This window comes from Streptomyces sp. NPDC001544 (genome assembly GCF_042894285.1).
Lineage (GTDB): Bacteria > Actinomycetota > Actinomycetes > Streptomycetales > Streptomycetaceae > Streptomyces.
The window spans coordinates 115,344-172,115 of record NZ_JBIAVN010000006.1 but is presented as its reverse complement, the minus strand read 5'-3'; the positions used below and the strand labels follow the sequence as shown (position 1 = coordinate 172,115).

Here is a 56,772-nt window from a genome sequence, read left to right as displayed (position 1 = left end):
GTGCTGCGCTGCGCCCGGGAGACGCCGTGGTCAGGCCACCTGCGGGGACACCTCAGGGTCTCCCGCGCGACACCCGCCATAGACTCGGCCGTGTGCTCGACCTGCCCCCTCTCGCCCGCTTCGGCGACCGCCTCGCCACCGGTCTCCTCGATGTGACCAGTGACCCGGCGGCGCTGGACTCCACCGGTTTCTGGGCCGTCTGCGCCGACTTCGAAGGCCGTCTGACCTGCGCCCGCTTCGCGGACGTGAGGGAGCGAGCGGTGCCCGCGCCGGTGCCGGGGAGGTGGCGCGGCCCGGCCGTGGACGCCTGGACGTCGTCGCTCGACCGCGACGCGTACACCGCGGCCGTACGCCGGATCCGCGCGCACATCGCGGCCGGCGAGGTCTACCAGGCCAACCTCTGCCGCGTCCTGACCGCGCCCGTCGGTCCCGACGCCGATGTGGACGCCCTCACGGCCCTGCTGGCGCGCGGCAACCCGGCCCCGTATGCAGGAACGATTCGCCTTCCGGGTCACGGCGTGGAGATCGCCACCGCCTCGCCCGAGCTGTTCCTGCGCCGGGACGGGCGGACGGTCGAGTCCGGGCCGATCAAGGGCACCGGGCGCACCGAGGCGGACCTCCTGGAGAAGGACTACGCCGAGAACGTGATGATCGTCGACCTGGTCCGCAACGACATCGGGCGTGTCTGCGCCACCGGTAGCGTCACCGTCCCCGATCTCTGCGCCGTGGAGAAGCACCCCGGTCTGGTCCATCTCGTCTCCACGGTCCGCGGCGAACTGCGCGACGGCGCCGGCTGGCCCGAACTGCTCGCCGCCGCCTTCCCGCCCGGCTCGGTCACCGGCGCCCCCAAGTCGAGCGCCCTGCGCATCATCGACGCCCTGGAGACGGCACCCCGCGGCCCGTACTGCGGTGGCATCGGCTGGGTCGACGCCGACCGGGGCACGGGCGAGCTGGCCGTGGGCATCCGTACCTTCTGGATCGACCGCACGCAGGGCGTCCTGCGATTCGGCACCGGCGCCGGGATCACCTGGGGGTCCGACCCCGAAGGGGAGTGGCGGGAGACCGAACTGAAGGCGTCCCGCCTGCTCGCGGTAGCGTCGGGGGTGTACGAGGAGAGTGGAGGGGCGCTTACATGAAGATCTGGCTGGACGGTGGGCTGCAGGACGTCGACACCGCCCGTGTCTCCGTCTTCGACCATGGGCTGACCGTGGGCGACGGCGTCTTCGAGACGGTCAAGGCGGACCACGGCAAGCCGTTCGCGCTCACCCGGCACCTCGACCGCCTCACCCGCTCGGCCCGGGGCCTCGGACTGCCCGACCCCGACCACGACGAGGTACGCCGCGCCTGTACGGCCGTCCTCGAGGCCGATCCCGTGCCCTTGGGCCGGCTGCGCATCACCTACACCGGCGGCCACGGACCGCTCGGCTCGGACCGCGGCGACCAGGGCCCGACGCTGGTGGTCGCCCTGGGCGCGACCAGCCGCCGCCCCGACTCCACCGCCGTGATCACCGTCCCCTGGACCCGCAACGAGCGGGGTGCCCTCACCGGCCTGAAGACGACCTCGTACGCCGAGAACGTCGTCGCCCTCGCCCGCGCCCACGAACAGGGGGCGTCCGAGGCGCTCTTCGCCAACACGGTCGGCCGACTGTGCGAGGGCACGGGGTCGAACGTGTTCGTCGTCCTGGACGGAGAGATCCACACCCCGCCGCTCGCCTCCGGCTGCCTGGCCGGCATCACTCGGGCGCTGACCGTGGAGTGGACCGGCGCCAGGGAGACCGATCTGCCGCTGGACGTCCTGGAGCGCGCCGACGAGGTCTTCCTGACGTCCACGCTGCGGGACGTGCAGGCCGTGCACCGGGTCGACGGCCGGGAGCTGCCCGGCGCCCCCGGGCCGGTGACCGCCAAGGCCATGCGGGTCTTCGAAGAGCGCTCCGGGCACGACCTCGACCCCTGAGGGCCCGGTGAAACGGGCTGACGTGGTCCTTCGCGGTGGGTAGAACACCTCTGATGACGACGACCCTGCGGCCGACCGAGCCGCTTCAGCAGCACCCGGACGGAACACGCTCGCGGCGCTACCAGGTGTGTGTCAACGGCCGCCCGGTGGGTGGAGTACGCGTCTCCACCCACCCCGAGTACGGGCACGGCGTGGCCCGTCTCGAAGACCTGCGCATCGAGGAACCGGACCGCGGGCGGGGCCGGGGCACGGTGGCGGTGCTCGCCGCCGAGGAGGTCGCTCGTGGCTGGGGGTGCCGGCGGGTCGAGATATCCGTGCCCGAGGAGTCCGCCGCGGCGCTCCGGCTCGCCACGGCGCTCGGGTACGTGCCGCGCAACCGGAACATGGCCAAGCGCCTGGTCGGCCCACCGCCCGAACTGCCCCCCGGCAGCACGGCCCGGCCCATGTCGGAGGCCGAGTTCGGCCCGTGGCTGGCGGACGACCGGGAGCGCTTCGCACGCAGCATGATCACGAGGGGCGTGTCCGAGGCGGAGGCGTACGCCAAGGCGGACGAAGGGCACGTCCTGCTCCTGCCGGACGGGCTGGCCACCGCGAACACGCTGATCAGCGTCCTGGAGCAGGACGGGACCCCGGTCGGCACCCTGTGGGTCGGGCTGGAGATGGCGCTGTGGCCGGACGCCGCCTACGTGCTCAACGTCGAGGTGCGCGAGGAGCAGCGGGGTCGCGGCCACGGACGGACACTGATGCTGCTGGCGGAGGCGCAGGGGATCGGCGCCGGCAAGGGCCGCATCGCCCTGAACGTCTTCGCCGGCAACACCCCGGCGGAGCGGCTCTACTCGGCCCTGGGCTACGAGCCGACCGCGCACCACCTCTACAAGGAACTGTGCTGAGAACCCTGAGCGGGCCGGTTCCGGGCGGGCGCTGAGCACTCGCTGACAGAGCGCGCCGAGGAACCGCGGAAGGCTTCTGTCACGGCGCCTGGGCGTCCCCGGCCAGCAACCGGTCCGCGATCTCCTCGACCCGCTCGCGCAGGCCTTCCTGGCTCTTGCCCCCGTCGAGGCGTTCGCCTCCGATGACGTACGTCGGGGTGCCGGTGACGCCGATGGCCTTGCCCTCGGCCTGGTCGGCGTCGACGATCAGGATGTGCCGGCCGTCGATCAGGGCGGTGTCGAACTCCTCGGCGTCCAGTCCGAGCTCCCGGGCCACCTCGACCAGGAAGGGTTCTCCCTTACGGTCCAGTTCCTCGACGCGGGCCAGGACCGCCTCGACGTACGCCCAGCCCCGCCCCTGCTCCAGCGCCTCCTCGGCGGCCTGCGCGGCGGCGAAAGCGTGCTTGTGCTTCTCCAGCGGGAAGTGCCGCAGCCGCAGCTCCAGCCGGTCGCCGTAGCGGGCGCGCAGGGCGCGCAGGTCGGCCAGGGCGGTGCGGCAGTCAGGGCACTGGAGCTCGCACCAGACGTCCAGGACGGGGACGGCGGTGCGCGCGGGGGAGGGGTCGCTCATGAGCACCAGTCTCCCAGTCCGGACCCCACCGGCCCAATCGGCCCCGATCGGCCCCGTGCGCCGCGACCGGCACCTGCGGAGGAGGTGACCCGGAGATGTCCCTGATGTCGGGCCGGGGCATGGCTTCGCAGGTACCGGGCGGTGCACGATGGAGTGGACAGGGTGCCGTGACCGAGCCGCCAGGAGGACCGGATGATTGCCGAGACCGTCTGCTCCGCCGTCTCCGCGGCCGGCCTGGGCATCGCGGTGGTCACCGCGTACCGCAGGCGTTTCCTGGCCGCCGCCCGGATCGCGGCCTACTCGCTCGTGCCGGTGGGACTGGTGATGACCGGCGTCGTCGGCTGGCTGGCCGACACCGCGTTCAGCCCGACGGCCTGGGCGGGCTTCGGGGTGCTGGGCGCGGCCTGGGCCCTGTTCGCGACGACACGGGCCGTGGAGCGCCGACGCGGGGGCACCCGTGCCGAGCGCAAGGCGGCCAGGGGGGCGAGCCGCGAGGCGGTCGCCCCGACGGCCTCGGCGCCCTCCCTCGGCCCGGCCGCCGGCCCGGCCCCCCGGCCGGCCGCCCGCCCCGCCGCGGCCCCTCGCGCCGGTGACTCCACGGACGACTTCAGCGACATCGAGGCCATCCTCAAGAAGCACGGCATATGACGTCGTCGGACAACTGCTCACAGGACACAGATCGTCTCGGGCGTGCCCTCAAATGATCACTGCTGGGCCGGAACCGAACCGACATCGATGAATTCGGCGAGCTCCCGCTCATTCCTAGCGTGTTGATCGCGGCGCGGGTGCCCTCTGGTCCATCATCGCCGCGAGATGCTGGACACGTCAGAGAGCGAGGCCGCGCCGCCGAAGGACGAGCCGCGCGGATGCCTCTTCGCCCTTTCCCAGCCACCGCTGATGATCTTCCTTGCGGTGATCGGGTGTCTGCTCCTCATGGCTGCGCTGCACGATCTGCTGTTGCTGTGAGCCGTACACGCCCGTCCCCGGCGTCACCCGCCGGGGGCGGCGTCGACACCGGGCGACCGCCTCGGCGTCAGCCGGCCGCTTCCTTCCGGCGGGCCCGGTAGGCGGCCACGTGCAGCCGGTTCCCGCAGGTCCTGGAGTCGCAGTAGCGACGCGAGCGGTTCCGGGAGAGGTCGACGAAGGCCCGTCGGCAGTCGGGTGCCTCGCAGCGCCGCAGCCGCTCCTGCTCCCCGGCCACCACGAAGAACGCGAGTGCCATCCCGCAGTCGGCGGCGAGGTGGTCGGCCACCGAGGCGCCGGGCGCGAAATAGTGCACATGCCAGTCGTAGCCGTCGTGATCGGTCAGCTGGGGGGTGGTGCCGGCGGCGGCGACCAGCTCGTTGATCATCCCGGCGGCGGTCCGGGCGTCCGACGCGGCGAAGACCCCCGCGAACCGCCCGCGGACCTTACGCACCGCCGACAGGTCGAACTCCGAGAGCGTCCCCACACCGCTGATCTCGTGCTTCCGTACGAAGTCCGCCAGAGCCGCGACGTCCGGCAGCCCGTCCGTCGCCGCGTCCTCCTCCGGCACGGTGTTCACCAGATCCACCACGGTGTCGAGGGCACACCGGGTGTCGTGGGTGATCAACACGTTTCGCTCCCTGGCCTGGGGGTCGGGCGGGCGCCCGCCGATGCTGGCCGATGGTAGCGACATCCACGCGCACCGCACCCGGCCCCGCCCCGTAATCGGCTGCCGGTAGAACGCCTGCGCGCCGGCCGTCGTTCCCGTCCTGCCGCGGTTCCGCCCGGCGGGAGAGGGTCGCACACCGACGCCGTCCCCGTGAACACGTACGGTGACGGCGCCGGTCATGCCGTATGCGGTTGTCCTGGCCCGAGAGCCGCCCGAGCCGTCTCCCCGAGTTGGACGGCGTCGGCCGGCTTCGAGATCCCGCGACCTAGCTTTCCGCCAGGATGTGCGAGAGCTCCTGATCCAGATCGAAGTGCCGGTGTTCCGTGCCGGGCGGCACGGCCGCGTCCGTCCGCTTCAGGAAGGACTCCAGGGCCCGCGCCGGGGCCTCGAGCAGGGCTTCCCCCTCCGGGGAGCTCAGGGCGATGCACACGACGCCCTGACCATGACTCCGGGACGGCCAGACGCGGACGTCGCCGGTGCCGGTGGGACGATGAAGCCCCTCGGCGAGGAGGTCGCGGGCGAACACCCACTCGACGGTCTCCTCGGCTCCGGTGTGGAAGGTGGCGTGCACGGCGTAGGGGTCGGCCGTGTCGTACCGCAGGCCTGCGGGGACAGGCAGGGAGGACTCGCTCGACACAACGAGGCGCAGGTGCAGCTCGCAGCTGACCGTGGTGTTCATAAGCGCCAGGGCCTTTCGCTCAGTGTGCGCTCGGGGATTCGCACGTCGGCGAAATCGACATGCCACCTACGGTGCCGTTGTAAACCCCTCTGAGTGTTTTGCGTGTGTTTACGTAACTCTTACGGCCGAGGGTGGGTCTGGGACGTACGCCCATTCCGGTGATTGGTTTCGCTCCGGTAGGGTTTGGTCGTATGAATACGGGGAGTAACGAGCCTGGAGGGGTTGCTGTCGCGTCGGACGAGGCGGAGGAGATGAAGGACCGGGCACGGGACGAGCGGGGACTCGGATCGAGGGCACCGGAATTCATCAAGGCCCGGCGTGCACTGCACCTGAGCTGGCAGGTCGGCGTCTTCGTCGTCGGGCTGGCGGTCGTGACGGCGGGGATCGTCATGCTGCCGCTGCCCGGGCCGGGCTGGGTCGTGATCTTCGGTGGCATGGCCATCTGGGCGACCGAGTTCGTCTGGGCCCAGCTCGTGCTCCGCTGGACCAAGCGCAAGGTCACCGAGGCCGCGCAGCGAGCGCTCGACCCGAAGGTGCGCCGCCGGAACATCATCCTGACCTCGGTCGGGCTGGTGGTCGTGGGTGTCCTCGCAGGGATCTACCTGTGGAGGTTCGGCTTCGTGATGCCCTGGAAGATCGGCAGCCAGTGACCGGCCGAGGGCCGTCCCGACCGGGGCCGGGCAGCCGGAGCCGGGCGGCGGCCCCTGCCCGTGGTCGGAGGTGCTCGCCGGATCGGGTAATGTTCTTCCTGCGCCCGGGCGATTAGCTCAGTGGGAGAGCGCTTCGTTCACACCGAAGAGGTCACTGGTTCGAACCCAGTATCGCCCACCACCCGGAACCGACGGCCCACCTGCGACACCGCAGGTGGGCCGCGGTCGTACCCCCCCGGCCGCGCCGCTCCGGCCCCCGCCCTCGGGTACCGCCTGCGGATGTGGGCCGCGGGCACGCGAGTGGCGGAAACGGGCCACCGCTGGGCCTCGCCACCTGCGCCCATGAGGGTGGTTCGTGGCCCATTTCCTCCGATTGCCGCACGTTGTGAGTCCTGGGGCCGGTGTGACCGGAGTCGTCCGGTGGGTCCGGTGGGCGCCGAACGGCGGGTCCGGTGAACCGGCGGTCCGGCCGGGCCCGCTGAGTCGCGCCGCGGTTTCCGTCGCCCCTTCCCGCGCCCGTGTCCTCCCCTCGGCGCCGTCACCTGCGACGTCCCCGATCCGCCCGCGCCGGCGCGCCGATCCCGCGGTACGCCGCCGCGAGAAAATCCTGTCCGAATCATTGACGCACCCCGGACCCCTCCGTACCTTGTGCCAGCAAGCGCTTACTTGAAACGATTCATGACTGCCCACGAGGCTTCGGGGAGGCCCAACAGTGGTGACCGGCGCGAATGTTGAGAGGCGTACGATCCTGAAGGCGGCCGGGGCCGGGGCGGCCGCGCTCGGGCTGGCCGCCACGACGGGCTGCGGGGGCGACAGCGGATCCGGGGACGGAACGGTCACGATCCGTTACTCCTGGTGGGGTGCGGAGGACCGCGCTCAGCGCATCAACAAGACCATCGCCCTCTTCGAGAAGAAGTACCCGAAGATCAAGGTGAAAACGGACTTCCAGCCGTACACCGACTTCTGGAAGAAGTTCAACACCCAGGCCTCCGGCGGAAATCCGCCGGACGTCTTCCAGAACGCCATAGGTTTCCTGCGCAAATACGACGCCAAGAATGTGCTGCTCGATCTCAACGAGCAGGTCCAGGCGGGCCACCTTTCCATGGACGGATTCCGGGCCGGGCTGGCGAAGTTCGGCGAGATCGACGGAAAGCTCCTCGGAGTGCCGGTCGGCTCCAACTCGATGGCACTGGTCATCGACAAACCCGTCTACACCAAGGCCGGCATCAAGCCGGAACAGGGTTGGACCTGGAGCGACTACCACGCGGCGATGAAGAGGATCCGCACCAGGACGGGGCGCGCCGGCGACACCGGCCCGTACAACATCATGTACCTGTACGACCTCTACCTGCGCCAGCACGGCAAGGCGTTCTTCACCGAGGACGGACTCGGCTTCACCGAGGCGGACCTGACGGACTGGTGGACCCAGGCCAAGAAGGGGGTGGAGGAAGGCATCTACGCCGACGTGAAGAAGGTCGACCAGATCAAGCCCAAGTCGGCGGTCACCGGTGAACTCTCCGGCGGCGAGTTCACCTGGGACAACTTCACCGTCCGCTACACCTCCGAGGGCAAGAGCGAGTACGGCCTCGCACCCATCCCCACCACGGACGGCAAGAAGACCGGCCAGTACCTCGGGTCCCTCATGCTCAGCGCCTCCAAGCGCACCCAGCACCCCAAGGAAGTCGCCCAGTTCATCGACTTCATGGTGCACGACCCCCAGGTCGCCAGGATCATGGGCTACGACCGCGGGGTCCCCGCGACGCAGGCCCAGTACGACGCGTTCAAGCCGACCGACCCGGTCAACAAGGCGATCGCCGCCTACGAGGAGTCCCTCGTCAAGGCGGGTGTCCTGGAGCCCATCACCCCGCACCCCAGCGGAGCGGACATCTGTGAGGCCGCGTTCCTGCGCATCGGTGAGGAGCTGGGGCTGGGCAAGCGCTCGGTGGACGACGCCGTCAAGCAGTTCTTCACCGAGTCGAAGACGGCTCTCAGCAGCTGATGGGAAGCGCCGTGACACATGCCCCTGCGAGGGAGGGCCTGTCCAAGGACTCCGAGCCGCGGCACGGTCCGGTGAAGTCCGAGCGCCCCGCCGCCCTCAAGCGGCGGCGGCGCCGGGAGAACCTGGCCGGCTATCTCTTCATGTCCCCGTGGATCGCGGGTTTCCTGCTGCTCACAGCGGGCCCGATGGTCGCTTCGCTCTACTTCGCCTTCACCGACTACAACCTGTTCGACCCGCCCAAGTGGATCGGCCTCGACAACTTCTCCGAGATGTTCGGCGATCCGCGCTGGCGCCACTCCGTGCGGGTGACGCTGTGGTACGTGGCCGTCGGCACGCCGCTCAAGCTTCTCGCGGCCCTCGGCGTGGCGCTGCTCCTGGCCCAGAAGCGGCGGGGACAGGCCTTCTACCGAGCCGCCTTCTACGCCCCGTCGCTGATCGGGGCGAGTGTCTCGGTCGCGATCGTCTGGAAGGCCATCTTCTCGGACGACGCGATCGTCGACCGTACGCAGAAGCTCTTCGGTGTGCATGCCGGCGGCTGGACCGGCGACCCGGACCTGATCGTCTACAGCCTGGTGGCGCTCACCGTCTGGCAGTTCGGCGCCCCCATGGTCATCTTCCTGGCCGGCCTGAAGCAGGTCCCGCGCGAGTTGTACGAAGCGGCCGAGGTCGACGGGGCGGGCAAGCTGCGGCGGTTCTGGAACATCACCCTGCCGATGATTTCCCCGGTCCTCTTCTTCAACGTCCTGCTGGAGACGATCCACTCGTTCCAGATCTTCAGTTCCGCGTACATCGTCGGTGGAGGCGCCGGAGGCAACGCCTGCGGCCCCGCGGACGGCTCGATGGTCTACACCTGCTATCTCTACGTCCAGGGCTTCGAGAACAGCCGGATGGGTCTCGCCTCTGCCATGGCCTGGATGCTTCTCGTCGCGGTCGCCCTGGTGACGGCGGTGCTGTTCTGGTCCCAGAGGCGCTGGGTGCACTACGAGGAGGGCGCCTGATGAGCTCCCCCGATCTCTCGACCCCACTCGGCCCGGGGGCACCCCCGCCGGCCACTGACATCGAGCCGGCCGCCTCCACGAGGGCGGGCAGCATCCGGCGCAGGCTGCCCGGTTCCCTCGCCTGGCACCTCAGGTCGCTGCTGGTCCTCGCGGTGATCCTCTATCCGGTGATCTGGCTCGTCGGCGGCTCCTTCAAGAAGAGCGAGGACATCGTCGGCAGCCTGGACCTCTTCCCGGGGGATCCGGTCACCTCGAACTACACACGGCTGAGCAAGGGCATCGCCGACATCTCGATCTCCACCTTCTTCTTCAACTCGCTGACGCTCGCGATCGGCTCGGTGGTCGGGATCCTGCTGTCCTGCTCGCTGACGGCGTACGCCTTCGCGAGGATCAGGTTCGCGGGCCGCAACGTCCTGTTCACCCTGATGATCGGCACCCTCCTGTTGCCGTACCACGTGCTGCTGATCCCGCAGTACGTGCTGTTCCGCAACATGCACATGATCAACACGTACACCCCGCTCCTGCTCGGCAAGTACCTGGCCACGGAGGCGTTCTTCGTCTTCCTGATGATGCAGTTCATGCGCAACCTGCCCAAGGAGCTCGACGAGGCGGCCCGCCTGGACGGCTGCGGGCACCTGCGCATCTACCGGTCCATCGTGCTGCCGCTGTGCCGTCCGGCTCTGATCACCAGCGCGATCTTCACCTTCATCAACTCCTGGAACGACTTCATGGGGCCGCTGATCTACCTCAACGAGCCCGACAAGTACACGGTCTCCCTCGGTCTGAAGATGTTCGTGGACCAGGAGGGCGTGGCCGACTACGGCGGGATGATCGCCATGTCGCTGGTCGCGCTGCTGCCGGTGCTGCTGTTCTTCCTGGCCTTCCAGCGGTACCTGATCGACGGCATGGCGACCTCCGGACTGAAGGGCTGAGGGACCGATGGCCGAGGTACGTGCCAAGGCGCGCAGGGAGTCCGTGTTCGCCGAGCGGTTCGCGGTCTTCGCCGAGTGCCTGCTGACCGGTGTGTGGATCGCGGTGGCCTCGCTCGGAGTCGTCACCTATCCGGCCGCCTTCGCCGCCGGCGCCCGGCACCTGCGGCGCCGTACCACCCACCAGGGCGGAGGCTGGCGGGAGTTCGCCCGGGACTTCCGGACGGCCGCGCGCGGCGGCTGGGCCGTGGGGCTCGCCGGGTGGGGCGCGGCGGCCCTGGTGTGGGTGGATGTCCAGGCGGTGCGCGCCGGGCTGCCCGGCGGCCCGCTCGCCGGGGCGATGGGGCTGTTCGCGCTGCTCGGCGCCGCCGTCGCCGGGATGCGCGCGGCGGCCGTCTGGGCTCCGGACGCCACCTGGCGGACCCTGCTGGCCGCGGCCGGCCGGCGTACGGTCCTCGATCCGGCCGGATCCTTCCTGCTCGTCGGCGGAACGGTCCTCGTCGCCTGTTCCGCCCTGTTCATCGCACCGCTGGCGGTCCCCGCGCTGGGGGCCGTCGCGGCGGCGGCCGTCGCCGTGGAGGAGCGGTACCGGCAGCGCTGACGCGTTGGTGCCCGCCTATCGGCTCGCCGCCCCGGGCGCCGCGCCTGTCTGTCATGTCCCTGACCATCGCACCGCGTGTGAAAGGAAAGCCATGTCGCCCATTCCCCGCAGGTCCCTCCTCAAGGCGGCCGCCGTCGCCGGAGCCGCCGCCCGGTTCAGCTGGGCGCTGGGGGCCCAGGACGCGCAGGCGGCGCCGAGCGGCGCGGCCGCCGACTCCGACCCGGTGACCCTCGACTGGCTGGAGGACGGCGGCCTCGGCGCCGCACCCGGGTCCACCGTCGGCGTGCCCTGGCCCATGGGCGCGTACCAGGAGGACCAGACCTTCGCCGTCACGGACGCCGACGGCAAGGTCGTGCCCGTGCAGTCCTGGCCGCTCGCCCACTGGCCCGACGGATCCCTCAAATGGACGGCACACGCCGTGAGTTCCGGCTCCGGCAAGCTCACCCTCCGGGCCGGCACCCCCGAGGCCCCCGCGAAGAAGGTCACCGTCGACAGGAGCGGCGGCACCATCGACGTGTCGACCGGCGTCATCACCGCGAAGATCGCCAAGAACGGCTCCATGATCATCAAGTCCGTCACCCGCGGTTCGACGGAGATCGCCAAGAACGGCCGGCTGGTGCTCGTCCGCCAGCCCGAGATCGAGGACGAGGACCAGGGCTCGGTGAAGACCGAGCGCTTCGACGGCGCGATCTCGTCGGTCACGGTCGAGCAGGAGGGCCCGGTCCGCGCCGTCGTCCGCGTCGACGGCAAGCACCGCAGAGGCAGCCGCGGCTGGCTGCCCTTCTCCCTCCGCCTCTACTTCTATGCCGGCGCCGACTCCTTCCGCATGGTGCACACCATCACCTACGACGGCACCCAGGAGCCCGGCAAGGCGAGCGGGGACTTCATCCGCGGCCTCGGCGTCCGCTTCTCCGTACCGATGCGGGACGCCGCCTACGACCGGCACATCCGCATCGGCGGCGAGGGCACCGGCCTGCTGCGCGAAGCCGTCCAGGGCATCACCGGACTGCGCCGCGACCCGGGCGCCGCCGTGCAGTCGGCCCAGTACGAGGGCAGGAAGCTGCCCGACCCGTCCACCTGGGACCAGCGGGTCACCACCCGCCTCCAGTACATCCCGCACTGGGGCGACTACACCCTCTCCCAGCTCTCCGCCGACGGCTTCACCCTGCGCAAGCGCACCAGGAAGGGCTACGGCTGGATCGGCGCCGGAGGCGGCAGACGGGCCTCCGGATTCGGGTACGTCGGCGGGGCGAGCGGCGGACTCTCCTTCGGGCTGCGCGACTTCTGGGAGAAGTTCCCCGCCCAGCTCGACATCCGCGACGCCCACACCGACGAGGCCACCGTCACCCTCTGGCTCTGGTCGCCCGAGGCCCAGCCCATGGACCTGCGCTTCTACCACGACGGCATGGGCCAGGACACCTACGCCGAACAGCTCGAAGGCCTCAACATCACCTATGAGGACTACGAGCCGGAGTTCGGCACCCCGTACGGCATCGCCCGCACCTCCGAACTGCTCTTCTGGGCCAACGACTCCACCCCGAACGCCGAGACCCTCGCCGAGCAGGTGAACGCCGTACGCGTGCTGCCGCAGCTCGCCGCCCCGCCCCGGCAACTCATCAAGGCCAAGGTCTTCGGCCCCGGCCTGTACTCCGAGCCCGACCGCTCCACCGCCGCCAAGGCGAAGATCGAGGACCACCTCGACTTCCTCTTCACCTACTACAAGGACCAGGTGGAGCAGCGCCGCTGGTACGGCTTCTGGGACTACGGCGACATCATGCACACCTACGACTCCGCCCGGCACGTGTGGCGCTACGACATCGGCGGCTACGCCTGGGACAACTCCGAACTCTCGCCCGACCTCTGGCTCTGGTACGCGTATCTGAGAAGCGGCCGGTCCGACATCTTCCGCTTCGCCGAGGCCATGACCCGGCACACCGGCGAGGTGGACGTCTACCACCTCGGCGAGTGGGCGGGCCTCGGCACGCGGCACGGGGTGCAGCACTTCGCCGACAGTGCCAAGCAGCAGCGCATCGCCAACACCACCTACCGCCGCTTCTACTACTTCCTCACCGCGGACGAGCGCGTCGGCGACCTCATGCACGCCAACGTCGACTCCGACGAGACCTTCCTCGTCCTCGACCCGCAGCGCAAGGTCCGCACCACCCCCTACACACCCGACCGGCACGCCCTGTCGATCGGCTTCGGCACGGACTGGAGCGGCCTGGTGTCGGCCTGGCTCACGGAGTGGGAACGCAAGGGACCCAAGTGGGAGAAGGCCAAGGCACGCGTACTGTCGACCATGGAAGGAATCGCCGCCCAGCCCAACGGCTTCGTCCAGGGCAGCGGCCTGTACGACCTGGACACCGGTAGGTTCGCCGTGGCGGACACCCCGGTGGTCTCCGTGTCCCACCTGTCGGCCGTCTTCGGCCTGAACGAGCTGTGCGCCGAGCTGATCCACCTGGTCGACATGCCGAAGTTCAAGCAGGCCTACCTCGACTACTGCCGCTACTTCAACGCCACCAAGGCCGAGCAGAAAGCGCGCTACGGCTCCGACTTCGGCTCCCTGCTGCTGTTCCAGGGCCACTCGCGCCTCGACGCGTACGCCGCCGTGCAGACCGGTGACCAGGCCCTCGCCCAGCGCGCCTGGACCAAGTTCTACGGCTCCGACGGCTACACCGAGTCCTCGCCCTGGAAGACGGAGAAGCTGAGCGGCCCCGTCACCCTCGTGCCCGGCAGCGAGGCGAGCTGGGTGTCCAGCAACGACACGGCGCTCTACGGCCTCGCGGCCATCGAGAACCTGGCCCTGCTGGGCGACAAGATGCCCTCCTAGGACACGGCCGCCCTCGTACGACGTGATGGGGGAGCGCCGTCGCACGGGCGGCGGCGCTCGTCCTCCGCGTGTGGGCCGCGTCACCACACGGTGCATGAACTACGCGTTTGCAGCTGACCGAGCCCGGCCAGGGAAGACTCGGTCCATGGACTGGACCCATTACCGCTTCACCAGCCTCTGGTCCCTGCCCGCGGGGCCGGCCGCGGTGTACGCGGCGCTCGAGCGACCCGAGGACTACCCCCGCTGGTGGCCGCAGGTGCGCTCGGTCATCCGGCTCGACGGCGGCAGCGGGGTCTTCACCATTCGCTCCCTCCTGCCGTACGACATGACCTTCACCGCCCGCGAGACACGGCGGGACCCGGCAGCCGGCGTCCTGGAGACCGCCCTGTCCGGCGACATCGAGGGCTGGGCCCGCTGGACGGTCTCACCCGACGGCCCGGGAACGCTCGCGCGGTACGACCAGGCCGTCGACGTGACCAAGCCGCTGCTCAGGCGGCTCGCGGTGCCGGGACGCCCCGTGTTCCGCGCCAACCACCGGCTGATGATGCGGGCCGGGCGGCGGGGGCTGCTGCGGTACCTGGAAGCGGTTTGAAGGAAGCCCGCGGGGACCTGTATTGTTCAGTGCGTTCCCGGGCGATTAGCTCAGTGGGAGAGCGCTTCGTTCACACCGAAGAGGTCACTGGTTCGAACCCAGTATCGCCCACCGGGAAAGAGCCGGTCCGCAACAGCGGGCCGGCTCTTTTGCCCTGGGTCGGCGCGCGGATCTCCGCGGACGGCAGCGCCCGGATCACCGAGGTCTTCGCCACTGTCGACGGCCACCGCGCCCCCTGGGAACCCAGTGACCCCTCGCGCCCGGCGGGCCCCTCAGCCGTGTCCGGCGGATCATGCCGCAGACGCGGGGCTTGGCACGCCCACCTGCGGCGTTGCCGTCGGTTGCCGACTCCCTCATGCTCGAACGAGCTCGCGCGGAGGCACCCCCATTCACCCCGCCCGGCAGCGCCGATGAGGCACGGCCGGTTTCCTGTGACCTGATCTGCCGGACAGGCCCTACGCCGCCATCGGCAACTCCGGCCGGACCGGCCAGGACTGATCGACCGTCTCCTCCGAACCGCTGCGCGCGAACCACGCCTGCAGCCCCCGCGCCTGCGCCGCGTGCCAGTTGGCCTGGAGGGTGTGCAACTCGGCCGGGGACAGCCGCTCCAGCCTGGTCGCGAAACGGCGCCCCACCGCCCGTACGACCTCCAGAGCCGCCACCGCGTCCGCCCCCGCGTCGTGCGCGCCGTCCAGGGTCACGCCGTAGTGCCCGCACAGGTCCGTCAGGGTGCGGCGGCCCTTGCGGTAGCGGTCGAGATGCTTGTCGAGCACCCGCGGGTCCAGCACCCGCAGCGGCGACGCCTCGAACCAACGGTCCAGCGAGGACGCCCGGTGCCGGCGCAACTCCCGGTCCAGCAGGGTGAGATCGAACGGCGCGTTCATCACCACCAGCGGACGGCCCAGCGCGGCGTGCTCCGCCAGCTCCTCGGCTATCTCGTACATCACCGGCGCCGGCCAGCGGCCGTTGCGCTGCAGATGCTCGTCCGTCAGACCGTGCACCGCCGTCGCCGCCTCGGGCACCGGGACACCCGGGTTCACCAGCCAGCGCGTCACCCGGGGCCGGACGCCCGGGGCGTCCTGGACCACGACGGCGGCCGACACGATCCGGTCGGTCTCGACGTCCACGCCCGTCGTCTCCGTGTCGAAGGCGGCCAGCGGCCCCTCGTACCAGAACGTCATACGACCACAACTCCTCACCCACCGACGGCAGCTGACATGCCGTCTTCTGCCTGTTTGGTGATACCCGGGCTGTTTGCGCCGTACGCCGGAAGGACACAACACCAGTACGGGTCTTTGCAGTTCAGCGGGCCCGCAACGGGGAATCACCTGGCGTGGAAGGCTCTTGGTCATGGCGATAGCGCAGCCCGAGCGGGGCGGGCTGCTGCCCGAACGCACGGGCCCCCTTCGCGGCACACTCGCCACCACCGCCTGCATGGAGACACTGCAGGTCGGCTATCTGCACGCGGTCGCCGCGGCGGCGGGCTGCTCGCTGTCGCAGCCGTTCCCGGACAACGGCATCGACTGGCACGTCAGCCACAGCGCACCCGGGCACACCGTCGACGACGAGGTGACCATCAAGGTGCAGCTCAAGTGCACGTACCAGATCCCGCCCAACCCTCCGGGCCGCTCCTTCTCCTTCACCCTCGACAACGACCACCTGCGCAAACTCGCCCGCACACCGGTCTCGGTGCACAAGATCCTGGTCGTCATGCTCGTGCCGCGGTCCCAGGACGACTGGCTGCGCGCCGGCCACGACCGCCTCGACCTCAGACACTGCTGCTACTGGGTCAACCTCGCCGGCCACCCCGTCACCGGACGGAACCGGACCACCGTGCGGATACCTACCTCGCGCATCTTCGACGACCGGGCGCTCTGCGAGATCATGACGCGGGTCGGGACAGGAGGCAGACCATGACGCACCGCCCCCTGGGCGAGCCCCCACGGCAGTTCAGGCCGCATCCGGACGGGCCTGCCGCCGCCCCCTGGGACCGTGCCCCCGAGCCCGCCAGGGTCGACCCGGCCGTGCTCAGCGCCCTGCTGCACCGGCACGGCTGGCAGCGGCGCGGCGGAGCGGCCGGACGCTACGGCCGCTGGACCCCGCCCGGACCGGGCGGCAACGGCACCAGCCTGCTGGTGCCCGAGAACCGTGCCTTCCCCGACAGCGACGACCTGCTCGGCGAAGCGCTGTTCGCCCTCGCCCGCAGCAGCACTCCCTCCGCCCGCGAGGTGCTCCTCGCCCTCGCCGTGCCCAGCGACGAGATCCACTGGGAGCGGGACGTGCCCAGCGGTCCCGCGGGCGCCGCCCCCTGGACCGTCGAGGAGCGGCTGCGCACCGCCGCCCGCCAGATGCTCCTCGCGGCCGGACTCGCCACCCGGGCGCGGGCCGGCTACCACGGCGCCCGGCACCGGCGGTCGGCCGCCGCGCTGCTGGACGACGTCCTCGTCGGCCCGGCCGCCTCGGGCCGCACCCTCACCGCCTTCGTCCCCGTCGGCGCCGCACGCCCTCTCGCCGTCCGCCTCCACCAAGCCCTCCACGCCGCCCGCGAGGCCATCGACTACCAGCGCGCCACCGGCGGCATGGACGCCTTCGACGGCGCCGTCGAGGCCGGCGTCAGCCGCGAGCTGACCGACGCCCTCATCGCCCTCGTGCACGGGACCGAGGGGGCCCGGATCGCCGTGGAGTGGGCGCCGGCCGCCGGTGTCCCCGAGGGGTGCGCGGCCTCGGCCGAACCCGTCGAGTTCTCGCCCGGCGACCTGCCCGCCCTGCGCGAGGCCGGGGCCCGCTATCTGCGCGAGGAACCCTCGGTCCCGGTGCGGATCACCGGGACGGTGGTCCGGATGCGCAGGTCGGGACCGCGGGGCGAGGGCACCGTACGCCTGCGGGTGATCGACGGCGCGGAGGTGCCGCACGTCCGCGTCACCCTGGACGAGGAGGACTACCGCACCGCCGGGCACGCCCACCTCGTCGGACTGCCGGTGCGGGTGCACGGGCGGCTGGAGAGCCGGGGCGGCTTCCGCAGGCTCACCGGCGCCTGCGGGGTCGTACCCGTACAGGTGGACGACGCCGAGCGGGACCAGCTGCTGAAGTCCCTCCATGAGAACCTCGACTTCTTCGAGGAGGCCTGCGGAGCCGAGGACAGGCCCTAACCGTTTCGCGGTCGGCCGTCCGGGGTCGGTACGATCGCGTCATGCGCGCGCTCCCGGTGTGGCGCCGCATCCACCTTCAGTCAGGAGAGACCGGTGTCAGACGTCCGTGTGATCATCCAACGCGATTCCGAGCGGGAAGAGCGCGTGGTGACGACGGGCACTACGGCTGCGGAGCTGTTCGCCGGCGAGCGGTCGGTCATCGCCGCGCGGATCGGGGGCGAGCTCAAGGACCTCTCCTACGAGGTCCGGGACGGCGAGAGTGTCGAGGGCGTCGAGATCTCCTCCGAGGACGGCCTGAACATCCTGCGCCACTCCACCGCGCACGTCATGGCGCAGGCCGTGCAGGAGCTCTTCCCCGAGGCGAAGCTGGGCATCGGCCCGCCCGTCAAGGACGGCTTCTACTACGACTTCGACGTCGAGAAGCCGTTCACACCCGAGGATCTCAAGGCCATCGAGAAGAAGATGCAGGAGATCCAGAAGCGGGGGCAGAGGTTCTCCCGCCGTGTCGTCACCGACGAGGCCGCCCGCGAGGAACTCGCCGACGAGCCCTACAAGCTGGAACTGATCGGCCTCAAGGGCTCCGCCTCCGTTCAGGATGGCGCCGACGGCGCGGACGTCGAGGTCGGCGCCGGCGAGCTGACGATCTACGACAACCTGGACGCCAAGACCGGCGACCTGTGCTGGAAGGACCTCTGCCGCGGTCCCCACCTGCCCTCCACCCGGCTCATCCCGGCGTTCAAGCTGATGCGCAACGCGGCCGCCTACTGGCGCGGCAGCGAGAAGAACCCCATGCTCCAGCGCATCTACGGCACCGCCTGGCCGTCCAAGGACGAGCTGAAGGCGTACCTCGACTTCCTCGCCGAGGCCGAGAAGCGCGACCACCGCAAGCTCGGCAGCGAGCTCGACCTCTTCTCGATCCCCGAGCAGATCGGCTCCGGCCTCGCCGTCTTCCACCCCAAGGGCGGCGTCGTCCGCCGCGTGATGGAGGACTACTCGCGCCGCCGCCACGAGGAGGAGGGCTACGAGTTCGTCTACACCCCGCACGCGACCAAGGGGAAGCTCTTCGAGACGTCCGGGCACCTGGACTGGTACGCCGACGGCATGTACCCGCCCATGCAGCTCGACGAGGGCGTGGACTACTACCTCAAGCCCATGAACTGCCCGATGCACAACCTGATCTTCGACGCGCGCGGCCGCTCCTACCGCGAACTGCCACTGCGCCTCTTCGAGTTCGGGACCGTGTATCGGTACGAGAAGTCGGGCGTCGTGCACGGTCTTACCCGCGCCCGGGGCTTCACGCAGGACGACGCGCACATCTACTGCACCCGCGAGCAGATGGCGGAGGAGCTCGACAAGACGCTCACCTTCGTCCTCGGCCTGCTCCGTGACTACGGCCTGACCGACTTCTACCTGGAGCTCTCCACCAAGGACCCGGAGAAGTTCGTCGGCTCCGACGAGGTCTGGGAGGAGGCCACGGAGACCCTCCGGCAGGTCGCCGAGAAGCAGGGCCTGCCGCTCGTGCCCGACCCGGGCGGCGCCGCCTTCTACGGTCCGAAGATCTCCGTCCAGACCAAGGACGCCATCGGCCGCACCTGGCAGATGTCGACCGTGCAGCTCGACTTCAACCTGCCGGAGCGCTTCGACCTGGAGTACACGGGGCCGGACGGGTCCAAGCAGCGCCCCGTGATGATCCACCGGGCCCTCTTCGGCTCGATCGAGCGGTTCTTCGCCGTGCTGCTCGAGCACTACGCGGGCGCCTTCCCGGCCTGGCTCGCCCCCGTGCAGGCGGTCGGCATCCCGATCGGGGACGCCCACGTCGAATACCTGGAGAAGTTCGCGACCGCCGCGAAGAAGCAGGGCCTGCGGGTCGAGGTGGACTCCTCCTCGGACCGTATGCAGAAGAAGATCCGCAACGCCCAGAAGCAGAAGGTGCCCTTCATGGTCATCGCGGGCGACGAGGACATGTCGGCCGGCTCCGTGTCCTTCCGCTACCGCGACGGCTCGCAGGAGAACGGCATCCCGTTCGACGAGGCCATCGCCAAGATCGCGAAGGTCGTGGAGGAGCGGACGCAGGTCTGACAGCCACGATCGAGGAGGCCCGTGGGGGACTTTCAGTCCCCCACGGGCCTCTCCTCGTCCTCGTCCAGGGTGAACCGCTGCATCAGCCACGAGGAGAACGACCCCGTCACCGCGCCCAGCAGGGCCAGCCCGCAGCCCATCAGGACGACCGCGACCAGCCGCCCCGGCAGCGTCACCGGGACGGCGTCGCCGTAGCCCACGGTCGACAGGGTGGCGGCCGCCCACCACAGCGCGTCGCCGAACGTGCGGATCGTCGTCCCGGGGGCCGCCCGCTCGAAGCGGTACACCGAGAGCGAGGAGGCGAAGCCGAGCAACACGGCCGACAGGCCCGCGTACAGCATCACCCGCGCCTGCAGGGGCCTGCGGGGCCGACCCGGGCGACGCTCCTGCAAGGCGTCGTAGACCCGTGCGATCCGCACCGGCCGCAGCAGGGGCAGCACCACGACCACCGTGTCCAGCCAGTGCCGGCGGACGAAGCCCACCCCCTCCCCGCTCAGGCGCCAGCGGACCGCATAGTCGATGACGAACAGTGCCCAGCACCCGGCCAGCACCGCCAGAGACAGATCGGGCAGCGGCTCGGGCAGGTCCTCTCCGAGGACCCACACCGCGTACGAGCCGAGATAGAGCAGGGACGCCACACCCAGTGGATAAGCCACCCGCTGCTCCCAGCGGGCCGTACGGCTGTCGTCGTCCATGGCCACAGCTTCGCCCTGGACCGCTTCGCGAGCGCCCCGGCGACACGCCGGGATCAGGCGAAGCCATATGCTGCCTTGCATGACGAGTGAGCCGGAACAGCAGATCGGAGTGGGGACGCAGGACGCGTTCCAGCGCCTGTGGACACCCCACCGGATGGCCTACATCCAGGGCGAGAACAAGCCGACCGGCCCGGGAGCCGGCGACGGCTGCCCCTTCTGCTCCATCCCGGCCCAGTCGGACGAGGACGGGCTGGTCGTCCGGCGCGGTGAGCACGTGTACGCGGTGCTCAACCTCTACCCGTACAACGGTGGTCACCTGATGACCGTTCCGTACCGTCATGTCGCGGACTACACGGAGCTCACCGCTTCGGAGACCATGGAACTGGCCGAGCTGACCAAGCAGGCGATGACGGCCCTGCGCACCGCGTCCGGCGCGCACGGCTTCAACATCGGGATGAACCAGGGCACCGTGGCGGGCGCCGGTATCGCCGCCCACCTCCACCAGCACATCGTGCCCCGCTGGGGCGGCGACACGAACTTCATGCCGGTGGTCGGCCACACGCGGGTGCTGCCGCAGCTGCTGGCGGACACCCGGAAGATGCTGGCGGAGGCCTGGCCCAGCGTGTGACGGCAGCGGGGGATCCCCGGGGGCCGCCGCCCCTGGGGACTACGCCTCGTACAGATCCGCCTTCTTCGGCGTCGGGTCCTGCACCTGACCACTGAGGAACGCCGACCGCGCCCCGAACTTCTCCACGTCCACGCCGTTCTCGCGCAGCACCCGGATCGCCGCCGAGTGGACCACCCGCAGCACCGGCGTGGCGGCGCGCAGTGCGTCGTCGGCCATGAAACGGTGACGCCACGGCTTGTCCGCCCACACATGCCGCAGCCCGAACGGCTCGGGCAGCGCCAGCGTGCCGCCGAGCCAGTTCAGCAGCGGCGGATACCAGGTCAGCGGCGCCCGCGCGGTGAGCCGGACCACCTCGTCGGCGTCGACCAGCGGCAGCTTGATCGTGCGCGACTCCCAGGGCTTCAGGGACTTCGGAACCGACTTCGTCGGCGCCTCCGGCTTCGAGGTGAACAGGGAGTGCACCGGCCCCAGCGCATGCCCCGTCACCTCGATGCGCAGCGTCTCGTGCAGCACGGTCACGGTGATCAGCATGGTGATGATCAGCTGGCCGTCCCACAACGTCCACTGGACCCCGAGGTAGTGCCGGTCACCGCTGCCGAACTGCTGCTTGTTGCAGATGTCCTGTATGGCGTGCGACTTGACCTGGTACGCCTCGACGTCGGTGCCCTCCGGCCGGGAGACCGCCGTGGCGTTCTCACCGATCGGTGTGACGATCCAGTGCCGTATCGAGGGCTTCGGGAAGCCTCCGGTGTTCAGCGGGCCCCGCTCCAGCAGGCTCAGCTGGTCGTGGATGGCGCGGATGACGTCCCAGCTGCGGAACGGATGGATCTCCCGGGCCGGGTCGGCCGGGACCAGGTCCTCGGCGAGCTGCCAGGCACCCCAGCGGGTGCCCATGCCGAGTATGCCCTTCGGCCCGGCGTAGAAGACGGAGTTCGACTGCTGCTCGGCGCTGAGCTTGGCCAGGGACTGGCGCAGCTGCTCGGCGGCGGTCTGGGCGGGGCTGCTGGGCACCGACTCGGGGATCTTGGCGCCGACGCTGCTGCCGGCGAGCAGACCGGCCCAGCGTCCGCGCAGGTCGTGGGCGGTCTGCTCGCAGATGCGCTTGGCCCAGAACCAGCCCAGCACCGGGGCCACCGCCGCCGCGCGCCCGTACCAGGCCCAGAACCCGTGGAACGGCATGCGCACCAGGAAGAGCGCGGCGAGCGCGCCCACCGCCACGAGCAGGGTGGTGCCCAGGGCGCCGGCCCGCCTGTCGTTGAGCTTGGAGATGGTGGAGCGGATCTGGAAGACGAGCAGCCAGACGAGGAGTCCGGGCAGGAAGAGCAGGCCGCACAGCACCATCACGGCGGTCAGCCGGTTGTCGCGGTCCCGGCGGATGGTGTTCGCCGCGAGGCAGTGCTCGACGACCACCTGGGGTTCGGTGCCGAACGACTGGATGAGCGCGGCGCGGCCCGGAGCGAGCATGCGGTCGACCACGGACCGGGAGAACGCCTCACCCAGATTCGGCCTGAGCAGGGAGAACACGCCGTCCTTGACGGTCGACTCGTGCCACTCGCCGTTGGCCTTGAGTATGTCCGTGACATCGCTGTCCCGGTAGGCCGCCGAGGCCAGGGCGAACGTGGCCGCCTGGCTCTCGTCCCCCGAGATGGGCACCTGTGGCCCGTCCCACTCCGTTCCCACCGACATTCCCGCCCCCGATCGCCGCGGCCCCGCTCCTGCGGCCTTCCCGACTTCCTTGGTCCGCACACCTGTTGATCAGGACACATGGTGATCACGTGTATGCGTGTTGATCACCTCACCAGCGTATCGGCAGGCACCGACATTCGTCGGCGGACGGCCGAAGCCGTCCGCCGACGGGGCGGCGCCCCCAGTACCACGGCGGTTCCGGGGCGCGCTCAACCGTCCTTGGCTTCCTCGCGGACGCGTTCGGCGATCTGCGACGGCATCGGTTCGTGCCGCACGTAGGACCGGCTGAAACGGGCGGTGCCGTGCGAGAGGGACCGCAGGTCGACCGCGTAGCGGCCGATCTCGATCTCCGGCACCTCGGCCCGTACGAGGGTTCGCCCGGTGCCCACCTGTTCGGTGCCGACCACCCGGCCACGCCGCCCCGACAGGTCGCTCATCACGGGGCCCACGTAGTCGTCGCCGACCAGCACGGTGACCTCGGCGACCGGCTCCAGCAGATGGATCCGCGCGTCCGCGGCGGCCTCCCGCAGGGCGAGCGCGCCCGCCGTCTGGAACGCGGCGTCGGAGGAGTCCACCGAGTGCGCCTTGCCGTCCAGCAGCGTGACCCGGACGTCGATGAGCGGATATCCGGCGGCGACCCCCTTGGCCGCCTGGGCCCGTACGCCCTTCTCGACCGACGGGATGAACTGCCGCGGCACGGCACCGCCGACCACCTTGTCCACGAACTCGATGCCCGAGCCGCCGGGCAGCGGCTCCACCTCGATCTCGCAGATGGCGAACTGGCCGTGCCCGCCGGACTGCTTCACATGCCGTCCGCGCCCGGCCGCCCTGGTGCCGAACGTCTCCCGCAGGGAGACCTTGTGCGGTACGACGTCGACCTGGACGCCGTACCGGCTGCGCAGCCGCTCCAGCGCGACGTCCGCGTGGGCCTCGCCCAGGCACCACAGCACCACCTGGTGGGTGTCCTGGTTCTGTTCCAGCCGCATGGTCGGGTCCTCGGCGACCAGCCGGGACAGGCCCTGGCTGAGCTTGTCCTCGTCCGGCTTGCTGTGCGCCTGGATGGCGAGCGGAAGCAGCGGGTCCGGCATCTCCCACGGTGCCATCAGCAGCGGGTCGTCCTTCGCCGACAGGGTGTCCCCGGTCTCGGCGCGGTTCAGCTTGGCCACGCACGCGAGATCGCCCGCGACGGCGTGCGCGACCGGACGCTGCTGTTTGCCGAACGGCGTGGACAGGGCGCCGACGCGCTCGTCGACGTCGTGGTCCTCGTGGCCCCGGTCGGCCAGCCCGTGCCCGGAGACGTGCACCGTCTCGTCCGGGCGCAGGGTGCCGGAGAAGACGCGGACCAGCGAGATCCGGCCGACATAGGGGTCCGAGGAGGTCTTGACGACCTCGGCGACCAGCGGCCCGGCGGGGTCGCACGGCTTCAGCTCGCGCGGCTGCCCCTCGGGAGTGGTCACCAGGGGCTGATCCCGCTCCAACGGGGTCGGGAACCCGCCGGTGATCAGCTCGAGGAGCTCCACCGTGCCGAGGCCCTGCCTGGCACCCTCGGCCGCGGGGGCGGCGGCCAGGACGGGGAAGAAGGCGCCGCGCGCGACGGCCCGCTCCAGGTCCTCGATCAGCGTCTTGACGTCGACCTGCTCACCGCCCAGGTAGCGGTCCATGAGGGTCTCGTCCTCGCTCTCGGAGATGATCCCCTCGATGAGCCGGTTGCGGGCCTCCTCGATCCCCGGCAACTGGTCCTCGCCCGGCTCGGACTCCTTGCGCTCGCCGGAGGAGTAGTCGAACAGCCTCTGCGACAGCAGCCCGGTCAACCCGGTCACGGGCGCGTGCCCGTCGGGGCCCTCCGGGCCGTGCAACGGCAGGTACAGCGGGAGCACGGCGTCCGGGTCGTCGGCGCCGAACGCCTCCGCGCACACCCGGGTCATCTCCGAGAAATCCGCGCGCGCCGCCTCCAGATGGGTGATGACGATGGCGCGCGGCATGCCGACGGCCGCGCACTCCTCCCACACCATCCGGGTCGAGCCGTCCACCCCGTCCGAGGCCGAGACGACGAAGAGGGCCGCGTCCGCCGCGCGCAGACCGGCCCTGAGCTCCCCGACGAAGTCGGCGTACCCGGGGGTGTCGAGGAGATTGATCTTGTAGCCGTCCCATTCGACGGGTACGAGGGAGAGCTGTACCGAGCGTTGCTGCCGGTGCTCGATGTCGTCGTAGTCGGAGACGGTGCCGCCGTCCTCCACGCGGCCCGCCCGGTTCACCGCTCCCGCCGTCAGTGCGAGAGCCTCCACCAGAGTCGTCTTGCCCGATCCGGAGTGGCCGACCAGCACCACATTCCGTACGGACGCGGGGTGGTCGGCCGCCGTAGCCCTGCCGGCGGCCCCGGGGTGTGTGTGCGCCTTGTCGCCCATGGCCTTGCCTCCCGTGCACGGTGAGGTCACTGTGGGCGCGGACACGCGGCACCGCGTGCACTGGCGGCTCCGGCGACGCCCGCGGTCCTTCGAGCTTTCCACTCCCGTCACGCTGCGTCCATACGAGGGACGCCCGTCGCCCCGCCGGGGAGCGGTTGCGAGCCAAGCAACCGATCCGGTCACCGGGTGCGGGTGCCCGGCGGCCGTCCACGCGCGCGCGTGACTACGATGGGCCAGCCGGAGGCCAGCAGGGGCCGCGGCGACACCGACCGTCGGGAAGGCCATGCTGAACAAGTACGCGCGTGCATTCTTCACGCGTGTCCTCACACCGTTCGCCGCGTTTCTCATCCGGCGGGGCGTCAGCCCCGACACGGTCACGCTCCTCGGCACCGCCGGAGTGGTCGCGGGCGCGCTGGTCTTCTACCCCAGGGGCGAGTTCTTCTGGGGCACGATCGTCATCACGCTGTTCGTCTTCTCGGACCTGGTCGACGGAAACATGGCCCGCCAGCTGGGCCGCTCCAGCCGCTGGGGCGCCTTCCTGGACAGCACGCTGGACCGGGTCGCCGACGGCGCGATCTTCGGCGGCTTCGCCCTCTGGTACGCCGGTCTGGGCAACGACAACGTCCTGTGCGCGGTGTCGATCTTCTGCCTGGCCAGCGGCCAGGTGGTGTCGTACACCAAGGCGCGAGGCGAGTCGATCGGGCTGCCGGTCGCGGTGAACGGGCTCGTCGAGCGCGCCGAGCGGCTGGTGGTCTCACTGGTCGCGGCCGGGTTCGCGGGTCTGCACAAGTTCGGCGTCCCGGGCATCCAGTACCTGCTGCCGGTCGCCCTGTGGATCGTCGCCGTCGGCAGCCTGGTCACCCTGATCCAGCGGGTCGTCACGGTCCGCCGGGAGTCCGCCGAGGCGGAGGCGGCGGCCGGGCCGGACGGCGCGAACGCCTCCCAGGGGAGCGAGGCGGCGCAGTGAGCGCCGGGGAGCGACTGTCCGACGCCCTGTACGGGCTGGGCTGGAGCACCGTGAAGAGGCTCCCCGAGCCGGCCGCCGTACGGCTGGGCCGGACCATCGCCGACCTGGCCTGGAAACAGCGCGGCAAGGGCGTGCGAAGGCTGGAGAGCAACTACGCGCGCGTGGTGCCGGACGCCACTCCGGAGCGCCTTGCCGAACTGTCCCGCGCGGGCATGCGTTCGTACCTGCGCTACTGGATGGAGTCCTTCCGGCTCCCCGCGTGGAGCGCCGAGCGGATCAGGGCCGGCTTCGACCCCAAGGACCTGCACTTCCTGACCGACGGCCTCGCCGCGGGCCGGGGCGTCGTCCTGGCCCTGCCCCACCTGGCCAACTGGGACCTGGCCGGCGCCTGGGTCACCACGAAGCTGCAGATCCCGTTCACGACGGTCGCCGAGCGACTGAAGCCGGAGACGCTGTACGACCGGTTCGTCGCCTACCGGGAGGGCCTCGGCATGGAGGTGCTGCCGCACAGCGGCGGCTCCGCGTTCGGCACACTGGCCCGGCGGCTGCGGGACGGCGGCCTGGTCTGCCTGGTCGCCGACCGCGACCTGTCCGCCTCCGGCGTGGAGGTGACCTTCTTCGGCGAGAGCGCGCGGATGCCCGCCGGGCCGGCCCTGCTCGCCCAGCAGACCGGGGCGCTCCTGCTGCCCGTCACGCTCTGGTACGACGACTCGCCCGTCATGCGGGGCCGCGTCCATCCCCCCGTCGAGGTGCCCGAGTCGGGCACGCGGGCCGAGAAGGCGTCCGCCATGACACAGGCGCTGGCCGACGCCTTCGCCTCGGGGATCGCCGACCACCCGGAGGACTGGCACATGCTGCAACGGCTGTGGCTCGCCGACCTCGACCCCGCGAAGGGAACGCCGTGAGAATCGGCATCGTCTGCCCGTACTCCTGGGACGTGCCGGGCGGCGTCCAGTTCCACATCCGGGATCTGGCCGAGTACTTCATCCGCCTCGGCCACGACGTCTCCGTGCTCGCCCCCGCCGACGACGACACCCCGCTGCCGCCGTACGTGGTCTCGGCCGGGCGCGCGGTGCCGGTGCCGTACAACGGCTCGGTGGCCCGGCTCAACTTCGGCTTCCTCTCGGCGGCCCGGGTGCGGCGCTGGCTGCACGAGGGCGCGTTCGACGTGATCCACATCCACGAGCCGACCTCGCCGTCGCTGGGCCTGCTGACCTGCTGGGCGGCGTCCGGCCCGATCGTGGCCACCTTCCACACCTCCAACCCCCGTTCCCGCGCGATGATCGCCGCGTACGCGATCCTGCAGGCCGCACTGGAGAAGATCAGCGCGCGGATCGCGGTGAGCGAGTACGCCCGCCGCACGCTCGTCGAGCACCTCGGCGGGGACGCGGTGGTGATCCCGAACGGCGTCGACGTCGGCTTCTTCGCCGAGGCCGAGCCCAACCCCGCGTGGCAGGGCGACACCATCGGCTTCATCGGGCGCATCGACGAGCCCCGCAAGGGACTGCCGGTGCTGATGAAGGCCCTGCCGAAGATCCTCGCCGCACGCCCGCAGACCCGGCTGCTGGTGGCCGGCCGCGGCGACGAGGAGGAGGCGGTGGAGTCCCTCCCCGCCGAACTGCGCTCGCGCGTGGAGTTCCTCGGCATGGTCAGCGACGAGGACAAGGCGCGCTTCCTGCGCAGCATCGACCTGTACGTCGCGCCCAACACCGGCGGCGAGAGCTTCGGCATCATCCTCGTCGAGGCCATGTCGGCGGGCGCCCCTGTCCTCGCCTCCGACCTGGACGCCTTCGCCCAGGTCCTCGACCAGGGCGCGGCCGGTGAACTGTTCCCCAACGAGGACGCCGACGCCCTCGCCGACGCGGCGCTACGCCTGCTCGCGAACCCGGCACGCCGCGCCGAGCTCCGGGAACGGGGCAGCGTGCACGTGCGGCGCTTCGACTGGTCGACGGTCGGCGCGGACATCCTGTCGGTGTACGAGACGGTGACGGCGGGCGCGGCGGCGGTGGCGGCGGACGAACGGACCACGGGACTGAGAGCCCGCTTGGGTCTCGCGGCGCGGGACTGAACCGTACCTTTCCAGCCGGGGCGGCAGCCCCCGGTGACGGCGAGGGCAAGGTGCTGCGCGGCCCTCGGCCGGCCTGCATCACCAGCCCGTCCGGCGTTCGAGGACGAGGCCGTTCAGGCCGGCAGCGGGGGTCCGGGGGCGGCAGCCCCCAGTGCCCGGTCCCGACAACGCCCCGCACGACACCCCGCGAACCCCAGCGGAGCGCACCGGTAGCCTTGCCGCCCGTGACCGCAACACTCATCTGGATCCTCGTCGCGCTCGTCGCGATCGGCCTGTACCTGAGCTGGACCGCGGGCCGGCTGGACCGGCTGCACGCACGCATCGACGCCGCACGCGCCGCGCTCGACGCCCAGCTGCTGCGGCGGGCCTCGGTGACCCAGGAACTGGCCACCTCCGGGGTGCTGGACCCCGCCGCCTCGATAGTGCTGTACGAGGCCGCCCACGCCGCCCGCCAGGCCGAGGAGGAGCAGCGGGAGGTCGCCGAGAGCGAGCTGAGCCAGGCGCTGCGGGCGGTGTTCGCGGACCCCCAGCAGGTCGAGGCCGTCCGCGAGGCCCCCGGGGGAGAGGCGGCGGCACACGAGCTCACCGAGGCCGTGCGCCGGGTTCCGATGGCCCGCCGGTTCCACAACGACGCGGTCGGGGCCGCGCGCAGGCTGCGGGAGCACCGCAAGGTCCGGTGGTTCCGGCTGGCCGGACACGCGCCGTTCCCGCTGGCCTTCGAGATGGACGACGAGCCGCCGACGGCCCTGGTGGAGCGGGTCTCCTAGCCTCCTGATGTCGGGGGGCGTTCACCAAAATGATCCACCGGCTTGCCATTGGCCCTTGCTGTGGACTGGTCCGGCCGCGTTTCCTCGGTGCTGCACCAAACCCCCTGCCCAACCGAGTGAGGTCACCCGTGTCCACCACGATCCCCAACTCCGTACAGTCCCCGGAGACCGGCACCGCCCGCGTGAAGCGCGGCATGGCCGAGCAGCTCAAGGGTGGCGTGATCATGGACGTCGTCACGCCGGAGCAGGCGAAGATCGCCGAAGACGCGGGCGCCGTCGCCGTCATGGCCCTGGAGCGGGTCCCGGCCGACATCCGCAAGGACGGCGGCGTGGCCCGCATGTCCGACCCGGACATGATCGAGGGCATCATCGACGCCGTCTCGATCCCGGTCATGGCCAAGTCCCGCATCGGCCACTTCGTCGAGGCCCAGGTCCTGCAGTCCCTCGGCGTCGACTACATCGACGAGTCGGAGGTCCTCACCCCGGCCGACGAGGTCAACCACTCCGACAAGTGGGCGTTCACCACCCCCTTCGTCTGCGGTGCCACCAACCTGGGCGAGGCCCTGCGCCGCATCGCCGAGGGCGCCGCGATGATCCGCTCCAAGGGCGAGGCCGGCACCGGCAACGTCGTCGAGGCCGTCCGCCACCTGCGCCAGATCAAGAACGAGATCGCTCGCCTGCGCGGCTTCGACAACCACGAGCTCTACGCCGCGGCCAAGGAGCTGCGTGCCCCGTACGAGCTCGTCAAGGAGGTCGCCGAACTCGGCAAGCTCCCGGTGGTCCTCTTCTCCGCCGGTGGCGTGGCCACCCCGGCCGACGCCGCGCTGATGCGCCAGCTCGGCGCCGAGGGCGTCTTCGTCGGCTCCGGCATCTTCAAGTCCGGCGACCCGGCCAAGCGCGCCGCCGCCATCGTGAAGGCGACGACCTTCTACGACGACCCGAAGATCATCGCGGATGCGTCCCGCAACCTCGGCGAGGCCATGGTCGGCATCAACTGCGACACCCTCCCCGAGGCCGAGCGCTACGCCAACCGCGGCTGGTAATCGCCCCCGAAGCGCACCAGGTAATCACCCATGAACACTCCTGTCGTAGGCGTCCTGGCCCTCCAGGGCGACGTACGGGAGCACCTCATCGCCCTGGCCGCGGCGGATGCCGTGGCCAGGCCGGTGCGGCGCCCCGAAGAACTCGCCGAGGTCGACGGCCTCGTCCTCCCCGGCGGGGAGTCCACGACCATCTCCAAACTCGCCGTCCTCTTCGGCGTGATGGAACCCCTCCGCGCGCGCGTGCGGGACGGCATGCCCGTCTACGGCACCTGCGCGGGCATGATCATGCTCGCCGACAAGATCCTCGACCCGCGCTCGGGCCAGGAGACGATCGGCGGCATCGACATGATCGTGCGCCGCAACGCCTTCGGCCGGCAGAACGAGTCCTTCGAGGCGGCCGTCGACGTCAAGGGCGTCGACGGAGACCCCGTGGAGGGCGTCTTCATCCGCGCGCCCTGGGTGGAGTCCGTCGGCGCCGACGCCGAGGTGCTCGCCGAGCACGACGGTCACATCGTGGCGGTCCGCCAGGGCAACGCGCTGGCCACGTCGTTCCACCCGGAGCTGACCGGCGACCACCGGGTGCACGCGCACTTCGTCGACATGGTGCGCGCCACCCGGGCATCCGAGTCCTTGTAGGATCTCCGAGGGTTAACCTTCCGGGTCCGCCCGGGGGAGTTCGTACAGGATGGGTTACGCGAAGGAGACAGGCAGATGTCCGGCCACTCTAAATGGGCCACGACGAAGCACAAGAAGGCCGTGATCGACGCCAAGCGCGGCAAGCTCTTCGCGAAGCTGATCAAGAACATCGAGGTCGCGGCGCGCATGGGCGGCGTCGACCTCGAGGGCAACCCGACCCTCTACGACGCCGTCCAGAAGGCCAAGAAGCAGTCGGTCCCCAACAAGAACATCGACTCCGCCATCAAGCGCGGTGGCGGTCTCGAGGCCGGTGGCGCCGACTACGAGACGATCATGTACGAGGGCTACGGCCCGAACGGCGTCGCGGTGCTCATCGAGTGCCTCACGGACAACCGCAACCGCGCCGCCTCCGAGGTCCGCGTCGCCATGACCCGTAACGGCGGCTCCATGGCCGACCCCGGTTCGGTGTCCTACCTGTTCAACCGCAAGGGCGTCGTCATCGTCCCCAAGGGCGAGCTGAGCGAGGACGACGTCCTCGCCGCCGTCCTCGACGCGGGTGCCGAGGAGGTCAACGACCTCGGCGAGAACTTCGAGGTGCTCAGCGAGGCCACCGACCTGGTCGCGGTCCGCACCGCCCTGCAGGACGCCGGCATCGACTACGACTCCGCCGAGGCCAACTTCGTCCCGACCATGCAGGTCGAGCTGGACGAGGAGGGCGCCCGGAAGATCTTCAAGCTGATCGACGCCCTCGAGGACAGCGACGACGTGCAGAACGTCTTCGCCAACTTCGACGTCAGCGACGAGGTCATGGAGAAGGTCGACGCGTAACGCTGCCGCGGGCTCAGCGCGTTTCGGCGGGCCGGGGGGACACGTCCCACCGGCCCGCCTCTGTTGTCAGTGCCAGCGACTAGCCTGGCGGCATCCGTAGATCACCGTCCACGGTCCGCAACCATCAATCGAGGAACCACGACGGTGCTCAGCCAGGTCCGCGAGAGCGGCGGCGGCTTAGCCGCAAAAAGGGGAGAGGGAGGGGGCGCGCGGTGCGCGTACTGGGGGTGGACCCCGGGTTGACCCGCTGCGGCGTCGGCGTCGTCGAGGGGGTCGCGGGGCGCCCGCTCACCATGGTGGGCGTCGGGGTCGTACGGACGCCCGCGGACGCCGAGCTGGGGCACCGCCTCGTCGCCATCGAGCAGGGCATCGAGACCTGGCTGGACGAACACCGGCCCGAATTCGTCGCCGTGGAGCGGGTGTTCAGCCAGCACAACGTCCGTACGGTGATGGGCACCGCCCAGGCGAGCGCCGTCGCCATGCTGTGCGCCGCCCGTCGCGGCATCCCCGTCGCCCTGCACACCCCGAGCGAGGTCAAGGCCGCCGTCACCGGCAGCGGACGCGCAGACAAGGCCCAGGTGGGCGCCATGGTCACCCGCCTGCTGCGGCTGGCGGCGCCGCCCAAGCCCGCCGACGCCGCCGACGCCCTCGCGCTCGCCATCTGCCACATCTGGCGGGCCCCCGCGCAGAACCGACTCCAGCAGGCCGTCGCCCTGCACACATCGAAAGGCCGTACGGGATGATCGCCTTCGTGAGCGGACCGGTCGCCGCCCTCGCCCCCGACTCCGCCGTGGTCGAGGTGGGCGGCATCGGCATCGCCGTCCAGTGCACCCCGAACACCCTGTCGGGACTGCGGACCGGGCAGCAGACCAAGCTGGCGACCTCGCTGGTCGTCCGGGAGGACTCCCTGACGCTGTACGGCTTCGCCGACGACGACGAGCGCCAGGTCTTCGAGCTGCTGCAGACCGCGAGCGGGGTCGGCCCCAGACTGGCCCAGGCGATGCTGGCGGTGCACACGCCGGACGCGCTGCGCCGGGCCGTCGCCACCGGTGACGAGAAGGCCCTGACCGCCGTCCCCGGCATCGGCAAGAAGGGCGCCCAGAAGCTGCTGCTGGAACTGAAGGACCGGCTCGGCGAGCCGATCGGCGCCCCCGCCGTGGGCACGCCCGTGACCCAGGGCTGGCGCGACCAGCTGCACGCCGCGCTCATCGGCCTCGGGTACGCCACCCGGGAGGCCGACGAGGCGGTGACCGCCGTCGCCCCGCAGGCCGAGGCCGCCGGGGGCACCCCGCAGGTCGGCCAGCTCCTCAAGGCGGCCCTGCAGACCCTGAACCGCGCCCGCTGATCCACCACACCACCCCGAGGCACACCACATGAACTGGGACGACACGACCGACCCCGCCGCCCCCGAGCGGCTGGTGGGCTCTGTCGCCGACCGCGAGGACCAGGCCGTCGAGGCCGCCCTGCGACCCAAGGACCTGGGCGAGTTCATCGGTCAGGAGAAGGTCCGCGAGCAGCTCGACCTCGTCCTGCGCGCCGCACGCGCGCGTGGCGCGACCGCCGACCACGTCCTGCTCTCCGGTGCCCCGGGCCTCGGCAAGACCACCCTGTCGATGATCATCGCCGCCGAGATGGGCGCCCCCATCCGCATCACCTCCGGCCCCGCCATCCAGCACGCCGGCGACCTCGCCGCGATCCTCTCCTCCCTCCAGGAGGGCGAGGTCCTCTTCCTCGACGAGATCCACCGCATGTCCCGGCCCGCCGAGGAGATGCTCTACATGGCGATGGAGGACTTCCGGGTCGACGTCATCGTCGGCAAGGGCCCCGGCGCCACCGCCATCCCCCTCGAACTGCCCCCGTTCACGCTGGTCGGCGCCACCACCCGCGCGGGCCTGCTGCCGCCCCCGTTGCGCGACCGCTTCGGCTTCACCGCGCACATGGAGTTCTACGAGCCGACCGAGCTCGAACGCGTCGTGCACCGCTCCGCGAGCCTCCTCGACGTGGAGGTCGAACCCGACGGCGCCGCCGAGATCGCCGGCCGCTCCCGGGGCACGCCCCGCATCGCCAACCGCCTGCTGCGCCGGGTGCGGGACTACGCACAGGTCAAGGCGGACGGGCTGATCACCCGGGAGATCGCCGCGGCGGCCCTCGCCGTGTACGAGGTCGACGCGCGCGGCCTGGACCGGCTCGACCGCGCGGTCCTGCAGGCCCTGCTCAAGCTGTTCGGCGGCGGCCCGGTCGGCCTGTCCACGCTGGCCGTCGCGGTGGGGGAGGAGCGGGAGACCGTGGAAGAGGTCGCCGAACCCTTCCTGGTACGCGAGGGCCTGCTCGCCCGCACCCCGCGCGGGCGGGTCGCCACGCCCGCGGCATGGGCGCATCTCGGCCTCACCCCGCCCCGCTCCGGGTCCACAGGAAACGGACAACAGGACCTGTTCGGGGCGTGACGGCGAGGGCATTGGCGGGGGCAGGAACCCAGGTGCCATGCTGAGCGTTGTTCCATGCACGCGGACTCGCTTAGACTCCGCCGATGCCGCCTTCGCGGGCGGCGCCGACCCAACCCCCAAATACCAGGCCGCCCTCCATCGCGGTCGCGCGAAGGAAATCCCGTCCCGTGAATACCTTGACCCTTCTCCCGTTCATCGTGCTCATCGCGGCCATGTTCCTGATGACGCGCTCGGCCAAGAAGAAGCAGCAGCAGGCCGCCAACATGCGGAACGAGATGCAGCCCGGCTCCGGTGTCCGCACGATCGGGGGGATGTACGCGACGGTCAAGGAGGTCAACGAGGACACGGTCCTCCTCGACGCCGCCCCTGGTGTCGACCTCCTCTTCGCCAAGAACGCGATCGGCGCCGTCCTCACGGACGACGAGTACAACCGCATCGTCCACGGCATCGAGCACGACCTGAAGTCCGACGCCGACCTCGTTCCGGACGACGCCTCCTCCCTCACCGAGACCGACGCCGCCGCCGACGCTCCCGCCGCCTCCGACGACAAGTCCGTCGACCTCGGTAAGAAGGACGCGTCCGAGGAGAAGGCCGACCAGGCCCAGGCCGCCGAGGCCCGCGCCGAAGAAGCCAGGGACGCCGAGGCGAAGGCGGACGAAGAGCCGAAGAAGACCGACGGCGAGTCCGACGCGAAGTAGTCACGCCCCGGGGAGCGCGGCGCGATAGGTTCGCGCCCGGCGCACCCCGGGCGCGTCTGTTTCCCGCACGGGATCCCGACACCATGTCATGGCCGACCGCGCCCCGACCGGGCGCGGGGCGGCCCGAGAGGGAGTACGAGAAGGTGGCAGCACCTAAGAGGGGCCGGAGCGCGAGTGCCCAGAGCAAGCCAGGGCGCTCACTGGCCCTCATCCTGATCGCCATCGCGGCGCTCACCGGGGGAATGTTCGCCTCCGGAAACACCACTCCGCGTCTGGGTATCGACCTCGCCGGTGGTACGAGCATCACGCTCAAGGCGAAGGCCGACCAGGGGTCCGCGATCAACCAGGCCAACATGAACACCGCGGTCGAAATCATGAACCGCCGTGTCAACGGTCTGGGCGTCTCCGAGGCGGAGGTGCAGACCCAGGGGAAGGACCACATCATCGTCAACATCCCCAAGGGCACCAACTCCAAGGAGGCCCAGCAGCAGGTCGGTACCACCGCCAAGCTGTACTTCCGCCCGGTCCTCACCAGCGAGCCCAGCGGCGCCGCCGCCTCGCCGAGCCCGTCGTCGAGCGCGTCCCCCAGCGGCAGCGGCTCGCCGAGCCCGTCGAGCAGCGCCTCTTCCAAGGAGAAGGCGTCCTCGCCCTCCTCGGCCTCCCCGACCGCCACCGCCACCTCTCAGGGCCGCGCGGTCACCGACGGCCTGAAGGCCGACGCCACGCCGTCGTCCTCGGCCTCCGCGAAGTCCTCGGCCTCCCCGAGCCCCTCCGCCTCGTCGAGCGCGCCGAGCAGCGCCGCCGACAAGACGGCCGCCAGGCTCCAGGCCCAGTACACCGCCCTGGACTGCACCAAGGCCGCCGACCGGGCCAAGGCCGGCACGAGCGCCAAGCCCGGTGAGTCCACCGTGGCCTGCGGTCAGATCAGGAAGGTCTGGTACAAGTACCTGCTCGGCCCGGCCGCCGTGGACGGCACCGACGTGAAGAAGGCCCAGGCGGTCTTCGGCACCCAGAACACCGTCGGCTGGCAGGTCCAGATGACCTTCACCGGCGGCGGGTCGAAGAAGTTCGCGGACATCACCGGCCAGCTCGCCAAGAACCAGGGTGTGCAGAAGGAGTTCGCCATCGTCCTCGACGGCGATGTCGTCTCCAGCCCGAACGTGGACCAGGCCATCACCGGTGGCCAGGCGGAGATCTCCGGCAGCTTCACCCAGCAAGAGGCGCAGAGCCTCGCGAACATGCTGTCGTACGGCGCCCTGCCGCTCTCCTTCAAGGAGGACACCGTCACCACGGTGACCGCCGCGCTCGGCGGTGAGCAGCTGCACGCCGGTCTGCTCGCGGGCGCCATCGGTCTCGCGCTGGTCGTGATCTACCTGGTCATCTACTACCGCGGCCTGTCGCTCGTGGCCATGGCCTCCCTGCTGGTCTCCGCGATTCTGACCTACGTGATCATGTCGTTGCTCGGCCCGGCCATCAACTTCGCGCTGAACCTGCCGGCCGTCTGCGGTGCCATCGTCGCCATCGGCATCACCGCGGACTCGTTCATCGTGTACTTCGAACGCATCCGGGACGAGATCCGTGAGGGCCGCACCCTGCGTCCCGCCGTCGAGCGGGCCTGGCCGCGCGCCCGGCGCACGGTCCTGGTCTCCGACTTCGTGTCGTTCCTCGCCGCCGCGGTGCTGTTCATCGTGACCGTCGGCAAGGTCCAGGGCTTCGCGTTCACGCTCGGCCTGACCACCGTGCTCGACGTGGTCGTCGTCTTCTTCTTCACCAAGCCGCTGATGACACTGCTCGCCCGCCGCAGGTTCTTCGCGAACGGCCACAAGTGGTCCGGTCTCGACCCGAAGAGCCTGGGTGCCAAGCCGCCGCTGCGCCGCACCCGCCGTCCCGCCGGTCCTGCCGCCGGCTCCGTCGACCCGAAGGAGGCGTGAGCGATGTCGAAACTCGGCAACCTCGGCGCGCGACTGCACCGCGGTGAGATCAGCTACGACTTCGTCGGCAAGCGCAAGATCTGGTACGGCGTCTCGATCCTGATCACCATCACGGCCATCGTCGGCCTGGCGGTGCGCGGCCTGAACATGGGCATCGAGTTCAAGGGCGGAGCGGTCTTCACCACGCCGACCCACATGAGCACCTCGGTGGCCAAGGCCGAGGAGTACGCGCAGGACGCGGCCGGCCACGAGGCGGTCGTGCAGAAGCTCGGCAACGGCAGCCTGCGCATCCAGATCGCCGGTATCGACACCGACAAGTCCGACCAGATCAAGCAGAAGCTGGCCAAGGACCTGAGCCTCGACCCGAACAAGCTCGCCGCCGACCTGGTCGGCCCGAGCTGGGGTGAGCAGATCGCCAACAAGGCCTGGGAGGGCCTGGGGATCTTCATGGTCCTCGTCGTGATCTACCTGGCGATCGCCTTCGAATGGCGCATGGCGATCGCGGCCCTGGTCGCACTGATCCACGACATCACCATCACGACCGGCATCTACGCCCTCGTCGGCTTCGAGGTCACGCCCGGTACGGTCATCGGTCTGCTGACGATCCTCGGTTACTCGCTCTACGACACGGTCGTCGTCTTCGACAGCCTCAAGGAGCAGACGAAGGACATCACCAAGCAGACCCGCTTCACCTACAGCGACATCGCCAACCAGTCGATCAACGGCACCCTGGTCCGTTCCATCAACACCACGGTGGTCGCGCTGCTGCCGGTGGCCGGCCTGTTGTTCATCGGCGGCGGTTTCCTCGGAGCCGGCACGCTCAACGACATCTCGCTGTCGCTGTTCGTCGGCCTCGCGGCCGGCGCCTACTCGTCGATCTTCATCGCCACGCCGCTCGTCGCCGACCTCAAGGAGCGCGAGCCGCAGATGAAGGCCCTCAGGAAGCGCGTCCTGGCCAAGCGGGCCCAGGCCGCCGCCGACGAGGAGCTCGCCGAGAACCGGCCCGTCGCCTCCGACGAGCCGGACGACGCCGCCGCGGCCGTCGTGGGACCGCGCAACCAGCCCGCGTCCCGTAACCGGGGCCGTGGCCGACCCTCCGGGAAGCGCCGATGACCGACATCAAGGAACTCCTGCTCAGCCGTATCCGGGACGTCGAGGACTATCCGGAGCAGGGCGTGATGTTCAAGGACATCACCCCGCTGCTGGCGGATCCGGCGGCGTTCACCGCCCTCACCGACGCGCTGGCGGAGATCGCCGAACGCACCGGCGCCACGAAGATCGTCGGGCTGGAGGCCCGCGGATTCATCCTGGGCGCCCCGGTGGCCGTCCGGGCGGGGCTCGGCTTCATCCCCGTACGGAAGGCGGGCAAGCTCCCCGGGGCGACGCTGCGCCAGGCGTACGAGCTGGAGTACGGGTCGGCGGAGATCGAGGTGCACGCGGAGGACCTGGTCTCCGGTGACCGCATCCTCATCGTGGACGACGTCCTCGCCACGGGGGGTACCGCCGAGGCGGCCATCCAGCTCATCCACCGGGCGGGGGCCGAGGTCGCCGGCGTCGCCGTACTGATGGAGCTGTGCTTCCTGGAGGGCCGTCCGCGTCTGGAGGCCGCTCTGCGGGGCGCTCCGCTGGAGGCGCTGCTGCGGGTCTGACCTGTCGTTGGTTCGCCGAGGCCGTCCCGGTTCTTCCGGGGCGGCCTCGGCTGCGCCTTCGGCCGGTTGTGTTCCCGCCCGCAGCACCCGTGCGGGGGCCGACCGCCGTCGGCGGCTCGCGGCTGGGGAGGTGCCGGACAGCCCTGCCCCAGCGGGCGGCAACCCGTGGGACACCCCCGTGAAACCCGGTGGCCTCCCTCGCGGAATCCCGCGGAAGCGGCCCGTGTTTCCCCGGTACGCGATCCTCACGTCCGGCTGGAGGCGATGCCGGAGCCCAGGATCGCTACCATGGGGTCTCCGGAGCCTGACCGGGGGACCCGGATCGCGCACGAGGAGCCCTCTTGCCAGACGAGGCCCAGCCACTGACCGCCGCCAAGCCCGAGTCCGCCTCGGGGCCCGCGGCGAAGCCCGCGCCGCACGCGCCGCACGCGAAGAACGACAGCCGCGGGCCGGTCGAGCACGCCCAGTCCGCGCCCGTCGAGAAGTCGCCGGAGGCCGTGCGCCCCAAACCCTCCCCGGCGCCCGAGCAGCCCCCGGCGAGCCGCTCGTCCGCAGGGCAGCCCGCGCGTTCCGGCTCCTCCAACCGCGTCCGGGCCCGCCTCGCCCGTCTGGGTGTCCAGCGCGCCAATCCGTACAACCCGGTCCTGGAGCCCCTGCTGCGCATAGTCCGCAGCAACGATCCCAAGATCGAGAACGCCACGCTGCGCCAGATCGAACGCGCCTACCAGGTGGCCGAGCGCTGGCACCGCGGCCAGAAGCGCAAGAGCGGCGACCCGTACATCACGCACCCGCTCGCGGTCACCACCATCCTCGCCGAGCTGGGCATGGATCCGGCCACCCTCATGGCCGGACTGCTGCACGACACCGTCGAGGACACCGAGTACGGCCTCGACCAGCTGCGCCGCGACTTCGGCGACACCGTCGCCCTGCTCGTGGACGGCGTCACCAAGCTGGACAAGGTCAAGTTCGGCGAGGCCGCGCAGGCCGAGACCGTGCGCAAGATGGTCGTCGCCATGGCCAAGGACCCCCGGGTCCTGGTCATCAAGCTCGCCGACCGCCTGCACAACATGCGCACCATGCGCTACCTCAAGCGCGAGAAGCAGGAGAAGAAGGCGCGCGAGACGCTGGAGATATACGCGCCGCTCGCCCACCGGCTCGGCATGAACACCATCAAGTGGGAACTGGAGGACCTCGCGTTCGCGATCCTCTACCCCAAGATGTACGACGAGATCGTGCGACTGGTCGCCGAGCGTGCCCCCAAGCGCGACGAGTACCTGGCCATAGTGACCGACGAGGTGCAGGCCGACCTGCGCGCCGCCCGCATCAAGGCGACGGTCACCGGCCGCCCGAAGCACTACTACAGCGTCTACCAGAAGATGATCGTCCGCGGCCGTGACTTCGCGGAGATCTACGACCTGGTGGGCATCCGCGTCCTCGTCGACACGGTCCGCGACTGCTACGCCGCCCTCGGCACCGTGCACGCGCGATGGAACCCGGTCCCCGGCCGGTTCAAGGACTACATCGCGATGCCCAAGTTCAACATGTACCAGTCACTGCACACGACGGTCATCGGGCCCAACGGCAAGCCGGTCGAACTGCAGATCCGCACCTTCGACATGCACCGCCGCGCCGAGTACGGCATCGCCGCGCACTGGAAGTACAAGCAGGAGGCCGTCGCCGGCGCCTCCAAGGTCCGGACCGACGCGCCGAAGACGTCCGCCAAGGACAAGGACGCCATCAACGACATGGCGTGGCTGCGGCAGCTCCTGGACTGGCAGAAGGAGACCGAGGACCCCGGCGAGTTCCTGGAGTCGCTGCGCTTCGACCTCTCCCGCAACGAGGTCTTCGTCTTCACCCCCAAGGGCGACGTCATCGCGCTCCCGGCCGGTGCCACCCCGGTGGACTTCGCCTACGCGGTCCACACCGAGGTCGGTCACCGCACCATAGGGGCGCGGGTCAACGGCCGCCTCGTGCCGCTGGAATCCACCCTGGACAACGGCGACCTGGTCGAGGTCTTCACCTCCAAGGCGGCCGGCGCGGGCCCCTCCCGTGACTGGCTGGGCTTCGTCAAGTCGCCGCGCGCCCGCAACAAGATCCGGGCGTGGTTCTCCAAGGAGCGGCGCGACGAGGCGATCGAGCAGGGCAAGGACGCCATCGTCCGCGCCATGCGCAAGCAGAACCTGCCGATCCAGCGCATCCTCACCGGCGACTCCCTGGTCACCCTCGCCCACGAGATGCGCTACCCGGACATCTCCGCGCTGTACGCGGCGATCGGCGAGGGCCACGTCTCCGCGCAGAACGTCGTGCAGAAACTCGTGCAGGCGCTCGGCGGCGAGGAGGCGGCCACCGAGGAGATCGACGAGTCGGTACCGCCGTCCCGTGGGCGCGGCCGCAAGCGGCGCTCCAGCGCCGACCCGGGCGTAGTCGTCAAGGGCGTCGAGGACGTGTGGGTCAAGCTCGCCCGCTGCTGCACGCCCGTGCCCGGCGATCCGATCATCGGTTTCGTCACCCGGGGCAGCGGCGTATCGGTTCACCGCAGCGACTGCGTCAACGTGGAGTCACTGTCCCGCGAGCCGGAGCGCATCCTCGACGTCGAGTGGGCGCCCACCCAGTCCTCGGTCTTCCTGGTCGCCATCCAGGTCGAGGCCCTGGACCGCTCCCGTCTGCTGTCGGACGTCACCCGTGTCCTGTCCGACCAGCACGTCAACATCCTCTCCGCGGCCGTCCAGACCTCCCGCGACCGGGTGGCCACCTCGCGCTTCACCTTCGAGATGGGCGACCCCAAGCACCTCGGGCACGTCCTGAAGGCGGTGCGGGGTGTGGAGGGTGTGTACGACGTCTACCGCGTGACCTCGGCGCGCAGCCGGTCGTAGCCCGGGCTGCCGCCGGAAAAGACGGAGAGGGCCCCGTACGTCGCCGTACGGGGCCCTCACACACGCCTGGGGCTCGAGTCGGGCTTGGGGTCAGCCGCCGAACTCCTGCAGGCCCTTCAGGGCCTGGTCCAGCAGCGCCTGACGGCCCTCCAGCTCCCTCTCGAGCTTGTCCGCCCTGGCGGTGTTGCCCTGGGCGCGAGCCTGCTCGATCTGGCCCTTCAGCTTGTCCACGGCGGCCTGCAGCTGCCCGGTCAGGCCCTCGGCACGCGCGCGTGCCTCCGGGTTCGTCCGGCGCCACTCGGCCTCCTCGGCCTCCTGGATCGCCCGGTCGACGGTGTGCATCCGGCCCTCGACCTTCGGACGGGCGTCGCGCGGCACATGACCGATGGCCTCCCAGCGCTCGTTGATCGAGCGGAAGGCGGCCCGGGCACCCTTCAGGTCCGTGATCGGCAGGAGCTTCTCGGCCTCCTCGGCCAGCTCCTCCTTCAGCTTCAGGTTCTCGGCCTGCTCCGCGTCCCGCTCGGCGAACACCGAGCTGCGAGCGGCGAAGAACACGTCCTGGGCGCCGCGGAAGCGGTTCCACAGGTCGTCCTCGTGCTCACGTTGGGCACGGCCCGCGGCCTTCCAGTCCGCCATCAGCTCGCGGTAGCGGGCCGCGGTCGGCCCCCAGTCCGTCGAACCGGACAGCGCCTCGGCCTCGGCGACCAGCTTCTCCTTGGTCTTGCGCGCCTCCTCGCGCTGCGCGTCCAGCTGCGCGAAGTGCGCCTTGCGCCGCTTGGAGAACGCCGAGCGGGCGTGCGAGAAGCGATGCCACAGCTCGTCGTCCGACTTGCGGTCCAGGCGAGGCAGACCCTTCCACGTGTCCACCAGAGCCCGCAGCCGCTCACCGGCCGCCCGCCACTGGTCGGACTGCGCCAGCTGCTCGGCCTCGGCGACCAGGTCCTCCTTGGCCTTGCGGGCCTCGTCGGACTGCTTGGCCCGCTGCTGCTTGCGCTCCTCACGGCGGGCCTCGACGGTCTGCACGAGCTTGTCCAGCCGAGCCCGCAGCGCGTCCAGGTCGCCGACCGCGTGATGCGCGTCGACCTGCTCCCTGAGGTGGTCGATGGCGGTCTGCGCGTCCTTCGCCGACAGGTCGGTGGTCTGCACTCGCTTCTCGAGGAGGCCGATCTCGACAACCAGGCCCTCGTACTTGCGCTCGAAGTAGGCAAGCGCCTCCTCAGGGGAGCCGGCCGCCCAGGAACCGACGACCTGCTCGCCGTCGGCCGTACGCACGTACACGGTCCCCGTCTCGTCGACGCGGCCCCACGGGTCGCTGCTCACAGCGCCTCCTCCACATGATGCCTGCGGGGGGCCTGAAGCTCCCCCGGGCATCGTCCACAGTTTCGTCACGGCCAACATAGGCGACCAGCGGGTTGCCTGTCCGCATCCAGCGCGACCGAAATTCCGCTACCGGCGCCTCCACCGTCAGGATTTCGTGACCGTCGCCTTGTTGATCACGACCGTCGCGTTCGGAGCACCGTCGCCCTGGCCCGTGCTCTCGCCCGCGGCGGCGATCTTCTTCAGCACCTTCATGCCCGCCGCGTCGATGGTGCCGAACGGTGTGTAGCTGGGCGGAAGCTGACTGTCCTGGTAGACCAGGAAGAACTGGCTGCCGCCGGTGTGCTTCTGGCCCGTGTTCGCCATCGCCACCGTACCCGCCGGGTAGACGTTGCCCTTCAGGCTTTTGTCCTTGAGGTTCTCGTCAGGAATCGTGTACCCAGGACCGCCGCTTCCGGTGCCCGTCGGGTCGCCGCACTGCAGCACGTAGATGCCGTTGGTGGTGAGCCGGTGGCACTTGGTGTGGTCGAAGAAGCCCTTGCCCGCGAGGAAGTCGAACGAGTTCACGGTGTGCGGGGCCGCCGACGTCTTCAGCGCGATGCCGATGTCACCGCACGTCGTCGCCAGATTCATCGTGTACTTCGCCGACGTGTCGATGGTCATCGCCGGCTCCTTCTTCCAGCTCAGCTTCTGCACGGAGCCCTTGGCGGGCTTCGCGCAGGGGTCCGGGGCCTTGCTGGGGGCCGAGGCGCTGGGCGTGGCCGCGGTCTTGGCGCTCGCCTTGTCGTCGTCGTCGTTCTTCAGCACCCCGGTCGTGTACAGCGCGACACTTCCGATGACGACCACGCCGAGCACCGACGCGATCACGGAGTTGCGCATACGTGCCTTGCGCCGCGCGCTGGTGCGCCGCTGCTGCTGCCGCAAGAACTTCTCCCGGGCGAGCTGACGCCGCCGCTGCTCCTGGCTGACCACCGGGTTCTCTCCTCATGCGTGTCGTGTGCCGACCGGTACGCGTGCGTCCTGAGTCGACAGCCGCGTGTAGCCCCGTACCGTATATGGGTTCGCTGAGGAAACGGCAGCGCCGGTAGGCTCTGACAGCAGCTTTTGCCGCCCGTAATCGACACAACGAAGGACGATCGTGCTCATTGCCGGGTTCCCCGCCGGGGCCTGGGGGACGAACTGTTATCTCGTCGCCCCGGCCGCCGGTGAGGAGTGCGTGATCATCGACCCGGGCCACCAGGCCGCCGACGGAGTCGAGGAAGCACTGAAGAAGCATCGGCTCAAGCCCGTCGCCGTCGTCCTCACCCACGGCCACATCGACCATGTGGCCTCGGTCGTCCCGGTGTGCGGCGCGCACGACGTGCCGGCCTGGATCCACCCCGAGGACCGGTACATGATGAGCGACCCCGAGAAGGCGCTCGGCCGTTCCATCGGCATGCCGCTCATGGGGGAGCTCACCGTGGGGGAGCCGGACGACGTCAAGGAGCTGGCCGACGGCGCGCGGCTGGAACTGGCGGGTCTCGAGTTCTCCGTGGCGCACGCGCCCGGCCATACCAAGGGGTCGGTGACGTTCCGGATGCCCGAGACGACCGACATCCCGTCGGTGTTCTTCTCCGGGGATCTGCTGTTCGCCGGCTCCATCGGACGCACCGACCTGCCCGGCGGTGACATGGCCGAGATGCTCGACTCGCTGGCCCGCGTGTGCCTGCCGCTCGACGACTCGACCGTGGTGCTGTCCGGCCACGGCCCCCAGACGACCATCGGCCAGGAGCGCGCCACCAACCCCTATCTGCGGCAGGTGGCCGCCGGCCCGGGAGCGGACGGACCCTCCGCTCCCCGACGAGGAATGTGACGAGACTTCCCGTGAGCACCTTCAAAGCCCCCAAGGGCACGTACGACCTGATCCCGCCGGACTCCGCGAAGTTCCTGGCGGTACGCGAGGCCATCGCCGCGCCGCTGCGCAACTCCGGCTACGGCTACGTCGAGACGCCCGGCTTCGAGAACGTCGAGCTCTTCGCGCGCGGTGTCGGTGAGTCGACCGACATCGTGACGAAGGAGATGTACGCCTTCGAGACCAAGGGCGGCGACCGGCTGGCGCTGCGCCCGGAGGGCACGGCCTCCGTGCTGCGGGCCGCCCTGGAGGCCAACCTGCACAAGTCGGGCAACCTGCCGGTCAAGCTGTGGTACTCCGGCTCGTACTACCGCTACGAGCGTCCGCAGAAGGGCCGCTACAGGCACTTCTCGCAGGTGGGCGCCGAGGCCATCGGGGCCGAGGACCCGGCGCTGGACGCCGAGTTGATCATCCTGGCCGACCAGGCGTACCGCTCGCTGGGGCTGCGGAACTTCCGCATCCTGCTGAACTCGCTGGGCGACAAGGAGTGCCGGCCGGTGTACCGGGCCGCCCTGCAGGACTTCCTGCGGGGTCTGGACCTGGACGAGGACACGCTGCGGCGCGCCGAGATCAACCCGCTGCGGGTGCTGGACGACAAGCGGGAGTCGGTCCAGAAGCAGCTCGGCGACGCGCCGCTGCTGCGGGACTACCTGTGCGACGCCTGCAAGGCGTACCACGAGGAGGTCCGCGAGCTGATCGGCGCGGCGGGCGTGGCCTTCGAGGACGACCCCAAGCTGGTGCGCGGGCTGGACTACTACACGCGCACCACCTTCGAGTTCGTGCACGACGGTCTGGGCTCCCAGTCCGCGGTGGGCGGTGGCGGCCGGTACGACGGGCTGTCCGAGATGATCGGCGGCCCCGCGCTGCCCTCGGTGGGCTGGGCCCTCGGCGTCGACCGCACGGTGCTGGCCCTCGAGGCGGAGGGCGTGGAGCTCGACCTTCCCGCGTCGACCAGCGTCTTCGCGGTGCCGCTCGGCGAGGAGGCCCGGCGCGTGCTGTTCGCGAAGGTCACCGAGCTGCGCAAGGTGGGCGTCGCGGCGGACTTCTCGTACGGTGCCAAGGGACTGAAGGGCGCCATGAAGAACGCCAACCGCAGCGGGGCCCGCTACACGATCGTCGCCGGTGAGCGTGACCTCGCCGACGGTGTCGTCCAGCTCAAGGACATGGAGTCCGGCGAGCAGACGGCTGTCGGCGTGGGCGAGATCGTGGCCGAGCTGGAATCGCGGCTGGGCTGATGCGTGTGGGGGCGAGCGATTCGGTTCCCTCGCCCCCGCCGGCCCTCCCCTTCCCGTCCCCAGGGGCTCCGCCCCTTCAACCCCGACCGTTCACCCCTGCGGGGCCACGGCTTCCGGCCCAGCGCGGGGGCTGCGGCCCTTGGCTTCGCCCGGCTGCGGCCGCTGTACCCGGGTGGGGGTGCGGTTTCTGGTTCTGCGAGGGGGCTGCGGCCTTTGGCCTGGGCTGGGTTGCGCCTCTTGTGTTCGCCCGGGGGCGCGTTCGCTTTATCCGCGCGGGGGTGCGGTTGCTGACGCTGCGAGGGGGCCGCGGCCCCCTCGTCTCGCCTTGGGGCTGTGCCCGCGGCTGCGTCTCTTGGTCTTGACCTGCCCTGCAGGTCGCGCCCTGTGAGGCCGCCCGGGGCTACCCTGCGCCGTCTGAGCGCGCCCGGGGGAGGGGCTTGGTGTCTCGGCCCGGGGGGGTTCAGTCGAGGAGGCCGTGGCGCATCGCTGAGGTGACCGCCGCTGTCCGGTCGTCCACGCCCAGCTTGCCGAAGACGCGCAGCAGGTGGGTCTTCACCACGTCGGCGTGTCCGTGTGCTCCGCGTGCGCCGAGCCGTCGGGGTCCGTCCAGGTCACCGTGGCGCGGGTGCCGTACCGCTCGCGCAGCTCACCGGGCTCGCCCTCGGCGACGACCCGGCCCCGGGCGACCACCGCGAGCCGGTCCGCGAGGGCCTCCGCCTCCTCCAGGTAGTGCGTGGTGAGCACGATCTACGTGCCCTCGTCCGCCAGCAGCCGGATCAGCTCCCAGAACTGACGGCGGGCCGCCGGGTCGAAGCCGGTCGTCGGCTCGTCCAGGAGCAGCAGATCGGGGCCGCCGATCACACCGAGCGCCACGTCGAGGCGGCGACGCTGCCCGCCCGACAGGGCCTTGATCCGACTGTCCGCCTTGGCCCCGAGCCCGACCAGGCCGATGACCTGCTCCGGGTCGCGCGGACGGGGGTAGTAGCGGGCGAAGTGCCGTACCGTCTCGCGGACCGTCAACTCGGCGGGCGCCGATTCGTCCTGCCAGACGATTCCCACCCGCGAGCGCCACGCGCGCGTGGCCGTCGCCGGATCCGACCCCAGGACCGAGACCTCGCCCCCGTCCCGGGTGCGGTTGCCCTGGAGGATCTCCACCGTCGTGCTCTTGCCCGCGCCGTTCGGCCCGAGCAGGCCGAACACCTCGCCACGCCGGATGCCCAGATCGATGCCGTCCACCGCGGTCACGTCCCCGTACTGCTTGCGCAGCCCCCGAACGCGCACCGCGAGTTCGTTCGCGTGTGCTGTCATGCCGTAGAGCCTCGGCCGGAACCGAACGCTCCGGGACGACCGTGCGTACCTCCTTATGTCCATCGAACGGTGGACACACGCGTGCGTGCGGCACAATGACCCCTGCCCGAAGATGGTCCTATTCTCAAGTGACGGAATCGGCGTGATGAGCAAGACGACAGTGAAAGACGTCTCGACGGAGCCCGGGCCCGAGCAGGCCGTCGCCACGCCGCGGGCGGTGGGCGGCAGCCGTGCCTTCGCCCTGCTTCTGGTGATCACCGGTGCGGCCGGAGTGCTCGCCGCGTGGGTCATCACGATCGACAAGTTCAAGATCCTCGAGGGCAAGATCGCGGGCAAGTCCGTCAGCCTCTCGTGCAGCATCAACCCGGTCGTCTCCTGCGGCAGCGTCATGGAGAGCAAGCAGGCCGCCGTCTTCGGGTTCCCCAACCCGATGCTCGGCCTGGTCTGCTACGGCATCGTCATCTGCGTCGGCATGAGCCTGCTCGCCCGGGCCCGCTTCCCGCGCTGGTACTGGCTCACCTTCAACTTCGGCACCCTCTTCGGCGTCGCCTTCGTCACCTGGCTGCAGTTCCAGTCCCTGTACCGGATCAACGCGCTGTGCCTGTGGTGCTCGCTGGCCTGGGTCGCCACGATCACGATGTTCTGGTACGTGACCTCGTTCAACGTACGCAACGACTTCCTGCCCGCCCCGCGCCCGCTGAAGAACTTCCTCGCCGAGTTCACCTGGGTCCTGCCGGTCACCCACGTCGGCATCATCGCCATGCTGATCCTGACCCGCTGGGGCAGCCAGCTCTGGGCCTGAGCCCCGGCCCGGGAGCGTTGTCGGTGCGGTGACTTAGGGTTTTCGGTGTGGAACCCGACCTGTTCACCGCCGCAGCAGAAGAACGCCAGGAGAAGGACCCCGCCGCGAGCCCCCTGGCGGTGCGGATGCGCCCGCGCACCCTCGACGAGGTGGTGGGGCAGCAGCATCTCCTCAAGCCCGGCTCGCCGCTGCGCAGACTGGTCGGCGAGGGCGCGGGCGGTCCCGCCGGACCATCCTCGGTGATCCTCTGGGGCCCGCCGGGCACGGGCAAGACGACCCTGGCCTACGTGGTCTCCAAGGCCACCAACAAGCGCTTCGTGGAGCTGTCGGCCATCACCGCGGGCGTCAAGGAGGTCCGGGCGGTCATCGACGGCGCCCGCCGCGCCACCGGCGGGTTCGGCAAGGAGACCGTCCTCTTCCTCGACGAGATCCACCGCTTCAGCAAGGCCCAGCAGGACTCCCTGCTCCCCGCGGTCGAGAACCGCTGGGTGACCCTGATCGCGGCCACCACCGAGAACCCGTACTTCTCGGTGATCTCCCCGCTGCTGTCCCGCTCCCTCCTGCTCACCCTGGAACCGCTCACCGACGACGACGTGCGCGGCCTCGTCGAGCGGGCCCTGACCGACGAGCGCGGCCTGGGCGGCGCCGTCGGTCTCCCCGCCGACACCGAGGACCACCTCCTGCGCATCGCCGGCGGTGACGCCCGCCGCGCCCTGACCGCCCTGGAGGCAGCCGCCGGAGCCGCGCTCGACAAGGGCGAGACGGAGATCGCCCTCGCGACGCTGGAGGAGACCGTCGACCGGGCCGCGGTGAAGTACGACCGCGACGGCGACCAGCACTACGACGTCGCCAGCGCCCTCATCAAGTCGATCCGGGGATCGGACGTCGACGCCGCGCTGCACTACCTGGCCCGCATGATCGAGTCCGGCGAGGACCCCCGCTTCATCGCCCGCCGCCTGATGATCTCCGCCAGCGAGGACATCGGTCTCGCCGACCCGAACGCCCTGCCGATCGCGGTCGCCGCCGCCCAGGCCGTCGCCATGATCGGCTTCCCCGAGGCCGCCCTCACCCTGAGCCACGCCACCATCGCCCTCGCCCTCGCCCCCAAGTCCAACTCCGCGACCACCGCGATAGGCGCCGCCCTCGACGACGTACGCAAGGGGCTGGCCGGCCCGGTGCCGCCGCACCTGCGGGACGGGCACTACAAGGGCGCCGCCAAGCTGGGTCACGCGCAGGGGTACGTGTACCCGCACGACCTGCCCGAGGGCATCGCCCAGCAGCAGTACGCGCCGGACGCGATCAAGGAACGCGAGTACTACACGCCGAGCAGGCACGGCGGCGAGGCGAGGTACGCGGACGCCGTCGAATGGACCCGCAAGCACCTCGGTCGCAAGCGGTCCTGAGCACGCTGTAGACTGCTCCGAAGTGCTGAGTCCCGTGCAGTCAGAGCGGGACAGCCAGCCGGAGACCCGGTCCCTCGCGGACCGTCTCCAGGAGCGTCGCGCACCGTCGAACGGTGTCGCGGGCAGCCCACCACCACCCGGACTTCCGGGAACGGTCGGTGGGCCACTCGCGTGCTGCACGTATGTGCCCAGACCAGGGGAGCGGCTGCCCACCCCGTCCGTCAGGACGAGGAGGGATTCCCCGGCTGCGGATGCGACCTCCCTCGACACTGACGAGCCGGAAACTTACGAAAGAAGACAGAGACAGTGGCGAACCAGTCCCGCCCCAAGGTCAAGAAGTCGCGTGCGCTCGGCATCGCGCTGACCCCGAAGGCCGTCAAGTACTTCGAGGCCCGCCCCTACCCGCCGGGTGAGCACGGCCGTGGCCGCAAGCAGAACTCGGACTACAAGGTCCGTCTGCTCGAGAAGCAGCGTCTGCGCGCCCAGTACGACATCTCCGAGCGCCAGCTCGTCCGCGCCTACGAGCGTGCCTCCAAGGTCCAGGGCAAGACCGGTGAGGCCCTGATCGTCGAGCTCGAGCGCCGTCTCGACGCCCTGGTCCTGCGTTCGGGCATCGCCCGCACCATCTACCAGGCCCGTCAGATGGTCGTCCACGGCCACATCCAGGTCAACGGCCAGAAGGTGGACAAGCCGTCCTTCCGCGTGCGCCCGGACGACGTCGTCCAGGTCCGTGACCGCTCCAAGGACAAGACGCTCTTCCAGATCGCCCGTGAGGGTGGCTTCGCCCCCGACGGCGAGACCCCCCGCTACCTGCAGGTGAACCTCCGCGCCCTGGCCTTCCGCCTGGACCGCGAGCCGAACCGCAAGGAAGTTCCGGTCATCTGCGACGAGCAGCTCGTCGTCGAGTACTACGCTCGCTGATCACCGGCCGGCCGTAGCACCACAGCGTCAGCCCGCCGTCTCCCCGCCCTTCGGGCGGAGGGGCGGCGGGCTTTCGTGATTCTCCCGCCCCCGGGCGGTAATCCGGTACGGAGCCCCACCACCGGCGCGATAGGCTCGGTGCACGACTTATCCGATGTCCAGAGCACGTTTCAGGGAGCGGGTGCGCACAGTGTCCGGTGGAGAAGTGGCCGGAATCCTGGTGGCCGTCTTCTGGGCGATCCTGGTCTCCTTCCTCGCCGTCGCGCTGGCGAGGCTGGCCCAGACGCTCAAGGCGACCACCAAGCTCGTGGCGGACGTGACCGACCAGGCCGTCCCGCTGCTGGCCGACGCCTCGGCGGCCGTGCGCTCCGCACAGACCCAGATCGACCGGGTCGACTCGATCGCCTCGGACGTCCAGGAGGTCACGTCGAACGCCTCCGCGCTCTCGACCACCGTCGCCTCCACCTTCGGCGGCCCCCTGGTGAAGGTCGCGGCCTTCGGCTACGGCGTACGCCGGGCCCTGGGCGGCCGCAAGGAGGACGCGCCCGCGAAGTCGCCCCGGCGCACCGTCATCGTGGGCCGCACGGTTCCCGCCGCACGACGCAAGCGGAAGTAAGGACTGAGACCGAGCGATGTTCCGCCGTACGTTCTGGTTCACCACGGGTGTCGCCACCGGTGTGTGGGCCACCACCAAGGTCAACCGCAAGCTGAAGCAGCTGACCCCGGAGAGCCTCGCCGCGACCGCGGCCGACAAGGCCCTGGAGACCGGCCGGCGACTGAAGGACCGCGCGGTCGGCTTCGCGCTCGACGTCCGGGACAACATGGCGCAGCGGGAGGCCGAGCTGGGAGACGCGCTGGGCATCGGCGCGGATCCCGAACTCCCCGCGCCCCGGCGGTACACCGCCATCGAGAACAACCGCAGCAACCCGAAGTACATCGAGAACACGACGTACTCGTACAACCGGAATGAGGACCACTGATGGAGTCGGCCGAGATTCGCCGCCGCTGGTTGAGCTTCTTCGAGGAGCGCGGTCACACCGTCGTCCCTTCGGCGTCGCTCATCGCGGACGACCCGACTCTGCTCCTCGTCCCGGCCGGCATGGTGCCCTTCAAGCCCTACTTCCTCGGTGAGGTCAAGCCGCCCTTCGCCCGCGCCACCAGCGTGCAGAAGTGTGTGCGCACGCCCGACATCGAAGAGGTCGGCAAGACCACGCGGCACGGCACGTTCTTCCAGATGTGCGGCAACTTCTCCTTCGGCGACTACTTCAAGGAAGGCGCCATCAAGTACGCCTGGGAGCTGCTCACCACGCCCCAGGACAAGGGCGGTTACGGCCTCGAGCCCGACCGCCTGTGGATCACCGTCTACAAGGACGACGACGAGGCCGAGCGCATCTGGCACGAGGTCGTCGGCGTGCCCAAGGAGCGCATCCAGCGCCTGGGCATGAAGGACAACTACTGGTCCATGGGCGTCCCCGGCCCCTGCGGCCCCTGCTCCGAGATCAACTACGACCGCGGCCCCGAGTTCGGTGTCGAGGGCGGCCCCGCCGTCAACGACGAGCGGTACGTGGAGATCTGGAACCTCGTCTTCATGCAGTACGAGCGCGGCGAGGGCATCGGCAAGGACAACTTCGAGATCCTCGGCGAGCTGCCGAGCAAGAACATCGACACGGGCCTCGGCCTGGAGCGCCTCGCCATGATTCTGCAGGGCGTGCAGAACATGTACGAGATCGACACCTCCATGGCCGTCATCAAGAAGGCCACCGAGCTGACCGGCGTGGCCTACGGCGACGCCCACGACTCGGACGTCTCCCTGCGCGTGGTCACCGACCACATGCGCACCTCCGTGATGCTCATCGGCGACGGCGTCACCCCCGGCAACGAGGGCCGCGGCTATGTCCTGCGCCGCATCATGCGCCGCGCCATCCGCAACATGCGCCTGCTGGGGGCCACCGGCCCGGTCGTCAAGGACCTGGTCGACGTCGTGATCGGCATGATGGGCCAGCAGTACCCGGAGCTGATCACCGACCGCGAGCGCATCGAGAAGGTCGCCCTCGCCGAGGAGAACGCCTTCCTCAAGACGCTGAAGGCCGGCACCAACATCCTGGACACCGCCGTCACCGAGACCAAGCAGTCCGGTGGCACCGTCCTGCCCGGCGACAAGGCGTTCCTGCTCCACGACACCTGGGGCTTCCCGATCGACCTCACCCTGGAGATGGCCGCCGAGCAGGGGCTGTCCGTGGACGAGGAGGGCTTCCGCCGCCTGATGAAGGAGCAGCGGGAGCGCGCCAAGGCCGACGCCCAGGCCAAGAAGACCGGCCACGCCGGTGCGGGCGCCTACCGCGAGATCGCCGACAGGACCGGCGAGACGGACTTCATCGGCTACACCGACACCGAGGGTGAGACCACCATCGTGGGCATCCTCGTCGACGGTGCGTCCTCCCCGGCCGCCACCGAGGGCGACGAGGTCGAGATCGTCCTCGACCGCACCCCGTTCTACGCCGAGGGCGGCGGCCAGATCGGTGACACCGGCCGGATCAAGGTGGACACCGGTGCCGTCATCGAGGTCCGCGACTGCCAGAAGCCGGTCCCGGGTGTGTACGTCCACAAGGGCGTCGTCCAGGTCGGCGAGGTGACCGTCGGCGCCAAGGCCCACGCCTCGATCGACCGCCGCCGCCGCACGGCCATCGCCCGCGCCCACTCGGCCACGCACCTCACCCACCAGGCCCTGCGCGACGCCCTCGGCCCGACGGCCGCCCAGGCCGGCTCCGAGAACCAGCCCGGCCGCTTCCGTTTCGACTTCGGCTCGCCCTCCGCCGTTCCGACGGCCGTGATGACCGACGTCGAGCAGAAGATCAACGAGGTGCTGGCCCGGGACCTCGACGTGCACGCCGAGGTCATGGGCATCGACGAGGCCAAGAAGCAGGGCGCCATCGCCGAGTTCGGCGAGAAGTACGGCGAGCGGGTCCGCGTGGTGACCATCGGCGACTTCTCCAAGGAGCTGTGCGGCGGCACGCACGTGCACAACACCTCCCAGCTGGGCCTGGTGAAGCTGCTCGGTGAGTCCTCGATCGGCTCGGGGGTGCGCCGTATCGAGGCCCTCGTCGGGGTGGACGCCTACAACTTCCTCGCCCGTGAGCACACGGTCGTCGCCCAGCTGCAGGAGCTGATCAAGGGCCGTCCCGAGGAACTGCCGGAGAAGGTCTCGGCCATGCTCGGCAAGCTGAAGGACGCCGAGAAGGAGATCGAGAAGTTCCGCGCGGAGAAGGTGCTCCAGGCCGCCGCCGGTCTCGCCGGGTCCGCCAAGGACGTCCAGGGCGTCGCCCTTGTCACCGGCCAGGTGCCGGACGGCACGACCCCCGACGACCTGCGCAAGCTGGTCCTCGACGTGCGCGGCCGCATCCAGGGCGGACGGGCCGCCGTGGTCGCCCTGTTCACGGTGAACAACGGCAAGCCGCTCACGGTCATCGCCACCAACGAGGCCGCCCGCGAGCGCGGCCTCAAGGCCGGTGACCTGGTCCGCGCGGCCGCCAAGACCCTCGGCGGCGGCGGTGGCGGCAAGCCGGACGTCGCCCAGGGCGGCGGCCAGAACCCGGCTGCGGTCGGCGAGGCCGTCGACGCCGTCGAGCGGCTCGTGGCGGAAACGGCCAAGTGATGCGCCGAGGACGCCGACTCGCGATCGACGTCGGGGACGCCCGTATCGGGGTCGCCTCGTGCGACCCCGACGGGATCCTCGCCACTCCGGTGGAGACCGTCCCCGGCCGGGACATCCCGGCAGCTCATCGCCGGCTGAAGCAGCTGGCCGAGGAGTACGAGCCGATCGAGGTCGTCGTCGGTCTCCCTCGCTCCCTCAAGGGGGGCGAGGGCCCGGCCGCCGCCAAGGTCCGTCGGTTCGCCCAGGAACTGGCCCGCATGATCCAGCCCGTCGGGGTGAGACTTGTGGACGAGCGGATGACAACCGTGACGGCCACTCAGGGGCTGCGCGCCTCGGGCGTGACGTCCAAGAAGGGTCGTTCCGTCATCGATCAGGCGGCCGCCGTGATCATCCTGCAGCAGGCCCTCGAATCCGAACGGGTGTCAGGCAATGCACCCGGCGAGGGCGTCGAAGTGGTCATCTGATCGCGATACGGTAACGTTCCGCGAGATGCGGCGGTGTTCGAACAGCCGCCGCACAGCAAGAGGCGGAACGGAAACCGGCCCGGCGGGCCGCGTCACCGGTCCCCTCGCGGCTCTAGGGGATCGATGACTGAGTATGGCCGGGGCCAAGGCTCCGAACCGTGGCATCCGGAGGACCCGTTGTTCGGGGACGGCGGATGGGAAGGGCAGCAGGCCCAGGTGGGCCGGCAGTCTGCCCACGGCGGCCAGCCGCAGCACCATTCGCCCGAGCCGCAGTACGGCGACTGGGACCAGGGCCGGCAGCAGGGCGGGTACGACCAGCAGCAGTACCAGTACTACGAGGGCCAGGGCCACCAGAGTCACCAGGGCTACGACCAGGAGCAGTACGCGGCCTCGTACCCGCAACAGCAGTACCACCAGGGTGGATCCCAGCAGCAGTACCACGAGGGTGGGTGGGACGCGACGGGCACGCACGGCCACGTGCCGTACGCCGCCGATCCGGGTGACCCCTACGGTCAGCAGCCGGTGGCCTACGGCGGCGAGCAGCCCGACCTCTACGGCACCCCCGACGCGTACCCGCCGCCGGAGCCCCCTGGCCAAAGACGCCCCGAGCCCGAGCCGGAGGCAGATCCCGAGACCGGCTGGGACCCCGGCCCCGACCAGGGCGAACACGCCTTCTTCGCCGAGGAGGGCCAGGACGACGAGGGCGACGGCAGCCCGGACAGGAAGCGCTCGCGCGGCACGGGCGGAAAGGGCTCCAAGAGCAAGAAGGGGCGCAACGGCATCGCCTGTCTGGTGGTGTGCCTGGTGTTCGGCGGTGGCCTGGCTGGTGTCGGCTACTTCGGCTACCACTTCTACAAGGACCGTTTCGGCACGGCGCCCGACTACGCCGGTTCCGGAAACGGTGAGCAGGTCACGGTCGTCATCCCCAAGGGCGCCGGCGGCTACGTCATCGGGCAGAAACTCAAGGAAGCGGGTGTCGTCGAGAGTGTCGACGCGCTCGTCTCCGCACTGGGTGCGAACCCCGACGGCAAGGGCGTCCAGGACGGCGTCTACACGCTGCAGAAGCACATGTCGGCCGCCAGCGCGGTCGAACTGATGCTGAGTCCGAAGAGCCGCAGCAACCTCATTATCCGCGAGGGCGTGCGCAACGTGGACGTGTACGCACTGATCGACAAGCGCCTCGAGGTGCCACAGGGCACCACGGCCAAGGTGGCGAAGAAGGACTACCGCAAGCTGGGCCTGCCCAACTGGGCTCTGAGCCGCCCGGGTCTCAAGGACCCGCTGGAAGGATTCCTCTACCCGTCCAGCTACCCGGTCGCGAAAGGGCAGAAGCCCGAGGCCGTCCTCAAGAGCATGGTCTCCCGGGCCAACGAGACGTACGCGAGTCTCGGCCTCGTGAAGAAGGCGAAGTCCGTCGGACTCGACAACCCGTGGCAGTTGCTGACCGTGGCGAGCCTCGTCCAGGCCGAGGGCACCAGCCACGACGACTTCCGCAAGATGGCCGAGGTCGTCTACAACCGCCTCGTACCCGGTAACCCGCAGACCAACGGCAAGCTCGAGTTCGACTCCACGTACAACTACGTGAAGAACCAGAGCAAGATCGACCTGTCCATCGCCGAGCTGCGCAATTACAACAATCCCTACAACACGTACTTCGTCCGGGGGCTGCCACCTGGCCCCATCGACAACCCGGGCGAGGAGGCGCTCAGGGGCGCACTCGACCCGACGCACGACGGCTGGTACTACTTCATCTCGATGGACGGCAAGACCAGCGAATTCACGAAGACACTCGCGGAACACCAGAGGCTGGTCGACCAGTGGAACGCGTCGAGGAACAAGGGCTGACGGGTTCGCCCGGTCCCCACAGGCCGTAGGATGCAGGGGCAGGGTGAAGGCTCAAGGACGGGTTCCCATGGCATCCAAAGCAGTTGACGCCCGCCGGGCCGCCGTGCTCGGCAAGCCCATCGCCCACTCGCTCTCCCCGGTGCTGCACCGGGCGGCCTACGCGGAGCTCGGCCTGGCCGACTGGTCGTACGAGCGTTTCGAGGTCGACGAGGCCGGGCTGCCCGGCTTCCTCGAGGGGCTCGGGCCCGAGTGGGCGGGGTTGTCGCTGACCATGCCGCTGAAGCGGGCGGTCATCCCGCTGGTCGATGAGATCAGCGAGACAGCGGCTTCCGTCGACGCGGTCAACACGGTCGTGTTCGCCGAGGACGGCCAACTGGTCGGTGACAACACCGATATCCCGGGCATGGTTGCCGCACTGCGCGAGCACGGTATCGAGCAGGTCGACTCCGCCGCGATCCTCGGTGCCGGAGCTACCGCCTCCTCCGCCCTGGCCGCCCTCTCCCGGATATGCACCGGCGAGGTCGTCGCCTACGTCCGAAGCGACGCCCGCGCCGCCGAGATGCGGCAGTGGGGCGCACGGCTCGACGTCGAGGTCCGCACGGCCGACTGGGCGGACGCGGCCGAGGCACTGCGCGCCCCGCTGGTGATCGCCACCACGCCCGCGGGCACCACCGACGCGCTCGCCACCGCCGTGCCGGAGCGGCCCACGACGCTCTTCGACGTGCTCTACGACCCCTGGCCGACCGAACTCGCGGCACGCTGGTCCATGTTCGGCGGCGCCGTCGTCAGCGGCCTCGACCTGCTGGTGCACCAGGCTGTGCTACAGGTGCAGCTGATGACGGGGTGCACGGTACCGGCTGGTCTGATCCGTCCGGCGGGCGAGCGAGCGATGGGTTCCCATGCGACGTCTGATCATCTCTGACCTGTAACGCGGCATGACGAAGTGGTGCCGCTCATTCTCAGCGACACCACTCGACTTTCTATTAGATTTTAGGCGTCCCGGTCAGGTTCCAGGTGAATTCG

General features: G+C 70.4%; 52 protein-coding genes, 2 tRNA genes and 2 pseudogenes (1 of these 56 cut by a window edge). 44 read left to right on the top strand and 12 right to left on the bottom strand.

Annotated features, from left to right (window positions below; translation table 11 throughout):
* Nucleotides 1–92 precede the first annotated feature (92 nt).
* From ACFY0F_RS17990 to ACFY0F_RS17980, 3 genes are read left to right on the top strand one after another with little or no spacing between them, the layout of a single operon-like run.
* Nucleotides 93–1,136: a chorismate-binding protein gene (locus ACFY0F_RS17990; protein WP_388794510.1), complete on the top strand. Its 1,044-nt coding sequence runs from the start codon at nt 93–95 to the stop codon at nt 1,134–1,136.
* Entirely contained in the window at nt 1,133–1,954 is an 822-nt protein-coding gene (locus tag ACFY0F_RS17985) for an aminotransferase class IV (protein ID WP_388794507.1), read from the top strand. The genes ACFY0F_RS17990 and ACFY0F_RS17985 overlap by 4 nt, the downstream gene beginning before the upstream one ends.
* A 53-nt stretch (nt 1,955–2,007) precedes the next feature.
* Nucleotides 2,008–2,844 carry a GNAT family N-acetyltransferase gene (locus tag ACFY0F_RS17980; protein WP_388794504.1) on the top strand — a complete coding sequence of 279 codons (837 nt, stop codon included), beginning with the start codon at nt 2,008–2,010 and terminating at the stop codon, nt 2,842–2,844.
* A gap of 79 nt (nt 2,845–2,923) precedes the next feature.
* Here the strand turns inward: ACFY0F_RS17980 and ACFY0F_RS17975 are convergent, their stop codons facing one another.
* Complete coding sequence (locus ACFY0F_RS17975) at nt 2,924–3,454, bottom strand: DsbA family protein (protein WP_388794501.1); 531 nt, start codon at nt 3,452–3,454, stop codon at nt 2,924–2,926.
* 192 nt (nt 3,455–3,646) lie between these two features.
* On the opposite strand from ACFY0F_RS17975, the gene ACFY0F_RS17970 reads away from it, so the two are divergent.
* Nucleotides 3,647–4,102 carry a hypothetical protein gene (locus ACFY0F_RS17970; RefSeq protein WP_388794498.1) on the top strand — a complete coding sequence of 152 codons (456 nt, stop codon included), beginning with the start codon at nt 3,647–3,649 and terminating at the stop codon, nt 4,100–4,102.
* 165 nt (nt 4,103–4,267) lie between these two features.
* Nucleotides 4,268–4,420, top strand: a complete 153-nt coding sequence (locus ACFY0F_RS17965; protein ID WP_167747935.1) for a hypothetical protein — start codon at nt 4,268–4,270, stop codon at nt 4,418–4,420.
* 67 nt (nt 4,421–4,487) lie between these two features.
* On the opposite strand, the gene ACFY0F_RS17960 is transcribed toward ACFY0F_RS17965, so the two are convergent.
* Together ACFY0F_RS17960 and ACFY0F_RS17955 are read right to left on the bottom strand one after the other, a co-directional pair.
* Entirely contained in the window at nt 4,488–5,048 is a 561-nt protein-coding gene (locus ACFY0F_RS17960; protein WP_388794495.1) for a CGNR zinc finger domain-containing protein, read from the bottom strand.
* 304 nt (nt 5,049–5,352) lie between these two features.
* Nucleotides 5,353–5,766 (bottom strand): SsgA family sporulation/cell division regulator, encoded by a 414-nt coding sequence (locus ACFY0F_RS17955; RefSeq protein ID WP_004002642.1) that lies wholly within the window; start codon nt 5,764–5,766, stop codon nt 5,353–5,355.
* 191 nt (nt 5,767–5,957) lie between these two features.
* Between ACFY0F_RS17955 and ACFY0F_RS17950 the strand changes: the two genes are divergently transcribed.
* The 9 genes from ACFY0F_RS17950 to ACFY0F_RS17910 all read left to right on the top strand — a co-directional run bounded on the left by ACFY0F_RS17950 (nt 5,958) and on the right by ACFY0F_RS17910 (nt 14,476).
* Nucleotides 5,958–6,416, top strand: a complete 459-nt coding sequence (locus tag ACFY0F_RS17950; protein WP_388794492.1) for a TIGR02611 family protein — start codon at nt 5,958–5,960, stop codon at nt 6,414–6,416.
* 106 nt (nt 6,417–6,522) lie between these two features.
* Nucleotides 6,523–6,597, top strand: a tRNA-Val gene (locus tag ACFY0F_RS17945).
* Between the two features lie 531 nt (nt 6,598–7,128).
* Nucleotides 7,129–8,415, top strand: a complete 1,287-nt coding sequence (locus tag ACFY0F_RS17940) for an ABC transporter substrate-binding protein (protein ID WP_388794489.1) — start codon at nt 7,129–7,131, stop codon at nt 8,413–8,415.
* A complete protein-coding gene (locus ACFY0F_RS17935; protein WP_388794486.1) occupies nt 8,415–9,413 on the top strand; it encodes a carbohydrate ABC transporter permease in 999 nt (332 codons plus the stop codon). The genes ACFY0F_RS17940 and ACFY0F_RS17935 overlap by 1 nt, the downstream gene beginning before the upstream one ends.
* Nucleotides 9,413–10,345, top strand: coding sequence for a carbohydrate ABC transporter permease (locus tag ACFY0F_RS17930; protein ID WP_388794483.1), 933 nt, complete (start codon nt 9,413–9,415; stop codon nt 10,343–10,345). The genes ACFY0F_RS17935 and ACFY0F_RS17930 overlap by 1 nt, the downstream gene beginning before the upstream one ends.
* Nucleotides 10,346–10,352: 7 nt before the next feature.
* The gene (locus ACFY0F_RS17925; protein ID WP_388794480.1) at nt 10,353–10,943 is read left to right on the top strand and encodes a hypothetical protein; all 591 of its coding nucleotides are present in this window, start codon (nt 10,353–10,355) and stop codon (nt 10,941–10,943) included.
* Between the two features lie 91 nt (nt 10,944–11,034).
* A complete protein-coding gene (locus ACFY0F_RS17920; RefSeq protein ID WP_388794477.1) occupies nt 11,035–13,773 on the top strand; it encodes a Tat pathway signal sequence domain protein in 2,739 nt (912 codons plus the stop codon).
* A 145-nt stretch (nt 13,774–13,918) separates the two neighbouring features.
* Entirely contained in the window at nt 13,919–14,365 is a 447-nt protein-coding gene (locus tag ACFY0F_RS17915) for an SRPBCC family protein (RefSeq protein ID WP_388794473.1), read from the top strand.
* A 39-nt stretch (nt 14,366–14,404) separates the two neighbouring features.
* Nucleotides 14,405–14,476: transfer RNA gene (locus ACFY0F_RS17910), tRNA-Val, on the top strand.
* Between the two features lie 344 nt (nt 14,477–14,820).
* Here ACFY0F_RS17910 and ACFY0F_RS17905 read toward each other — a convergent pair.
* On the bottom strand, nt 14,821–15,546 hold the full coding sequence (locus tag ACFY0F_RS17905; protein WP_388794470.1) for a 3'-5' exonuclease: 726 nt from the start codon (nt 15,544–15,546) through the stop codon (nt 14,821–14,823).
* Between the two features lie 169 nt (nt 15,547–15,715).
* On the opposite strand from ACFY0F_RS17905, the gene ACFY0F_RS17900 reads away from it, so the two are divergent.
* The 3 genes from ACFY0F_RS17900 to thrS all read left to right on the top strand — a co-directional run bounded on the left by ACFY0F_RS17900 (nt 15,716) and on the right by thrS (nt 19,593).
* Nucleotides 15,716–16,282, top strand: coding sequence for a DUF4365 domain-containing protein (locus tag ACFY0F_RS17900; protein WP_388794467.1), 567 nt, complete (start codon nt 15,716–15,718; stop codon nt 16,280–16,282).
* Nucleotides 16,279–17,514, top strand: coding sequence for a hypothetical protein (locus ACFY0F_RS17895; RefSeq protein ID WP_388794464.1), 1,236 nt, complete (start codon nt 16,279–16,281; stop codon nt 17,512–17,514). The genes ACFY0F_RS17900 and ACFY0F_RS17895 overlap by 4 nt, the downstream gene beginning before the upstream one ends.
* Before the next feature lie 93 nt (nt 17,515–17,607).
* Nucleotides 17,608–19,593: a threonine--tRNA ligase gene (gene thrS, locus ACFY0F_RS17890; protein ID WP_388794461.1), complete on the top strand. Its 1,986-nt coding sequence runs from the start codon at nt 17,608–17,610 to the stop codon at nt 19,591–19,593.
* 32 nt (nt 19,594–19,625) lie between these two features.
* On the opposite strand, the gene ACFY0F_RS17885 is transcribed toward thrS, so the two are convergent.
* Entirely contained in the window at nt 19,626–20,288 is a 663-nt protein-coding gene (locus ACFY0F_RS17885; RefSeq protein WP_388794458.1) for a potassium channel family protein, read from the bottom strand.
* 67 nt (nt 20,289–20,355) lie between these two features.
* On the opposite strand from ACFY0F_RS17885, the gene ACFY0F_RS17880 reads away from it, so the two are divergent.
* Complete coding sequence (locus ACFY0F_RS17880) at nt 20,356–20,916, top strand: HIT family protein (protein ID WP_388794455.1); 561 nt, start codon at nt 20,356–20,358, stop codon at nt 20,914–20,916.
* Nucleotides 20,917–20,955: 39 nt separating this feature from the next.
* Here the strand turns inward: ACFY0F_RS17880 and ACFY0F_RS17875 are convergent, their stop codons facing one another.
* On the bottom strand, nt 20,956–22,602 hold the full coding sequence (locus tag ACFY0F_RS17875; RefSeq protein WP_388794452.1) for a hypothetical protein: 1,647 nt from the start codon (nt 22,600–22,602) through the stop codon (nt 20,956–20,958).
* Between the two features lie 209 nt (nt 22,603–22,811).
* Nucleotides 22,812–25,007 (bottom strand): elongation factor G-like protein EF-G2, encoded by a 2,196-nt coding sequence (locus tag ACFY0F_RS17870; RefSeq protein WP_388794449.1) that lies wholly within the window; start codon nt 25,005–25,007, stop codon nt 22,812–22,814.
* Between the two features lie 283 nt (nt 25,008–25,290).
* On the opposite strand from ACFY0F_RS17870, the gene pgsA reads away from it, so the two are divergent.
* The 15 genes from pgsA (at nt 25,291) to ACFY0F_RS17795 (ending at nt 40,911) form a co-directional block, all read left to right on the top strand.
* A complete protein-coding gene (gene pgsA, locus ACFY0F_RS17865; RefSeq protein WP_388794446.1) occupies nt 25,291–25,974 on the top strand; it encodes a phosphatidylinositol phosphate synthase in 684 nt (227 codons plus the stop codon).
* Nucleotides 25,971–26,879, top strand: coding sequence for a phosphatidylinositol mannoside acyltransferase (locus tag ACFY0F_RS17860; RefSeq protein ID WP_388794443.1), 909 nt, complete (start codon nt 25,971–25,973; stop codon nt 26,877–26,879). Before pgsA ends, ACFY0F_RS17860 begins: the two co-directional genes overlap by 4 nt.
* Nucleotides 26,876–28,042, top strand: coding sequence for a glycosyltransferase family 4 protein (locus ACFY0F_RS17855; RefSeq protein ID WP_388794440.1), 1,167 nt, complete (start codon nt 26,876–26,878; stop codon nt 28,040–28,042). Before ACFY0F_RS17860 ends, ACFY0F_RS17855 begins: the two co-directional genes overlap by 4 nt.
* Nucleotides 28,043–28,266: 224 nt before the next feature.
* Nucleotides 28,267–28,809 (top strand): hypothetical protein, encoded by a 543-nt coding sequence (locus tag ACFY0F_RS17850; protein WP_388794437.1) that lies wholly within the window; start codon nt 28,267–28,269, stop codon nt 28,807–28,809.
* 128 nt (nt 28,810–28,937) lie between these two features.
* Entirely contained in the window at nt 28,938–29,852 is a 915-nt protein-coding gene (gene pdxS, locus ACFY0F_RS17845) for a pyridoxal 5'-phosphate synthase lyase subunit PdxS (protein WP_388794434.1), read from the top strand.
* 30 nt (nt 29,853–29,882) lie between these two features.
* Complete coding sequence (gene pdxT / locus ACFY0F_RS17840) at nt 29,883–30,488, top strand: pyridoxal 5'-phosphate synthase glutaminase subunit PdxT (RefSeq protein WP_388794431.1); 606 nt, start codon at nt 29,883–29,885, stop codon at nt 30,486–30,488.
* A gap of 75 nt (nt 30,489–30,563) precedes the next feature.
* Nucleotides 30,564–31,316 (top strand): YebC/PmpR family DNA-binding transcriptional regulator, encoded by a 753-nt coding sequence (locus tag ACFY0F_RS17835; RefSeq protein ID WP_388794428.1) that lies wholly within the window; start codon nt 30,564–30,566, stop codon nt 31,314–31,316.
* Nucleotides 31,317–31,528: 212 nt separating this feature from the next.
* Nucleotides 31,529–32,059 (top strand): crossover junction endodeoxyribonuclease RuvC, encoded by a 531-nt coding sequence (gene ruvC / locus ACFY0F_RS17830; protein ID WP_388794424.1) that lies wholly within the window; start codon nt 31,529–31,531, stop codon nt 32,057–32,059.
* Complete coding sequence (gene ruvA / locus ACFY0F_RS17825) at nt 32,056–32,661, top strand: Holliday junction branch migration protein RuvA (RefSeq protein ID WP_388794421.1); 606 nt, start codon at nt 32,056–32,058, stop codon at nt 32,659–32,661. Before ruvC ends, ruvA begins: the two co-directional genes overlap by 4 nt.
* Before the next feature lie 28 nt (nt 32,662–32,689).
* A complete protein-coding gene (gene ruvB, locus ACFY0F_RS17820) occupies nt 32,690–33,760 on the top strand; it encodes a Holliday junction branch migration DNA helicase RuvB (RefSeq protein WP_388794418.1) in 1,071 nt (356 codons plus the stop codon).
* Between the two features lie 167 nt (nt 33,761–33,927).
* A complete protein-coding gene (yajC, locus tag ACFY0F_RS17815) occupies nt 33,928–34,458 on the top strand; it encodes a preprotein translocase subunit YajC (RefSeq protein ID WP_388794416.1) in 531 nt (176 codons plus the stop codon).
* A 143-nt stretch (nt 34,459–34,601) separates the two neighbouring features.
* A complete protein-coding gene (secD, locus tag ACFY0F_RS17810; RefSeq protein WP_388794412.1) occupies nt 34,602–36,389 on the top strand; it encodes a protein translocase subunit SecD in 1,788 nt (595 codons plus the stop codon).
* A 3-nt stretch (nt 36,390–36,392) separates the two neighbouring features.
* Entirely contained in the window at nt 36,393–37,502 is a 1,110-nt protein-coding gene (secF, locus tag ACFY0F_RS17805) for a protein translocase subunit SecF (protein ID WP_388794409.1), read from the top strand.
* Nucleotides 37,499–38,038, top strand: coding sequence for an adenine phosphoribosyltransferase (locus ACFY0F_RS17800; RefSeq protein ID WP_388794406.1), 540 nt, complete (start codon nt 37,499–37,501; stop codon nt 38,036–38,038). The genes secF and ACFY0F_RS17800 overlap by 4 nt, the downstream gene beginning before the upstream one ends.
* Before the next feature lie 341 nt (nt 38,039–38,379).
* Nucleotides 38,380–40,911, top strand: coding sequence for a RelA/SpoT family protein (locus ACFY0F_RS17795; RefSeq protein WP_388794403.1), 2,532 nt, complete (start codon nt 38,380–38,382; stop codon nt 40,909–40,911).
* 90 nt (nt 40,912–41,001) lie between these two features.
* Here the strand turns inward: ACFY0F_RS17795 and ACFY0F_RS17790 are convergent, their stop codons facing one another.
* Nucleotides 41,002–42,231 carry a DUF349 domain-containing protein gene (locus ACFY0F_RS17790; RefSeq protein WP_388794400.1) on the bottom strand — a complete coding sequence of 410 codons (1,230 nt, stop codon included), beginning with the start codon at nt 42,229–42,231 and terminating at the stop codon, nt 41,002–41,004.
* Between the two features lie 144 nt (nt 42,232–42,375).
* Complete coding sequence (locus tag ACFY0F_RS17785; RefSeq protein ID WP_388794397.1) at nt 42,376–43,200, bottom strand: peptidylprolyl isomerase; 825 nt, start codon at nt 43,198–43,200, stop codon at nt 42,376–42,378.
* Between the two features lie 166 nt (nt 43,201–43,366).
* Between ACFY0F_RS17785 and ACFY0F_RS17780 the strand changes: the two genes are divergently transcribed.
* Nucleotides 43,367–44,080 (top strand): MBL fold metallo-hydrolase, encoded by a 714-nt coding sequence (locus ACFY0F_RS17780; RefSeq protein ID WP_388794394.1) that lies wholly within the window; start codon nt 43,367–43,369, stop codon nt 44,078–44,080.
* Between the two features lie 11 nt (nt 44,081–44,091).
* Nucleotides 44,092–45,354, top strand: a complete 1,263-nt coding sequence (gene hisS / locus ACFY0F_RS17775) for a histidine--tRNA ligase (protein ID WP_388794391.1) — start codon at nt 44,092–44,094, stop codon at nt 45,352–45,354.
* A 460-nt stretch (nt 45,355–45,814) separates the two neighbouring features.
* Here the strand turns inward: hisS and ACFY0F_RS17770 are convergent.
* Both ACFY0F_RS17770 and ACFY0F_RS17765 read right to left on the bottom strand, forming a co-directional pair.
* Nucleotides 45,815–45,910, bottom strand: a pseudogene (locus tag ACFY0F_RS17770) (DNA-binding response regulator); the annotation flags it as partial.
* A gap of 2 nt (nt 45,911–45,912) precedes the next feature.
* Nucleotides 45,913–46,662: pseudogene (locus ACFY0F_RS17765) on the bottom strand (ABC transporter ATP-binding protein); the annotation flags it as partial.
* Nucleotides 46,663–46,807: 145 nt separating this feature from the next.
* Here ACFY0F_RS17765 and ACFY0F_RS17760 point away from each other — a divergent pair.
* The 9 genes from ACFY0F_RS17760 to ACFY0F_RS17720 all read left to right on the top strand — a co-directional run bounded on the left by ACFY0F_RS17760 (nt 46,808) and on the right by ACFY0F_RS17720 (nt 56,671).
* Nucleotides 46,808–47,464, top strand: coding sequence for a vitamin K epoxide reductase family protein (locus tag ACFY0F_RS17760; RefSeq protein WP_388794388.1), 657 nt, complete (start codon nt 46,808–46,810; stop codon nt 47,462–47,464).
* 47 nt (nt 47,465–47,511) lie between these two features.
* Nucleotides 47,512–48,867, top strand: a complete 1,356-nt coding sequence (locus tag ACFY0F_RS17755; protein WP_388794385.1) for a replication-associated recombination protein A — start codon at nt 47,512–47,514, stop codon at nt 48,865–48,867.
* 306 nt (nt 48,868–49,173) lie between these two features.
* Complete coding sequence (rpsD, locus tag ACFY0F_RS17750) at nt 49,174–49,788, top strand: 30S ribosomal protein S4 (RefSeq protein WP_132853601.1); 615 nt, start codon at nt 49,174–49,176, stop codon at nt 49,786–49,788.
* A gap of 181 nt (nt 49,789–49,969) precedes the next feature.
* Nucleotides 49,970–50,404 carry a DUF948 domain-containing protein gene (locus ACFY0F_RS17745; RefSeq protein ID WP_361441146.1) on the top strand — a complete coding sequence of 145 codons (435 nt, stop codon included), beginning with the start codon at nt 49,970–49,972 and terminating at the stop codon, nt 50,402–50,404.
* 16 nt (nt 50,405–50,420) lie between these two features.
* Complete coding sequence (locus ACFY0F_RS17740; protein ID WP_388794378.1) at nt 50,421–50,768, top strand: hypothetical protein; 348 nt, start codon at nt 50,421–50,423, stop codon at nt 50,766–50,768.
* Nucleotides 50,768–53,440 (top strand): alanine--tRNA ligase, encoded by a 2,673-nt coding sequence (gene alaS / locus ACFY0F_RS17735; RefSeq protein ID WP_388794375.1) that lies wholly within the window; start codon nt 50,768–50,770, stop codon nt 53,438–53,440. The genes ACFY0F_RS17740 and alaS overlap by 1 nt, the downstream gene beginning before the upstream one ends.
* Nucleotides 53,440–53,904, top strand: a complete 465-nt coding sequence (gene ruvX / locus ACFY0F_RS17730; protein ID WP_388794372.1) for a Holliday junction resolvase RuvX — start codon at nt 53,440–53,442, stop codon at nt 53,902–53,904. Before alaS ends, ruvX begins: the two co-directional genes overlap by 1 nt.
* Before the next feature lie 123 nt (nt 53,905–54,027).
* Nucleotides 54,028–55,749, top strand: coding sequence for an endolytic transglycosylase MltG (gene mltG, locus ACFY0F_RS17725; protein ID WP_388794369.1), 1,722 nt, complete (start codon nt 54,028–54,030; stop codon nt 55,747–55,749).
* A gap of 67 nt (nt 55,750–55,816) precedes the next feature.
* Nucleotides 55,817–56,671, top strand: coding sequence for a shikimate dehydrogenase (locus ACFY0F_RS17720; protein WP_388794366.1), 855 nt, complete (start codon nt 55,817–55,819; stop codon nt 56,669–56,671).
* Between the two features lie 61 nt (nt 56,672–56,732).
* Here ACFY0F_RS17720 and ACFY0F_RS17715 read toward each other — a convergent pair whose 3' ends face one another.
* Nucleotides 56,733–56,772 carry the 3' portion of a hypothetical protein gene (locus ACFY0F_RS17715; protein ID WP_388794364.1) on the bottom strand. It continues 446 nt past the right edge of the window, so the window shows 40 of its 486 coding nt (coding positions 447–486); its start codon lies off the right edge, out of view; its stop codon occupies nt 56,733–56,735.

Coding starts and splice junctions, on each gene's coding strand:
- ACFY0F_RS17985 (WP_388794507.1), top strand. CDS start 1,133: ATGAAGATCTGGCTGGACGGTGGGCTGCAGGACGTCGACACCGCCCGT.
- ACFY0F_RS17980 (WP_388794504.1), top strand. CDS start 2,008: ATGACGACGACCCTGCGGCCGACCGAGCCGCTTCAGCAGCACCCGGAC.
- ACFY0F_RS17975 (WP_388794501.1), bottom strand. CDS start 3,454: ATGAGCGACCCCTCCCCCGCGCGCACCGCCGTCCCCGTCCTGGACGTC.
- ACFY0F_RS17970 (WP_388794498.1), top strand. CDS start 3,647: ATGATTGCCGAGACCGTCTGCTCCGCCGTCTCCGCGGCCGGCCTGGGC.
- ACFY0F_RS17965 (WP_167747935.1), top strand. CDS start 4,268: ATGCTGGACACGTCAGAGAGCGAGGCCGCGCCGCCGAAGGACGAGCCG.
- ACFY0F_RS17955 (WP_004002642.1), bottom strand. CDS start 5,766: ATGAACACCACGGTCAGCTGCGAGCTGCACCTGCGCCTCGTTGTGTCG.
- ACFY0F_RS17950 (WP_388794492.1), top strand. CDS start 5,958: ATGAATACGGGGAGTAACGAGCCTGGAGGGGTTGCTGTCGCGTCGGAC.
- ACFY0F_RS17935 (WP_388794486.1), top strand. CDS start 8,415: ATGGGAAGCGCCGTGACACATGCCCCTGCGAGGGAGGGCCTGTCCAAG.
- ACFY0F_RS17930 (WP_388794483.1), top strand. CDS start 9,413: ATGAGCTCCCCCGATCTCTCGACCCCACTCGGCCCGGGGGCACCCCCG.
- ACFY0F_RS17925 (WP_388794480.1), top strand. CDS start 10,353: ATGGCCGAGGTACGTGCCAAGGCGCGCAGGGAGTCCGTGTTCGCCGAG.
- ACFY0F_RS17920 (WP_388794477.1), top strand. CDS start 11,035: ATGTCGCCCATTCCCCGCAGGTCCCTCCTCAAGGCGGCCGCCGTCGCC.
- ACFY0F_RS17915 (WP_388794473.1), top strand. CDS start 13,919: ATGGACTGGACCCATTACCGCTTCACCAGCCTCTGGTCCCTGCCCGCG.
- ACFY0F_RS17905 (WP_388794470.1), bottom strand. CDS start 15,546: ATGACGTTCTGGTACGAGGGGCCGCTGGCCGCCTTCGACACGGAGACG.
- ACFY0F_RS17900 (WP_388794467.1), top strand. CDS start 15,716: ATGGCGATAGCGCAGCCCGAGCGGGGCGGGCTGCTGCCCGAACGCACG.
- ACFY0F_RS17895 (WP_388794464.1), top strand. CDS start 16,279: ATGACGCACCGCCCCCTGGGCGAGCCCCCACGGCAGTTCAGGCCGCAT.
- ACFY0F_RS17885 (WP_388794458.1), bottom strand. CDS start 20,288: ATGGACGACGACAGCCGTACGGCCCGCTGGGAGCAGCGGGTGGCTTAT.
- ACFY0F_RS17880 (WP_388794455.1), top strand. CDS start 20,356: ATGCTGCCTTGCATGACGAGTGAGCCGGAACAGCAGATCGGAGTGGGG.
- ACFY0F_RS17875 (WP_388794452.1), bottom strand. CDS start 22,602: ATGTCGGTGGGAACGGAGTGGGACGGGCCACAGGTGCCCATCTCGGGG.
- ACFY0F_RS17870 (WP_388794449.1), bottom strand. CDS start 25,007: ATGGGCGACAAGGCGCACACACACCCCGGGGCCGCCGGCAGGGCTACG.
- pgsA (WP_388794446.1), top strand. CDS start 25,291: ATGCTGAACAAGTACGCGCGTGCATTCTTCACGCGTGTCCTCACACCG.
- pdxT (WP_388794431.1), top strand. CDS start 29,883: ATGAACACTCCTGTCGTAGGCGTCCTGGCCCTCCAGGGCGACGTACGG.
- ACFY0F_RS17835 (WP_388794428.1), top strand. CDS start 30,564: ATGTCCGGCCACTCTAAATGGGCCACGACGAAGCACAAGAAGGCCGTG.
- ruvA (WP_388794421.1), top strand. CDS start 32,056: ATGATCGCCTTCGTGAGCGGACCGGTCGCCGCCCTCGCCCCCGACTCC.
- ruvB (WP_388794418.1), top strand. CDS start 32,690: ATGAACTGGGACGACACGACCGACCCCGCCGCCCCCGAGCGGCTGGTG.
- secF (WP_388794409.1), top strand. CDS start 36,393: ATGTCGAAACTCGGCAACCTCGGCGCGCGACTGCACCGCGGTGAGATC.
- ACFY0F_RS17800 (WP_388794406.1), top strand. CDS start 37,499: ATGACCGACATCAAGGAACTCCTGCTCAGCCGTATCCGGGACGTCGAG.
- ACFY0F_RS17760 (WP_388794388.1), top strand. CDS start 46,808: ATGAGCAAGACGACAGTGAAAGACGTCTCGACGGAGCCCGGGCCCGAG.
- ACFY0F_RS17740 (WP_388794378.1), top strand. CDS start 50,421: ATGTTCCGCCGTACGTTCTGGTTCACCACGGGTGTCGCCACCGGTGTG.
- alaS (WP_388794375.1), top strand. CDS start 50,768: ATGGAGTCGGCCGAGATTCGCCGCCGCTGGTTGAGCTTCTTCGAGGAG.
- ruvX (WP_388794372.1), top strand. CDS start 53,440: ATGCGCCGAGGACGCCGACTCGCGATCGACGTCGGGGACGCCCGTATC.
- mltG (WP_388794369.1), top strand. CDS start 54,028: ATGACTGAGTATGGCCGGGGCCAAGGCTCCGAACCGTGGCATCCGGAG.
- ACFY0F_RS17720 (WP_388794366.1), top strand. CDS start 55,817: ATGGCATCCAAAGCAGTTGACGCCCGCCGGGCCGCCGTGCTCGGCAAG.